Raw genomic sequence first — 57671 nt, forward strand, 5'->3', positions numbered from 1 at the left:
GAGAATCACTAGGTTTCATCTCTCGCTCGTTCGACTTGCATGTGTTAGGCACGCCGCCAGCGTTCATCCTGAGCCAGGATCGAACTCTCATATTAAATACGAAAGAGATTTCTCTCTTTTAAGTTCTTCCCGTTCAGAACTAAAAGCTTGGCTTTATTTGTTCTGTCCGTTTTCTTTACTGCGATTGTATTTTCGCTTTAGACCTTTTTGGTCTCGCTTCAGATCTTTAAAGATCCTCCGCTTCTGAATCTTCTTTATAGAATCTTCAGGGTCTGTGTATTAATCGATCTTTGATTTTCAAGGTTCTGTTGAGATTTTTAAAATCCCGAGCGCAGAGGGTGGGGTTCGAACCCACGTGCCCTTGCGGACAAACGGTTTTCAAGACCGCCTCGTTATGACCACTTCGATACCTCTGCATATTAAATTTTTACTTAAATAATATTGGTTTAAGTAATTTGTCGTTTTTGGCGACTTGCTTAATATATACTATCCCACTTTTCCCGTCAAGACTTTTTTAGAAAAAATTCATCTTTTGAAAATTAAATAAAAAAAGCAGTTCCCTCTAACTGATGTTTTGGGAACTGCTTTTAATCAAAGATTATTTTAATCTCTGAATTTTATTTCTCCTGTGGAAGCATCCATGGAATCTACAATTGCAAGAGACTCCAGTCTATAGCCCATGTTCCGGATTATCTGACCGCCATTCTGGAAGCCTTTTTCGATAGCTATTCCTATGCCTGAAACAGATGCTCCTGCCTGATTTATTATAGATATAAGACCCTGCAGAGCACATCCGTTTGCAAGGAAATCATCTATGATGAGAACCTTATCATCTTTGTTCAGGAATTTTTTCGACACTATAACAAGATTCTTGTTCTTATGGGTAAAGGATTCTACTTCTGCCGTATACATTTCACCATCAAGGTTTACACTCTTAGACTTTTTGGCAAATACAACAGGTACTCCGAAATGCCTTGCGACAACACAGGCTATGCCTATTCCGGAGGCTTCGATAGTCAGAATCTTATTGATTTCGATACCTTCAAATCGCTTTGCCCATTCTTTGCCCATTTGATCAAATAAATTGACATCAAGCTGATGATTAAGGAAACTGTCCACTTTAAGAATGTTTCCTTCTTTTACTATACCGTCTTTTACTATTCTTTCTTCGAGACAATTCATATTTATACCTTCTTTATCGTTCTTCTCTGAAGTAGTTTGTTCCGAGACTCCGTGGAGGCTGATTTTCGCGTTTATTGTGTATGCTTGTTATAACAAGAACAACCAGTGTAACCACATAGGGAATCATCTTATAAAGCTCTTTGTATTCAGTATGGGTTCCTGTTGGAAGGTAAAGATACAGTATGTATAATCCTCCGAACAAAATGGAAGAAAAGATACCGACGTCGGTTTTCCATATGGTGAAGATAACGAGAGCTATTGCAAGCCATCCTCTGTCACCGAAAGCATCATTTGACCATACTCCGCAGGCATAGTCCATAACATAATATAATCCGCCCAGTCCTGCGATCATACAACCGAGGCAGGTTGCAATGTACTTATATTTAGTAACACTGATTCCTGCTGCATCAGCTGTTGCGGGATCCTCTCCTACTGCGCGAAGATGAAGGCCTGTTCTTGTCTTCTTCAGGACAAATGCTGCGATAAGAGAAATGATTATAGCCACATAAGCAAGAAATCCATATGAAAGGAATATCTTTCCGAACCAGCCTGTTTGTGAAGCCATAGGTAATGTTTTACTGAAATATGCTGAAGTTTGTGACAATGAAATCGAAGGAACATCAGCACCTGCAAGTTTGATAAGAGATCCGCCAAAGAAATTTCCGAAGCCTATTCCGAAGGTTGTCATGGCAAGACCTGTAACATTCTGATTTGAACGGAGAGTTACTGTAAGAAAGCTGTACAGAAGACCCATCAGAAAAGATCCTGCAAGTGAACAGAAAAGAGGTATAAAAACAGCAAGGAATCCGTTTAAATTGCCTGATGGAACAGACTGCTCATAAAAAAATGATCCTATAACTCCGCATATGGCTCCAACATACATAACACCGGGAATTCCGAGATTCAGATTTCCTGATTTTTCAGTTATGGTTTCTCCGGTACTTCCAAATAAAAGTGGAATGCCCTGTTGTACAGCTCTAGGAATAAAAGTAACCAGACTAAACATTATGCATTCTCCTTTCCGGAATCTTTACGAATCTTTACTTCGTATCTGATAAAGAACTCACAACCGATGATGAAGAAAAGAATAATTCCTGTCAGAATATCGGCAAAACTTTGGTTTAGTTCAAATGTTGTGGAAATCTCACTGGCACCTCTGTCCATAAAGATGATCAGAAGACTGGTAAAGATCATTCCGATAGGATGGAATTTGGCAAGCCAGGATACCATAACAGCTGTGAATCCCTGTCCATTGGTTATGGTTGTGGTGATAGTATGATTGATACCGCCAACAAGCAGAAGTCCGGCCAATCCACAAAGTGCGCCTGAAATAAGCATTGTTCTGACAATAACCTGTTCTACCTTGATACCAACGTATCTTGCAGTGTTAAGGCTTTCACCAACAACGGAAATTTCATATCCCTGCTTTGTGTATTTAAGGTAAATATACATGCCCGCAGTGACAATGGCAGCAACAACTATACTCAGGAGATATTTGTTTCCAAAGTTCGGGAGCCAGCCGATGTTTGAATTCTGGTTAATGATTCCGATCTTTCCTGAACCTTTGGGTACCTCCCAGACTATGGTGTAGAAAGCAACAATCTGTGTTGCAATGTAATTCATCATGAGGGTTGAAAGGGTTTCATTGGTGTTCCAAAGCGCTTTGCAAATTGCAGGGATAACGCCCCATACTGCACCTGCAAATAAAGATGTCACTATCATAAGGAGAATGACAACTGCATTGGGAAGTTTATTTTCCAATGTGATCATGCAGGCTGCAGCGGCAAGACCACCCATCAATATCTGTCCTTCGCCTCCGACATTCCAGAACTGCATCTTAAATGCAGGGGTAAGAGCCAGAGAAATGATAAGCAAAACTGCCACATACTGGAGAGTTATCCAGGCTTTTCTCTGGGTTCCGAAAGCACCCTTGAAAATTGTTGCGAATATGGAGATAGGATTATCACCTGTACAGATCATAGTTACGATTCCGCATACGATAAGTGAGATCAAAATCGCAGTGATTCTGATAATCCACGCTGTCTTTCTATCTACATCTGCTCTTTTTGATATATAAAAACGAGGCTCTTTATTTTTTGCTGACATTACTTAAGCCTCTCCTTTCTGAGTCATCATGGAACCTAATGTATATTTATCGGTGGTTCTTCCGTCTACGATTCCTGTTACCTTACCTTCACAGAGTACAAGGATCCTGTCACAAAGTTCTACAAGTACATCCAGATCCTCACCTACAAATATAACAGCCGAACCACGGACCTTTTGTTGATTTATGAGGTCATATATCTGGTAGGAAGAATTAATATCCAGACCTCTTACTGCATAGGCTGTCAAAAGTACCCTTGGCTCAGAGGCGATCTCACGGCCCACAAGAACCTTCTGAACATTTCCTCCAGAAAGCTGTCTTACCGGTGTATCAACACTGGGAGTTGCCACCTGGAGCTGATCTACAACCTTTTCTGCAAGATCACGCGGAGCTTTCGTATCTGTAAAGATTTTTGAATTACCTTCTCTATAAGATCTGAGCATCATATTGTCGGCGATATTCATGTTGCCAACCAGACCCATGCCCAGTCTGTCCTCGGGAACGAAAGAAAGCTTTACACCGAGTTCTGAGATTTCTCTCGGAGACATACCCAGCAGTTCCTCTGTTCTGCCATCTCTATGGATGTATGTGATCTTTCCTTCTTTAACTATTTCAAGTCCCGCTATGGCACGAAGCAGTTCCTTCTGACCACATCCGGAAATTCCTGCTATTCCAAGGATCTCTCCTCTATTAGCAGTGAAAGAGACATTATCCAGCTTTACAACACCCTCTTCGTCTAAAACGGTGAGGTTTTCTACTTTTATACGAGGCTGCGGATCAACAGGCTCAGGTCTCTCAATGTTCAGAGAAACGGTGTGACCTACCATCATATCGGTCATTTCCTTTATGGTGGAATCTGCGGTCTTCATATCTCCGATGAATTCTCCCTGACGAAGTACTGCTACTCTGTCAGAAATACTCTGAATCTCATTAAGTTTATGGGTGATGATGACAATGGATTTGCCATCTTCCTTCATGTTCCTCATAACCTGGAAAAGGTGCTCTGTTTCCTGAGGGGTGAGAACAGCGGTGGGTTCATCCAGAATAAGAATCTCTGCTCCTCTGAAAAGTACCTTTACGATCTCAACAGTCTGTTTTTCGGAAACCGACATGTCATATATTTTTTTACTGGTGTTGATCTCGAATCCGTATTTATCGCAGATCGCTTTGATCTTTTTTTCTGCTTCCTGGAGATTCAGTTTACCTTCAAGACCAAGCACGATATTTTCAGTTGCATTGAAAATGTCGATGAGCTTGAAATGCTGGTGTACCATTCCGATGCCAAGGGCAAATGCATCCCTCGGTGAGTTGATGGTAACTTCTTTTCCGTTGATGATGATCTGACCGGCATCCGGGTGATATATACCCGAAAGCATATTCATGAGGGTAGTCTTTCCGCTTCCGTTTTCTCCGAGAAGAGACAGGATCTCACCCTTTTTTATATCGAGATTGACATTGTTGTTGGCCAGGACTGTGCCGACAAAAGTCTTTGTTATATTACGAAGTGATACTGCTATTTCGTTGTTATTCAAAACTGATGCCTTTCTGCTTTATGAATCAGGTGGGTGTAAAAAGGATCTGCCGCCGGCTTATGAAGTGCAGCACCCTCACATCCCTGTGAACGGTGTCAACATTAAAAAATGGAAACATGGGAAATCTTTGCATTAGGCAGAATATAAACCTTTGCTAAAGATTCCCCATGTTTTTTAAAAGTTATAGAATCCGGATGTCAATTAGAATGCTGTATCAAGAAGTGTGATACCATCGATCTTTAAATCAAAGTATGGAGCTGAACGGAATCCTTCACCGGACTCGTCAAAGTAGCCATCCTTGATAACCTCTGTGTCAGCTGTGTAGTCAGCATCTGTATCTACATCAGCCATGTAGGATGTAAGAGCTGCACCGTCAACAGTGAAGGTGTTTGTATCAAATACGTGAACTGCGCCTGACTTAAGATCCTCTTCTGCCTTTGCGATGGCGTCTGCAGTACCTTCAGCAGCTGCAGTTCCAAGCTCTGTAAGTACTACTGAACCTGTCTCAAGAGTTCCGGTCCAGTCAGTTGCGATCTCAGTTCCGTTTTCAACTGAATCAATGATGTATGCATAGTAAGGAGCCCAGTCGATCTTTGATGAAACGATGAATGTGTTAGGACATGCAGAAGCGGTACTTCCGTTGTAGGAAACGTCAGGAACACCTGCCTTTTCACAAGCTGTAGGAGCACCCATGGAATCAGCATGCTGAGAGATAAGAACGCAGCCATTTTCGATGAGCTTGTTTGCGCCTTCCTTCTCTGCTGTCTCATCATACCATGAACCTGTGAAGGTAACTTCCATGGTTGTTGAAGGACATACAGAACGTGCTCCAAGGAAGAATGATGTGTAGCCAGAGATAACCTCTGCATAAGTATAAGCACCGATGTAACCCATCTTAGCCTGATCTTCGGTGATGGCACCACTCTCGATCATTTCATTAAGCTTCATACCTGCAGCAATACCTGCAAGATAACGACCCTCGAAGATGGTTGCAAATGCGTTGTGATAGTTTGAAAGACCCTCTGTATGAGCCTTTGTTCCTGTAGCGTGGCAGAACTGAACTTCAGGATATTCCTTAGCTGCCTCGATCATATAATCTTCGTGACCAAAAGAATCAGCGAAAACGATGCTGCATCCTGCATCTGCAAGCTCACAGGCAGCTTCATAGCACTCCTGTCCTTCAGGAATATTGGTTTTGAAAACAGCTGTTACGCCTGCTTTTTCGCAGGCTCTTGTAGCTGCCTCGATAAAGTTAAGGTCATATGTTGAGTTTTCATCGTGTAAGAATATAAAGCCGACTTTGAGGTCTGATGCAGCTTTCTTGTCAGAGCCTGCAGCTTCTGTTGCTTTTTCTCCGGAACCGTTTGCATCTGCTGCTGCGGTTGTTGCATTTGCAGAAGATCCGTTCTCACTCTGGCTTGAACATGCAACAGATGACAGCATCATGGATGCAAGCAGAACAGATGACATAATTTTTTTGAATCTTTTCATTGGTACTTCTCCTTTGTAAAAACTCGAAACAAAGACCATTTAACAGGATGCTTTTGCATTGATACTGAGTCTTTTTTGAAAATCGAGCATGGATTTTTATTCCTATGCTCACCCGTGCACTGCCGGTCTGCAAAGCATACAGCTTCCTTACTGCAGCTTTGTGAAAATAAAAAAAGACGTAGAATCAATGCTTCTACGCCTTTTCAATCCGACATATTTAACCACTGAAAAACATTTCAGCTGAATACTGAATCGAAAATTCGATAGTCCGGTAATTTACGGCAACCGGGTAGAAACATCAAATCCATATTATTTGACCTATATCGATTAATCTCATCCATGGTAACAGAGTGAATTTATTAATTCAAGCTGTTTATAATATTATGTCAGTTTTATTAAAAAATTAATAAATATCAATGTTCCTTTTGTGACATTCGGCAAAAGTTGCACAGAGGGATTCTGACGGGTCCGGCGTGAAAAAACTTTTCATAACTGTTCGTAGCGCCGAATCAAATGGCGGAACGGAGTTTGATATAAATTATCAAGTAACAGCTTACCTTGACAGATACAGCTCTGCTATTTTGATATCCTCAGGAGTCGTTATCTTAATGTTCTCATAGGAGCCTGCCACTATCTTGACTCTTGTGCCTGTGTAGGCTTCAACCACCATGGCATCATCTGTCACAGGAATCATAAGCCGTCCTGCCTTTTCCTGATCAATAAGCTTTGCGTAAGCATTGTAGATCAAGGAAAAATCAAAGCTCTGAGGTGTTTCCATGAGCCATACCGAGCTTCGTTCGGGGGTGGATTTTACAAAATGATCTTCATCGAGGATTTTGATGGTATCTTTTACGGGCATACCGATTGCGGTTGCATGGTACTTGGCGGCATAACGGATAGAGTCATCGATTATCGGATCTGTCAGCATTGGCCGTGCACAGTCGTGGATAAGAACTATGGGATCATTTTCGCATGAAGCTGAATCCGTGTCGATATGCTCGATTGATCTGATCTCAGCCAATCCGTTGTAAACAGAATTATAGCGCTCCTTTCCGCCCGGAATAATGGCACAGAGCTTAGACAAAGGGCCGGTCAAAGATTTCATGTAGGGTATGTCCTCTTCGGAAGTGGTTATGATGATTCCGTCTACACTTGGGTGCCGGTCAAATTTTTCTGCACTCCATGCAAAAAGAGGCTTGCCAAGAATCTCCATAAACTGTTTTTTCTGTTTGCTATGCATACGTCTTCCGCTGCCTGCAGCCAATACTATAGCGTAGACTTTTCTTCCTTCGTACATGGATACCTCCTCTGTAAACTATTGTTTTTCACCATTTATATATGACATTCGGATGCAGATCTATCCGACCGCTCTGATATCTTCTTTTTGTATTTTGATTATACAACATAATTAATTGCCAAAGAATTCGTAAATAAAAAACTCTGAGAAAAACATGCAAAAACAAAGGTGCATATACTTCTCAGAGTTAATTGTCGTTTAACGGGCTTACCTTTCTCCAAGTTTAAGTCCCGGGCAGGCGTTCAGGTCCAGACCGTCTTTGCGGCCTTTCAAAAATTCATAATATCCGGCACAGCCGATCATGGCAGCATTGTCCGTACAAAGCACCGGGCTTGGCCGGTAGAAAGATATACCATTATCGTCACATTCGCTTTCAAGCCTTGAGCGGATATGTGAGTTGGAAGCAACACCTCCGGCTATGGCGAGTTTTTTATATCCCCTTTCTTTGCAGAGACCTATGGCTCTTGAAACCAGAGAGTCGGTTACTGCCTCCTGGAATGAAGCACAAAGATCGGGAACATTGATGGTTTCTTCTTTCATCTTAGCCTTGTTGATATAGTTGAGAACGGCTGATTTGATTCCGGAAAATGAAAAATCGTATGGATTATCCGCAACTGTTCCTCTTGGGAAATCTATGGCATGAGGATCACCGCTTCTTGCGGCTTTATCTATCTTGGGCCCTCCCGGATATCCTAGGCCCACGGCTCTTGCAACTTTGTCGAATGCTTCCCCCGCAGCATCGTCACGGGATCTTCCGACTATTTCATATTTTCCGTAATCTTCCACCACTACAAGATGTGTATGTCCGCCGGATACGATAAGGCAGGCAAAGGGCGGTTCGAGATCCTTGTTCTCTATATAGTTAGCACTGATATGCCCTTCGATATGATGTATACCTACAAGTGGTTTGTTTAATGCAAAACTGAGGGCTTTTGCTTCGGCAACTCCAACGAGCAGTGCTCCCACGAGACCAGGTCCGTAAGTTACAGCGATGGCGTCAATATCGTCAAAGGTGCAGTCAGCTTCCTTAAGGGCAAGTGAGATAACATCATCGATTTTTTCTATGTGCTTTCGTGAAGCAATCTCGGGAACGACACCGCCGTATTCGGTGTGAATGGCTATCTGTGATGATATGATATTTGAACGTACCTCGCGACCGTTTCTTATGACAGCCGCAGCTGTTTCATCACAGCTGGATTCTATTCCCAAAATATTGATATCCTTCATTGTTCAGTCTCCCGGGGTTCAGAAAAAAAGATTACCTGTTCTCTGAACCCGTATTTAAAAACATTATTTTTGACAGCATGAAAACGGCATGACAATAACTCTGAAGGTCCCGTTCTCAAGCTTCTTTTTCTTCGTCATCAAAGGTAAGATCTTTTGTCCATCCGTCACGTGCAAACTTTACCGGGAAAATCTTCCATATGTCGTCCTTATAGATATCGGGACGCATTTCACTTGGAGAATAGTGTGTGAACCACATCTCCCGGGGCTTTGCTTCGGCGCCGATTGCCGCAGCTTCATACATCATCATATGTTTGTTTTTCTTTGCATTTTCAAGCTTGTCACGTTCTCCGTACATGCCCTCGCATATAAAGAGGTCTGCATCCTTGGCCATTTCTGTAATCGTCGGCGTCGGACGGGTGTCTGTGCAGTAGGTAACACTAAGTCCCCGTCTGGCAGCCCCCATGACCATATCAGGGGTGTAAATGACATTGTCCTCTGCGGTTATGGTCTCTCCGTGCTGCAGCTTATTCCAGTATTTAAGAGGTATATTCTGCTCTTTTGCTTTTGCTGCATCAAATTTACCCAGGCGTCTGATGCTTACCTTATAGCCATAACAGGTTACCTTGTGATTGACTTTAAATGCATCGATAACAAAGGGACCAAACTCCAGCTGTTGAACACTTTCCTCAAGTTCATGATATATGAGCTCAAAGGGAAGCTCTGGTGCAACTATGCGAAGTCCATCCACAACTCTTTTAAGCCCCTTCGGACCCACAAGGTGTATGGGTTCTGTCCTCTCGGAATTGCCGATAGACAGAAGCATTCCGGGTAATCCCGATATGTGGTCTGCGTGAAAATGTGTAAAGCAGATCAGATCTATAGGTTTTGGCGACCAGGATTTCTCCTTCATGGCTATCTGTGTACCTTCGCCGCAGTCGATAAGCATATTGCTTCCGCTGCATCTGAGCATAAGGCTTGTAAGCCATCGGTTTGGAAGAGGCATCATGCCCCCTGTTCCAAGTAAACAAAGATCAAGCATATATTAAAATCCTTTATTTTTTGTATAAGTTTAGCTGCATGATGATGGCATCATCAACCGGATCCCTGTAGTAGCTTTTTCTTACGTAGAGCTCCTTAAAACCTAATTTCTGGTACAGTGCTCTGGCAGGAGTATTGCCGGCACGGACTTCGAGAAAAATGACTGAAGCTTTTTCTGTCAGGGCTGTCTGTATCATCTTCTGCATAAGTGTTTCGCCTATACCGTTTCTTCGCATATCGGGAGAAACACAAATATTTTCGATTTCTGCTTCGGGACCCAGAAGTCGTAAAACAGAGTAGCCTGCAAGATTGTTCATAAAGCTTTCCTGATCTGAAGTATTAACCGGCTGCTTATGGACAACCATTGGATAGTCATAATCCGAAGAAAGGGCAGTTTCAAAGTCCTTTGAACTCCATGCCATTTTGCCGAAAGATAATCTCTCCAGTGCAAGTACTTCCGGAAGGTCCAGTATGTCCATAAAATCTATATCGTTGAAAGTGATCATAATTCAAATCTCAATAAAGTGATCCACACGTAATCTTTAATCAAACATAATTGTAAAGTCACTGCACCATGAACGAGAGAGACTGTTTATAATAAGAATGGCAGTATAATGAAATCAGAGATTCTCCGGTATGGACTCATCTTCGTATCCGGAACCCTCTCCTATTTTATAGTTACGGGCTGCAAGAACATCCTCGGCAGAGGTCTTTTTAAGCTTGTTTGGATCATCATGAGTGATATCGAATTCCCTGAGACCTGAAGCCTCTTTCTCGCGTTCTGCCTGCGGCTTTCGTATATAGCTGAGACGGAAATCCTTTCCGCTTACGGTCTCTCCGGCTTTCAGCTTTTCCATACCTGTCAATGCCACCGATGAGGCTCGTTGGAGAAGATTCTGAGGTGCGGCAAAACCAAAGGCTACAGTCAGATGTTCCATAAGATAATCTCTGTATACAGGTACGGCATCACCAAGGAACAGATGACGACCGCCGGCTTTGTTGATTTTCTCGGCCAGCTCATCTATGCCTATAGCCTCCTCTTCGCCCACCAGTGTGCCATTAAGGAAAGCTCCTGTATAAACCTGCTTACGGCGTGCATCCATGATGGGATGAACATATAATGCATCCTTGTCTGTTGCTGTCCCTGCTTCTCCGGAGGTTTTGCTGCCTGAAGAAATGCCTCCCATATCGGAAACATTTTTTGCAAGGCCTTCCAGAGTGCTGACCTCTATAAGAGGGATTCCGTAACCAAGAGCAAGACCCTTTGCTGTTGAAGCTCCGATACGAAGACCGGTGAAAGAGCCGGGACCTGCACTGACTGCGATGGCATCAAGATCTGAGACACTTCGTCCGGTACGCGAAAAAATCTCAGCCACCATAGGTAACAGTGTCTGAGAATGTGTAAGTCCTATATTGGCGGAATACTCTGAAAGCACAAGATTGTCTTCTATAAGCGCACATGACGCAGTATGTCCTGATGAATCTATACCTAAAACCAACATGTTTTTCTATCCATTTCTATAGATCAATACTCTATTCTTCTGTAATCGAATCCTTTATCCAGATCCTTCTTGATGCGAACCCAGTGAGCTTCTTCGGGAATCAGCTCCTCGATCAGCTCCGGCCATTCAATGATGGAGACACCCTTCCCGTAAAAATAGTCTTCATAACCGATTTCTTCCATTTCGGAGGGGTCGCCGATTCTGTAAACATCAAAATGATAGAGAGGGATACGGCCGTAGTATTCCTTTACTATGGTGAAGGTGGGCGAATTAACATAATCGTCAATGCCCAACCCCTCGGCAAAGCCCTGGGTAAAGACTGTTTTGCCGACGCCAAGGTCGCCATCCAGGCAAATGATATCGCCCGGTTTTGCAGCTTCACCCATTTTTTTGCCAAATGCGAAGGTGTCCTCCGCAGAATTACTTTCAAAAATCATTTTAAGCTTCTTTCTAGGTTTCTTTCTCGGTACGGATAAAGTGGAATATGCGTCGGCCTGTTTTAGCCTCAAAGGCCTTTACATTATCCAGGAAGTCATCCTCGAACATAACATCTGTAAGAAGTGCAAACTCATCGGTTCGGTTATCTAATACTATAGGCTTAAGCTCGGAATCTTCGTTAAGGAAATACTCTCTGAGGTCAGCTTCGATATCAGAGGATGTGCCTTCTACTCTTATAAAATATGAAAAGGCATTGGAACCCATGGGCTCTATCTCAAGCATATTTTCGGACCAGCCGATTCCCTGGAATTCGTTTTTATGGCGTACTGCGGCAATTATGTCGGAAACAACTGCACTTGCGGTTGGAAGCTTGCCGGCGCCCATTCCGTAAAGCATGGTGGTTCCCAGGCAGTTACCTACGATGCGGATTCCGTTAAATACACCGTCAACACTGAAAAGAGGGTCTGACTTCGGGATCATCATAGGGACAACATAGGCAAAATATTTATCTTCTACCTGCTGGACAGAACCAAGAAGCTTTATGGACATGCCAAGCTCATGAGCATAGGAGAAATCAAGCTTTGAGATATCTCGGATACCCTCTGTGTAGATATCCTCATGACGGCAGCGATTACCGGATGCCATGCTGAGGAGAATGGCTGTCTTACGTGAGGTGTCAAAGCCGTCTATATCTGAAGACGGATCACGCTCTGCATAGCCGAGACGCTGAGCTTCTTCAAGAGTTTCTCCGAAATCAGCACCCTTTTCACGCATGTTTGTAAGGATGAAGTTGGTGGTTCCGTTCATGATACCGGTTATCTCGATGAGATTCTCACCGGCATAATTGTGATGTATGGTTCTGATGACCGGAATTCCTCCGCCTACTGAGGCTTCGAAATAGAAGTTACAATTATGTGCCTTGGCAATGCTTATAAGCTTTGAACCGCAGGCATCAACAAGAGCCTTGTTGGAGGTTACACAATGCTTACCCTTCTCGAGACAGGCTTTTACGAATTCGTAAGCCGGATGTATGCCGCCCATGGTTTCAACCACAAGACCAACCTCGTCATCATTCTCAATGATGGAAAAGTCATTGATGAGCTTATCGTTATCTTCAGGTATGGACTCACGGATATCAAGCACATACTTTAACTCGACAGGCTCACCGATCTTCTTTTTCAGGATTTCCTGATTTACTCTGAGAACCTCTGCCACACCAGAACCAATGGTTCCATAACCCATAATCGCAACTTTCATAAAGGACTCCTTTACATGATAAGATTTATAAGAACCATTATACCATTTTGAACAGCCTCTTGACGGGGATTTGTTCCGGGAAATCTTTAATTATGACGGATTCTCTATAATACTTTGTTATAAGAGATATGCTGTCCTTGCGACAGACAGGTATAGTTAAACCGTAGACTGTTCCTGTGCAATGATCTTCACATATTGTATGTTAGGCCAGGACTCGATATCCTGAATCATGGCATTGACATCGGAAGTGTCTTCCCGGACTTCGATGGATACAGTAAGAGTCGCAATGGAATTTACCGGGATGGACTGGTGTATGGTAAGTATGTTGGCTCTGTATTCGGAAATCTTTGAGCATATTTTTGACAGGAAACCAAGCTCATCATGCATTTGCATAACCAGAGTTACCGTCTTTCCCTTTGAGCTGTCATAAAAGGGGAAGATATCCTCTTTATATTTATAAAAGGAACTGCGGGAAATGCCTGCTTTTTCGGTTGCTTCCGCAATGGAGACCCCCTTTTCGTTTTCAAGGATACTCTTTACTTCAACAACTTTCTTTAAAACTGTCGGTAATGCTTTTGTCCGAACAACAAAATAATCGGACTCGTTATTCATTAGAAAGCCTCCAAATAAAAAACATTAACAGCACCAAATCCGGATGAAGACATAATCCTTACAGAGCCGGATAAACTCGCCCCCCCCATGTCTGTATAGTGGAGATATGAAGGTGAGTACTAAATTAGTCGTCTCCCTGGATTCTGCGGTCAGGACAGCCAAGCTGCATCCATTTAAGGTATGCAGTGATAAAGCGGTCGATATCTCCGTCAAGAACAGCGTCTGTATTGGAAGACTGTTCGCCTGAACGAAGATCCTTAACCATGCGATATGGCTGAAGAACGTAAGAACGAATCTGGGAACCCCAGCCGTTATCCTTAACTTCTCCTCTGATTCCGGCGATCATCTCTTCCTGCTCGGCCTTTTCCTTGAGATAAAGTCTTGCCTTCAGCATCTGCATAGCCTTGGCACGGTTCTGTACCTGGGATCTTTCTTCCTGGCAGGCTACTACGATACCTGTAGGGATATGGATGAGACGTACAGCGGATGAGGTCTTGTTGATGTGCTGTCCGCCGGCACCGGATGAACGGAATACTTCCATCTTAATGTCCTCGGGACGAACTTCGATGTCTATGTCTGTTTCGATATCCGGCATGATATCGCAGGATACGAAGGATGTCTGTCTCTTGCCCTGGGCATTAAACGGTGAAATACGTACAAGTCTGTGAATGCCTGCCTCTGAACGGAGATATCCGTAGGCGTACTGACCGTCGATCTCGATGGTAGCTGACTTGATGCCTGCTTCATCTCCCTCAAGGTAATCAAGAATCTTGTAGGTGAAGCCATGGCGCTCTGCCCAACGTGTGTACATACGGTAAAGCATTCCGGCCCAGTCATTGGACTCTGTTCCACCGGCTCCTGCATTGAGACGAAGGATTGCGTTCATTGTGTCATATTCACCTGAAAGAAGAAGTCTTGTGGACATGGCATCAAGCTTCTCTGTGAACTCATCAAGCATTTCCTTGACTTCGGCAACGCTTTCCTGATCATCTTCCTCTTCTGCCATCTCGATAAGTGCTCCGATATCCTCGTATGCCTGTGTGAGATCTTCGTAGGCCTTTACGTCATCCTTGAGACGACGCGCTTCTGTTGAATACTGGTTTGCAGTTTCGGGATTTGCCCAAAAATCAGGCTCTTCCATCATTCGGTCAAGCTCAACGATTCTTTTCTGTTTATTGTCAAGGTCAAGAGAAGCGCCGAGATCCTTCAGTGACTGTTCTTTGCCATTAAGTTCAAATTTGTATTGCTCTAACTCTACGATCATAGTAATTCCTTTTATTTATAAACGTTTGATAGGTGAGGACTATATTACAGTCTTTTTGGGAGACTGTAATGTTTCTATTCAGAAACTTATGAAAAAATGCCGCGAAAGTATCTTTTCGCGGCATGGTCACGGTGCGGGTTAAAGTACCGAATTGTTTCAGTTCTCCGGTTTATCGCCGGGTGCCGGGTTTGCGCCGTTCTGAGGATTCATTGCCTTTAAATACTCGTTGCGTCCATGGCACTGCTTATATTTCTTTCCTGAACCGCATGGACACGGGTCATTTGGATATACCTTACGAACCTCACGCTTTTTGGGAGCTGCGGCTACACTGTCATCACGGTTTGTACCGGTTACCTGAGCAACCTGCTCACGCTCTACCTTCTGCTCAACCTTGATGTTGTAAAGTATGCGAATGGTTTCTTCCTTAATGGCTGTGGTCATCTCCTCAAACATTGAGAAGCCCTGAATCTTGTACTCTACAAGGGGATCCTTCTGTCCGTAAGCCTGGAGACCGATACCGTCACGCATGAGATCCATATCATCGATATGGTTCATCCACTTCTGGTCGATGACTCTTAAAAGGATGACTCTTTCGATCTCACGAACCTGCTCTGGATTAGGGAAATCAGCTTCCTTCTGCTCATAAAGCTTGATTGCTTCCTCTTTGAGGAGCTGCTTAAACTCGTTCTTGGTCATGGTATTGAACTGTTCTTCTGTAAGTTTAAGCTTTGGCAGAGGAATAATGGTCATCAGAGTATCGTTAAGGCCGCTGAGGTCCCAATCCTTTGCAGTGGAATCTTCTGCAACATTGGCATCAACGTAGTTCTCGATGATTTCCTGTATAAAGCTGATGATAAGAGGACGAAGGTTGTCTCCGTTGAGAACCTTTGAACGCTCATCATAGATAACATCTCTCTGTTCGTTGTTTACTTCGTCGTACTTAAGAAGGTTTTCACGGATGCCATAGTTGTTAAGCTCTATCTTCTGCTGTGCCTTTTCGATGGCATTAGAAAGCATCTTGTGATGAATCTGTTCGCCTTCTGGTACACCTAAAGCTTCAAACATGCCCATAAGACGGTCTGAACCGAAGAGTCTCATGAGATCATCCTCAAGTGAGATGAAGAACTGAGACTGTCCCGGGTCTCCCTGTCTTCCGGCACGTCCACGAAGCTGGTTGTCGATACGTCTTGATTCATGACGTTCTGTTCCGAGGATATGAAGACCGCCTGCAGCAAGTGACTCCGGATCCAACTTGATATCGGTACCACGACCTGCCATGTTGGTTGCGATGGTTACGGCGCCGTGCTGACCTGCGTCTGCTACGATAGCAGCTTCCATTTCATGGAACTTTGCGTTCAGGACATTGTGCTTGATGCCGCGTCTCTTAAGCATTCCGCTAAGGAGCTCTGAGGTGTCGATGTTGATGGTTCCGATAAGAACAGGAGCGCCTGTCTCGTGGATTCTTACTGCCTCATCAACCACAGCCTGGAATTTTTCTCTCTTTGTCTTATAAACCGCATCATCCAGGTCTACACGCTGTACCGGACGGTTTGTAGGGATACAGATAACATCCATGTAATAGATGTTACGGAACTCTTTTTCCTCTGTCTGAGCAGTACCGGTCATTCCGGCCTTCTTGTCAAACTTATTGAAGAAGTTCTGGAAGGTGATGGTTGCGAGGGTCTTGGACTCACGCTTTACCTTAACATGCTCTTTTGCTTCTATTGCCTGGTGGAGACCATCGCTGTAACGACGACCCGGCATGATACGTCCGGTAAACTCGTCTACGATGAGAATCTCGTCTTCCTTTACAACGTAGTCCTTATCACGGTGCATAAGATTGTTGGCACGAAGTGCAAGGATAACACAATGCTGGATCTCCAGGTTCTCGGGATCTGCAAGATTCTTTATATGGAAGAACTGCTCTACTTTGCGAACACCTTCCTGAGTGAGGTTTACAGTCTTCTCTTTTTCGTTAACGATAAAGTCACCGGTTTCTTCGATCTCTTCTCCGAGGATGGCATCGAGTTTATTGAACTCGGCTGATTCTTCACCTCTCTGAAGCTGTTTTGCAAGTATATCGCAAACCTCATAGAGCTTTGTGGACTTGCCGGACTGGCCGGAAATGATAAGAGGTGTACGTGCTTCGTCGATAAGAACGGAGTCGACCTCGTCGATGATGCAGTAGTGGAGGCCACGAAGAACCTGCTGGTTCTTATATACTGCCATGTTGTCACGAAGGTAGTCGAAACCGAGCTCGTTGTTGGTAACATATGTAATGTCACAGTTGTAAGCCTGCTGACGCTGCTCTGTTGTCATGGAATTGAGGACAACACCAACCTTGAGTCCAAGAAACTCATGGATACGTCCCATCCACTCAGAGTCACGCTTAGCGAGGTAGTCATTGACGGTTACGATATGAACGCCCTTTCCTTCAAGTGCGTTTAAGTATGCAGGTGCTGTGGAAACAAGGGTTTTACCTTCACCTGTTCTCATCTCTGCGATACGGCCCTGGTGAAGTACTACTCCACCGATAAGCTGTACCGGGAAATGCTTCATGCCGTTTACACGTTTTCCGGCCTCACGGACAGTGGCAAATGCTTCCGGGAGGATGTCATCCAATGTTTCTCCGTTGGCAAGGCGCTCTTTGAATTTTGCTGTCTGTGCTTTCAGTTCTTCATCTGACATGGCAGTCATCTGCTCGTCATATGAAAGTATTTTATTAACGATTGGCTCAATTCTCTTAAGCTCGCGTTCAGAGTGGGTACCGAAAACCTTCTCAAATAAACTCATCTATATACTCCTTAATAACCGTGTGCAGGTTTATAATCACACACTTTTAACTCTACTTTCGGCTATAACCATGAAATTCTATCACTAACCTCTTTTTTTTTCAAGACGGGCGGGAAAGTTTAGAGATATTTAAGTTTAGTGAAATGGGTCGCAGGGCGGAGCCGGTGGGCATCCATCTAAATACGAGTCGCTGCTGCGGAAAAATCTCAAATCGGACCTCTAAGAGGCAGTAGGCCCTCGCCAATGTCAGAGTTCTCTTTATGACAACTCTGACTTGGCGAGGGGGCTAAGGAAAAAAGAAGCCAACTGCCTCTAAGAGGTCCGATTTGGATTTTTCACGCCGCAGCTCAACGTATATAGATGGATACCCACCGACTCCGCCCTGCTTACGTTTAGGTTGAACTATTATTGTGCTTTCTTCGTGCTTGCGTTTTCGTGAGTTGAAGGAATGGTGAAAATAACATCTTTACTTTCGCCCGGTTGTAAGAGGACTTTTTCGAAGGCGATGAGTTCTCTCACCTGGGCTTTTTTGTTGTCACCGAAGATCAGGATGGTTTCGGCGCCTTCTCTGCTGCCGGTGTTGGTTACGGTGAGGGTTAAGGTGCTGCCTTCGAGCTTTTCATTATTATAGGAGAAGGTTGTGTAGGAAAGTCCGTGGCCGAAGGGGAACAGTACAGGGATGTTGTGCTTGTCGGTGTACTTGTAGCCGATTTCGTAGCCTTCCTTATAATGTACGGTATCTTTGCGACCGAAGTCTCCTACGCTGAAAGCGGAGCAGTCCTTGAGATCAAGATAAAAGGTTTCCGGGAGTTTTCCTGACGGGTTAATGTCTCCGAAGATGGTGCGGGCAAGGGCTCTTCCGCCTTCGCATCCGTTGTAGTAGGACCAGAGAACGGTGTCTGCCTTGTCTATCCAGGAGCTCATGTCTACTGAGCTTCCGCTGATGAGGACGATGACTGCGTCTTTTCTTAGTTCAAGGATGGAATTGATAAGTTCATCCTGTCCGTAGGGAAGCTTCATGTCGGGTTTGTCAAAGCCTTCTCTGTCAAGTACATGGTTGAGACCGCCTACGTAGATGACGCTGTCATAGTTGTTCTCTCTTAATGCTTTGAGTACCTCTTCTCTCTTTTCCTCGGAGACTTTTTTGAGCTGGTCATTGCTCTCCACATCTACTTTTTCGAGACTGTTTTCCTGCCAGTTGATTTCGGTGCTGTCGGGAGCAATGTCTGCGTCGTAGCCTGACAGATAGTCGATCTTTGTGTTTCCGCCCAGGAGTTCCCTGAGACCAAGGAGAGGATTTATTTCATAAAGTGCTTTTATCTCTGCGCTTCCACCGCCGAGGCTGTGCTGCCTTATGGCATTATCACCTACAACGAGGATGCGTCGCTGTTTTTCCGGATCCAGAGGAAGGACGTGGCTTTCGTTTTTGAGGAGCACCAGAGACTCTGCTGCGATCTTTGCTGCGGTTTTATGGTGCTCATCTGTGTTGTAGGAACCTTTTTGTCTCTTTCCGGAAAGCATATGGAGCTTATCCATGAGAAGAAGGAGTCGGAAAACCTTCTTATCTATAACACTCTCGTCTATCTTCTTTTCCTGAACCATCTTTTTGAGAGGCTCGGCGAAACAGTATTCGTCGAAGTTGTCTGTTACGGACATTTCCAGGTCACAGCCTGCGGTGGCTGCTTTTTCGGTGTCGTGGACTCCGCCCCAATCGGAGATCACAACACCGTCATAGTTCCACTCTTCACGTAGGATCGTGTCAAGAAGGAACTTGTTTTCGCAGCAGTAGTCACCGTAAACACGGTTGTAGGCTCCCATTACAGAGCCGGCGCCGCCTTCAAGCAGGACTCTTCTGAAAACCTCGAGATAAGTGTCTCTGAAGATTTCCTCGTCTATCTCGGAGTCCACACCCATTCTTTCGGTTTCCTGGTTATTTAAAGCAAAATGCTTGACGCAGGCAGCCACATCATTTTCCTGTACACCCTTTACGAACTCGATGGCGAGCTCAGAAGTGAGATATCCATCCTCGCTGAAGTACTCGAAGTTTCTTCCGCAAAGAGGGCTTCTTTTGAGATTTATTCCCGGAGCAAGGATAATGTCTTTGCCTCTGCCACGGGCCTCCGCGCCGAGAACATTACCCTCATCATGAGCAAGGGCCCTGTTGAAGGTGCTGGCGAGTGCACTGTTGCAGGGAAGGTAGGTCACGAGATCATCCTGGTAGTTGAGGGATATCCATTTGCTGTCATAAAACTCTCCTCTTACGCCCATGGGACCGTCGGAGGTGATGAGCGGAGGAACACCAAAACGCTCAACTCCGTCATTGTGAAAGAATCCGCTTCCGTGAAGCATGCCGATCTTTTCGTCCAGAGTCATCTTCTGAACGAGCTCTTCTATCTGTTCTTTAGTCATAGTTTCATCCTTTGCAATGTTTAACAATATGTTTTCATAAGACGGGACCATCCCAGCCATGACTTAGGAAGTCTCGGACTAAGATGATCCCGAAGAGTTTTTACATTATCCCTTTACGGCACCTGAAGTGATACCGCCTACGATATATTTAGATAAGAAAAGATATATTACGATTACCGGGAAAATGGAGGCAGCTATCATGATATAAACCTGTCCCATATCGAATCTGAGCCAGTCGGCACCTCGTAATTGTGCGATAAGAACCGGAAGTGTCTTTTTGGAATCGGTGTGAAGAATGAGGGCCGGTGTAAAGTAGTTGTTCCAGCTGCCCACAAAACTGAAGATGACCTGAACACTGATTGCCGGCTTCAGGAGAGGCATGATGATGGTGTTGAAGGTTCTGAATTCTCCGGAACCATCGATTCTTGCTGCCTCGACCAGTGACATGGGAAGGTTGCTTGCCATGTACTGTCTGAAATAGAAATAAGTAACCGGTGAAGCTATGGAAGGGATGATGAGCGGGATAATGGTATCATCGAGCTTCATATTATTAATGAGCTGGATGAAGCCAAGGACTGTAACCTGTCCCGGGATCATCATGATGGCCAGGATGAATGCTGCTATGGCATCTCTTCCTTTGAATCTGTAGGTATTGATGGCGTAGGCTGTCATAGCTGAGAAGTATACGCAAAGGACTGAGGAACAAACAGATACTGTAAGGCTGTTTACAAACCCCTTTGCTATAGGTATGGTTCCGTTTACCAGGTTTTCCCAGTTTTCAAAGATATGAGTGCTGGGGAGCATGGTGAAACCACGGGTCATCTCTGCATGAGATCTTGTTGCGTTTATGAGAAGTATGTAAAACCATATGAGGCACAGGAATGTAAAAATGCCAAGTACCACATAGGCTATGGCTCTTCTGGTCCCGACAGGAAGGCCGCTGCTTGCATGAGTTTCCATTATTATCTCCGTTCTGCCGCCCTTTCGTCGACGGCACAGATGATGATTTGTTTTTACTAATCTCAGTTCAGTCCCTTGACCGGCGGAACTGAATGTGGTGAACAGGAATATTCACATTAATCTTTCTTTGCACTGTTTATCCTGAATACCACTAAGCTGAGTATGCCTGTGATGATAAACATATAGACTGAAAGGGCGCCGCCTATTCCGAAATTCTTACTTGTTAAGTACTGGTTCAGGTTCATGATAACTGTTGTGGTTGAACCTGCCGGTGTACCCTTTCCGTTTGTGAGGATCTGAGGAACATCGTACATCTGAAGTCCGCCGATAAGTGAAGTGATGAGAACATAGATGAAGATCGGACGGAGTATCGGCATGGTGATGCGGAAGAAAATCTGGGAAGCACTTGCTCCGTCAACTTCTGCCGCTTCGTAAAGGGAACCGTCGATTCCCAGCATGCCTGCAAGTAACAGAATGGTTGTATTACCAAACCACATAAGGAAATTCATAAGCATTATCAGTATTCTGGATGCTGCGATGCTGTTCATGAATTTGAATGGCTCTTTCAGGATGTGGAGACTTATAAGCATTTGGTTTATAGGGCCCGCATCTGCGAAAAGAGCGAAGAATAACATTGAAAATGCTGATGCCATGATAAGGTTTGGCATATAGATGACTGTCTTGAAAAAACTCTGACCTTTAAGCTTAAGGCTTGGGTCTGAGAACCAGTATGCAAGAATGAGAGCCACTGTGATCTGAGGGATAAATCCGCCTATCCACATGATAAGAGTGTTGCCGAGATATTTCCAGATTTCCGGTGATGAGAGAAGTTTTATGTAATTTTCAATTCCTACAAATCTGGGGCCGATCTGTGTCAGACCGGAATAATAGTTTTCAAAGAAACTGTTATAGATGGTCGACGCCAAAGGGATGAAGCTGAAGATTACATACACGATGAAAAACGGTATGAGAAATATATAACCCCAGCGATTATATCTGGCTGTTGTGCCGGATGCCTTCTTAGCCATGTGGAACCTCCAAAGTGGTCTTGCATGGGATTGCCTTCCGATTTCCTTCGGAAGGCAATCTGCTATGTAACCATGATTTGAAAAAAGAGATGATGTGTGAGAAAAAATGTTTTTCATGATGTTAAAGGATCGGAAATATCAACGGGTAAGATCAGGGTATCTTGTTGTAGCAAGTGTATAGAACTGTTCCATAGCCTCATCTATAGAATCGTAATTACCCTTGATGTAATCGCCCATAGCTGACTGGAAATCCTGAAGGAGTCCCTGATCGTAAGCTGTAAGGTTAGCCATGTCGATCCTGTCGGCCCCTGCACAGAACATCTTGAGAGGGTTCTGACCTCCGAGAACTTCATTGGAATAAGATTCGTCGTTTGCGAGCTCTTCCATGACAGGCTTGTTGTTTACGAAATCGTTGTCCTTGAGAACGATGTCCTTCATGATTTCAGGGTCGCAGGTAATCTTTCTGATGATGTCGGCAACTACGTCTCCATTGTCTGTTCCTGCAGCTGCGCAGATCCATGTTCCGCCCCAGTAGAAGCCCTGAGGTCCTTCGATAGCACCCCAGCCGCCTTCGTGAGCGATGGAACCTTCAACGTCCTTTGCCATTGAGAAATCGATGAGCCATGCAGGTCCGAAGTAAGCAAATACATTTCCTTCAGGATAGAAGCCCTTTGTCCAGTCATCTGTCCACTGGTCATAGGTATCACAGTAACCGGCGTCAACAAGTGCCTTTGAATCCTCTACCCACTTGATGAGGTTGTCATCAACCTGGATCTTCTTATCTTCCGTAACCCATGGAAGCTTTGAATTGTTCTGGTAGATTCTGAAGGTATCGGCCATGGAGGATATTACATGATAACCCTTGTCCTTAAGCTGTGCTGCTGATTCGTTGAATTTGTCCCAGTCAGAGAAATGCTTCTGAACCTCTTCCGGCTCCTGTGTTCCGAATACTTCTTCAGCGGCTTTTCTGTTGTAGATCATGACTCCCGGACATCCCTGCCATGAGCTTCCCTTGATAACGCCCTTTGAATCTGTAACAACGTCCTTTGTGTACTTGTACTGATCCTTCATGTCCTCTTCGGTGATACCAAGTTCTGAAAGAGGAAGCGTAAAGTCTGTATCGGTGTACTTTATAGCGTAATCGGCTTCTACAAGGAAGAGGTCAAGCTTTTCGTCCTGCGGTGCCTTATCCTGAGCAAGGAGGATCTCATCGAGCCTGTTCTGGTAAGCATTCTCCTGGTTAGGCGTAATATGCCACTTTACTGTAATATCGCCGATCTTTCCTGTGGTTCCGTCAACCTCTTCATATCCCGGATAGTGGTCTATAAGGCGGGATTTGAACTCTTCGTTCCAAGCTGCGATGTTAAGAACCTTTCCGGCACCCTCTGTAGCTGCTGCCGTTGTTGCCTCGGGAGTGCTTCCGCCTCCGCATCCTGTAAGTACATTTGCTGCCACTGTGGCTGAAAGTAATAATCCTAGCATTGATCTTCTCATAACTGATTGCCTCCATTGTTTTTTATTATGTATAGTGTTTGATCTATCGGCTCTTGCCGGTAGTTTGTTATAACTTTGAAACCGATCCTCCCTTATCCAGCTTTCCTTCAACAAGCAGATGCTCGATGAGAGTGCCTTTCGGGTTGTTTATAAGCGCTATAAGCTTTTCTGCCGCAAGGGAACCCAGCTTTTTAGTATCCTGTACAACTGTGGTAAGTCTTGGGCTTATCCTTCTCGCAAGCTCGATCCCGTCGTAACCTGCTATGGAAATATCCTCGGGAATCCTAAGCCCCCTCTCTCTTACTGCATTTATACAGCCAAAGCAGGAAAAGTCATCGGGGCAGATGATGCAGGTGGGCGGGTTTTCCAGATCCAGCAGCTTCTTTGCTGCCTCATAGGTTCTGTCGGTATCTCTGTAGGGCGCTGTGATCATGTATTCGTCAGGTACCGAAACATTAAGCTCCTGCATGGTGTTATAGAAGCAGGCGAGTCTTCCCTGTGTTACGGAAGTGTTTTCGTAGGCATGTATATATGCGATCCTTCTGTGACCCTGGTCATATATATAATGGAGCATTTCCCGCATGCCCTTTATGTTGTCGGATTGAACGGACATACAGTTGTCAAACATGTGATCGATGGTCACCACCGGTATGCTGCTGCTCACAAGCTCATAAACCTGGGGATCGTAGAAGTCCACGCAGGCGATGACAACTCCGTCAAAGCCTCTGTATAAGGCATGTGAAAGATAAGTGCTGTTGTCATTCCGTTTCCCTGAGTTTATAAAGGTGATGTCGTAGCCATTGGCCTCAGCGGTTGTTTTGAAGCTGTCCAGAACATGGGAGAAATAATCATGGGTAAGACCGCTGTGGGCTTCGTCCACGAACAATACTCCGATGTTGTAGGTTTTGTTGGTCTTTAATGCCTGGGCGGCAGCGTTTGGCCTGTAACCAAGCTCTTCCGCAACCTTCCGGATGTGCTCCTTAGTCTCCTCGCCTATGTCGCGATGGTTGTTCAGGGCTTTTGACACCGTTGCTATCGATACGCCGCAGGTGTTGGAAATGTCTTTTAAAGATACTGTTCTTTTAGCCATGTTGTTTTCCAATCGTTTAACTTAATCGTTTTCGTAATGCCAATATACATCAACATGTCGATGAATGCAATACCATTTTTAATTTTTTTGTGAATCATTCACAGCAATACTGGTTTATGTGGCGGCATCTCGTCAAAAAATGCGATCATACCAAGAACCGGAGCAAGGTTTTTTCTGATTTTAGAGGAATATCAAGTAAACGTTTTCTGATAAATTTTGAAATTTTCTATTGATAAATATCGATATCGACTATATAATCCGACTATATCCAACTTAAACGATTAAGTATTAAACGGAGGCATTATATGAAATACGGTTACTTTGATGACGCTGCCCGTGAGTACGTTATCACCACTCCGAAGACACCATTGCCCTGGATAAACTATCTTGGCAATAAGGAATTCTTTTCATTGATCTCTAACACCTGCGGAGGCTACTCCTTCTATAAGGACGCTAAGCTTCTCCGCCTTACAAGGTATAGATACAACAATGTCCCTTATGACAATAACGGTAAGTATTTCTATGTAAAGGACAGAAACCGGAATACTGTCTGGAACCCGGGCTGGCAGCCTGTAAAGACTGAGCTTGACAGCTATGAGTGCCGTCACGGTCTTGGATACAGCAGATTTACATCATTAAAGGACGGAATTGAAGCAGAGCTTCTTAGCTTTGTTCCAATGGAGGATAATTGTGAGATTTCAAGTATAACTCTTACAAACAAGGGTGATACTTCGGCAGAACTGTCACTCTTCTCTTATGTAGAGTGGTGTCTCTGGAATGCAGATGATGATATGAAGAACTTCCAAAGAAACTTAAGCACCGGTGAGGTTGAGGTTTCCGGTGAAGGCTCAGTCATATTTCACAAGACAGAGTACAGGGAAAGAAGAAATCATTATGCCATTCTCGGAGTGAACAGTAAGGTAAACGGCTTTGATACAAGCCGTGACGCATTCCTGGGAGCCTATAACGGACCCGATCACCCGGATGCTGTCGTTAACGGGAAATGCACAGGCTCTATGGCCAGTGGCTGGTCTCCCATCGCTTCACAGCAGATAGATCTGAGTCTTGCGCCGGGTAAATCAAGGACCTTTATATTTACTCTGGGATACATAGAGAATGAAGAAAATGATAAGTGGGAAGCACCGTCTGTTATAAACAAAAAGAAAGCCTTCGAGATGCTTTCGAGATATGACAGCGAGGACAAGGTTGAAAAGGCTTTTGAAGAGCTTCGTGCATACTGGAATGAGCTTCTGGGAATCTATCATGTTTCTTCCGAAAACGAAAAGGTTGACCGCATGGTTAACATCTGGAATCAGTATCAGTGCATGGTTACTTTCAACATGTCCCGTTCTGCTTCCTACTATGAGTCAGGTATCGGAAGAGGCATGGGCTTCAGAGATTCCTGCCAGGATCTTCTGGGCTTTGTGCATCTCATTCCGGACCGAGCAAGACAGCGTATCATAGACATTGCTTCCACACAGTTCCCGGACGGCAGTGCATACCATCAGTATCAGCCGCTGACCAAGAAGGGGAATTCAGACATTGGTTCGGGCTTCAATGATGATCCTTTGTGGTTGATTGCAGGAACAAGTGCATATGTAAGAGAGACGGGTGACCTTTCGATTCTCAGTGAGTCTGTGCCTTTTGATAATGATATGACCACAGCACAGTCACTTATGAATCACCTTCAGCGTTCCTTCAACTTTACCGCAACTCATAAGGGACCTCACGGTCTTCCGCTCATCGGACGTGCTGACTGGAATGACTGCCTGAACCTTAACTGTTTTTCCGAGCATCCCGGGGAATCATTCCAGACCTTCGGACCATCAGAAGGACCGGTTGCGGAATCAGTATTTATAGCCGGAATGTTCGTGAAGTATGGAGAGGAATATGCCCAGCTTGCAGAGCTCCTTCATGATAATGCTGAGGCCGAAAGAGCCCGCGCTGAAGTTAAAAAGGTTTATGATGCGGTTCTCGAATATGGATGGGACGGCGACTGGTTCCTGAGAGCATACGATGCGGAATCAAAGAAGGTTGGTTCAAAAGAATGTGAAGAGGGTCAGATATACATCGAGCCTCAGGGCTTCTGCACTCTCGCAGGCATCGGTGTTAAGGAAGGACTTGCGGAAAAAGCATTGAAGAGCGTTGAAGAAAAGCTGGATACAAAGTATGGTGTAATGATCCTTCAGCCTGCATATACAAAGTATCATCTTGAACTTGGTGAGGTAAGCTCATACCCGCCCGGATACAAGGAGAACGGCGGTATCTTCTGCCACAATAACCCATGGGTTTCCATAGCGGAAACGGTTCTCGGTCACGGTGACAGAGCATTTGACATTTACAAAAAGACCTGCCCTGCTTTCATAGAGGACATAAGTGAAGTTCACTGTACAGAACCTTATGTTTATTCCCAGATGGTGGCCGGAAGGGATGCGAAGTTCTTCGGTCAGGGCAAGAACAGCTGGCTTACGGGAACTGCGGCCTGGACCTTTGTAAATGTTTCCCAGTATATTCTGGGCGTTTATCCTACACATAAGGGGCTTTCTATTGATCCGTGTGTACCGGAGGATTTCGGAGATTTCACCCTTACGAGAAAGTTCCGCGGCGGGGTTTACAGAATCAATGTTCACACCAACGGTTCCCAAAAGGGAGTTAAGAAGCTTACCGTAAACGGTGTGGTTTGTGAGGGTAATGTTATCCCGTTTGATGCAGCGGTTAAGGAATACGATGTTGTAGTTGAGATGTAAAACTATTATCAGAATTTAACCAAAGGATTTCACAGGGGGTGTTTCTTTTCGCAGAGAATCGTCCTCGGTGAAACGTAGAAAACTTTCTCCGGTGGTTTAACAGAAAAAGGTCCGGGGCTTTATGCCCCGAACCTTTTTTATGTAGGATTAAATATGGAAACTTAATACTCCGGCTCGATGAGTCCGTAGCTGTTTCCTTTTCTCTTATAAACAACTGCCACATTTCCGGTATCGCCGTTCTGGAATACGAAGAATGCATGTCCTACAAGTTCCATCTGGAGACAAGCCTCTTCAGGAGTCATAGGCTTGAGATCAAAGTGCTTTGTACGAACGATATTGATCTCTTCTTCATTTGTATCATCAGGCTCCTCGTTGAAAGCATCCGAGAAATCGGCTGCAGCCTGATGTCTGTTGAGAAGTTTGGTGCGATACTTGCGGATCTGACGCTCGATGATGTCTACAACCAGATCCAATGACTGGAATTTATCTGAGGTGGTTTCCTCTGCGCGGATCACCCCGTCTTTAACAGGGATGGTTACCTCTACCTTGTACATATTCTTCTCAGTAGAGAGAGTGACATTGCAGATGGTGTCCTCCTTAAAGAACTTGGACAACTTTCCGAGCTTTCTGTCGATCTGGTCTTTCATGCCATCTGATACGTTAATGTTTCTGCCCGTGATATTAAACTTCATGGAATCACGCTCCCTTATATAGATTTCTCAAATATCTTTTGAGATACCTAGATTATACCACCGATAAAAATATAATTCCAATTTTATTACACTCAAAAAATGAATTTTTTATTAATGTGGTGGCGGATGACAGAAAAAAGTCCCAAATCAATGCCTCTGCAATGATTTGGGACTTGATATTACAGTATTTACAGGGTTTTAGTTGTTGATGAATCTTCCGTAAGCGTATGGCTCCCTGTAGTCGTATCTTCCGGTACAGATTCCGGTTCTTGTGTTTGCGGCATGGATGATAACTCCGTCGCCGGCATAGATTGCAACGTGATTTACATAATCGCCTGATGCGTAGAATATCAGGTCTCCCGGCTGCAGCTCCTCAAAGGTTATGGACTGGGCATTTTCAATCTGATCTCTTGAGGATCTTCCGGTTTTAATGCCAAAATACTTAAAGATCTGCTGAACAAATCCGGAACAATCGGTACCGTCTGTAAGTGAAGTTCCTCCGTATACGTACGGATTTCCAAGGAACTGTTTTGCGTAGTTGATAAGTGCCTGGCGGCTTGCTGTTGTGGCAATAGTTGGAACTGCGGTGCCGGCATTAACAACTTTGTTCACAGCGGAAACTATAGAAGTTGTCTCCGATGAAGGTGCATTGTTTACGGCTATTGTGTCATCAGAACCTGAAGTTGTTGAGTTGCCTGACTGCCCTGTTATGTTTGATACAAAACTGGTAAAGTCATCAGCTATATTGGATACCTTTGTCTTGAAGGCACTAAAATCGTCAACATCGTCTGCTATTTCCAGAAGCTTATCTTCGGAACCGGATACAGAGGATGTCTCTGTGATTGTTTCTTTCGCGCCGGAGTCCTTTGCCACTGCATAGTTCTCGGTTACTACATTGGAAGTGGTCTCATCAATGCTTGTAATGTTATATTCCGGGATCATGGAACCATCTGTAATAGCTGCCAGATCCTCATCGGAAGTGATGCCAAGTTCTGCATCATCAACAGGACCGTCTCCTATTTCCAGAAGAACTTCCCCGGAGGAATCGGATGAAGAGGTTGAGGATGATTTTGATTCTTTTGTCTTTGATGAGGAAGCCTTGGATTCTGTTGTTTTGGCAGTTGATGCTGAAGAAGATGCCTCAACTATCGCTGTCACAGACGAAGACTTTTCAGCCTCTTCGGCATAGGATACCATGCCGGGGGTCAGGCTGCTTATGGTTATGGTCAGAGCTGTATATAAAGCTATATGTTTGTATGTGATGTTTTTCAAAATGATCTCCCAGGTGTTCCGTACAAAAGGAACTGTAAATTGATATATTGATTTATTCAGCCGCTTAGCGACTGTGATAGTGCAGATTTCGGAAAATGATTAAAATACAAAACAGCAGGTGTGATATTCTCTGATGTTTTAATCACATCATTATGGTATCACACCTGCTGTTGAAGAATCTTTTTAAATGTTTTACGTTTTACTTACTGTGTAAAATTATTCTAAAAAGAATGGACAAACCCTTATATTTACTGATTTATGCTTATGAATAAAAACTGTCGATTCCGTCTGCGATTCCCTTTGCAAGAACAGCAACCGTAGAATCACTGTAATCAGAGACTCTGTCACCAAGTTCCAGGTCGATGGACGGGATCTTTGAGTAGCTGGTCTGAGTGAGATCCATCTGCATTGCACCGTCGCTGAAAATCTTTACACCATTTGCGGAAAGACCGTTGATGACATTTGAACCCAGACGGTCACTCTCCTGCCAGATTTCGGAAACGGGATACATGCCCTTGATGCCGTCAGCTACACTCATGAAGAAAGCACCTTTGTCTTTTTCGGTTGAGTCGTAGTGGATGGCGATATGGCAGTCAGCACGGTTGTTTGCCATGACTGTACGGGCAATGTTGTCGAGCTGTACATCTTCGCTCTCGCGGATCATGAGAACGTTGTAGCCTCTTTCGAGAAGGACGTCTTTCAAAGCTTTGGCAACCTTGAGGTTTACATAAGCCTCTGAGGTTCCGTCTTTCATGGTGGTTCCGGAAGAAACTGCAGTTGCGTGGGTATTGCCGGCTGCAGTGCTGCCGCCTGTAACCTTCTTTGTACCGTCGGGATGGCAAAGGGTCTTTACGCTCTCACCGCCGCTTGTGCCGTGACCTGCATTAACGCATACGGTTCTGCCTTTCTTGTTGCTGCCTGTTGCATAGTAAAGAGTTGCGGTGCCGGAATTGATCATTGAATTTTGGCCGAGCTCCCAATCTGGATTGAATGCTACAGCTTCAGAGGTCTTCTTTTCAACCACTTCGGTGGTAGTATAGTCAGAACTTATGAAAGCGGTCTGGCCGTTATACTCGATTCTGCTCCATTTCTGATCACTGTATCCTGTACGGTGGAAGCTGTCTCCGGTGTTGGCCTTACCAAGTACCTCGCCTGTTTCTGTCTGGGGTAATGAGCGAATGTTTACATTATCTGTCGTAATATAAACTTTTTCATCACGGTCTTCAAAGCTTATGGGAGCAGCTGTTTCTGCTGCTGTGGTTTCGGGAACGGAAGCAGGCTGTGTTTCGGTGGCTGCTGCAGCCTGTGTGTCAGAGTTGGCAGCCGGAACTGTAGGACCAACGTTGCTTGCAATAGTTGCAGATTCGTTGGGGAGAACATTGTTCTCTGTATCTGCGAGAGTTCCCTCTTCTACTGAAACTGCGGCTGAAGTCTCGGAGAACTCTGCTTTATAAGACTTCTTGCAGCCGCTAAGGGAAAAAGCAAGTGCTGTGCAGGCGGTTGCGGATAAAATCAATGTTTTTTTGAAATTTTTTTTCATACTTGACCTCACTCTGCCATCCGGAAATGATGGCGTATATATCAACGGTATTTGAATCTTTTGAAAAACAAATATTCACAATGAGAAGTTATACTCTTTAAAGATTACTTCGGCAAGTGATAAAGCCTTAAAGTTTCATAAAGATTAAAAACCAGGCAACAGTTCAGCCTGTTACAAATGAAGGGTTCAAATCCACCCACCGTCAAACTGTATAACCTGAGCAGTGAGATATAGTGGCGCCTGAGCGAGAATGTAAATGAACTCTCCCACTTCCTCCGGTGTCGCCATGCGACCATAAGGGATTTCATCTTCCACTGCAGCTCTGTCTTCCGGAGACATCCAACCGTTCATGTCTGTGTCGACGCAGCCGATGGCCACAGCATTAACCGGAATATGATTTGGTGCCAGCTCCTTGCCGAGCGCCCTGGTGAAGGCATTGACAGCCCCTTTAGTCAGGCTGTAAACCGATTCCATGGAGGCCCCTGAGACTCCCCAGACCGAGGAAACATTCAGGATGCGGCCGCACCCGGTTTTCAGCATGTAAGGAATCACTGAGCGGGTGAGCTTGAACATATCGGAGACATTGGCACTAAGCATGGTGCTGAGCTCCTCGTCCGTTACGTCCTGGCAGAGATTGAAGGTGGAAATGCCGGCGTTGTTTACAAGGAGGATTTCGTTAGTGTTTTCGGATTGATTTGAATCATTGCCTGAGGTAACTTCGTCAAGGCTGTTTGCGATATCATCTTCCGTAAGAACCGGCATGGCGGAATCAAGATCAATCTTTAGTGCCGATTTCAAAACTTCATCCGTGATGGCACCGTGAACGGTTTTGACTTCAGTGCAGCTTCTTAACTTCTCCGCCACTTCCTCCAGAAGATCAAAATTTGAACGGCAGTTTATGATGAGCCTGTAGCCCTTTTGTGCCAATATCTCTGCCGTAGCCTTCCCCACTCCCCGGGAAGCGCCGGTTACGATAGCTGTTTTCATATGTGATATCTCCTGTGGTTTGACGCTGTATTGACTAAGATATACAGCGATGTTAATATATTAATCGAAAAGAAGTGCTACCGATAGACGGTTAGCCCTAAGGTTTATTTAACAAAAATAACCGTTCAGTTGGGACTGTGGCGGTTATTTTTTTGTTATCTACCGTAGTTACTGGTAGCACTGCTTGGATTTTAACAAACATATATTCGTGTGTCAATTATTGATGATTGATGATAAAACGTAAAGATAATGAAGGCGCCGATGTGGTTTTAGTCCACACCGGCGCTGTTTTTAATAGTTATAATGTTTATCCCGCAAACACAATTCCTGAGAAAGCTTCCTCAATTTCGATGCCGTCTACCTTACGGGGCCAGTCGGAAGTATCAACATAGATTCTTGCAATCTTTCCGTCCGGTGTACGGGCATCAACCCAGTTAAGCTCATCTGTACGTACAAGTGTGAGCTTTGTCTTTTCGGGGATCTCTGTTTCGGTACCATTATCGCTGCAGTCCTCTGTGAGTTCATCCATCACGCTGAGCTTGAGAGGCTTGTTGAGGGTAAGCTCAAAATCATTGTTGATCCACCATGCATCGGTAAGAGGAACAGGCTTTCCGTCAGTGTCCATTTCGTAATGGCGGAATATACCGTAGGTGCTTAAGAGACCGCCTCTGGAGGACATGATGAAATCAGAAGGATCTATAGGTTTTACATCGTAGAAAGCTTCTTCTGTGAAATCACCAACCTTTTTGATCTCGGATCCGTTAATGTCATAAATCTGTGTGATATGCCAGTCATTGTCAGAGCTCATATCGAGATAGATGTAAGCATTATCGTCTTTTACAAGGATATAAGCACGCATACCGTAAATGCTTTCCAGTTTCTCTGTATACTCCTTGCCATCAAGGCTCATGCGGAGTGTGTACTCTGAAGCATACTCATCATCTCCTATGGGCTCCAGGTAATTAACTGTGATGGATTTCTTTGTACCATCTCCTGTTTCAAATGAGAAAGGAGCATCCAAACCAATCTCGGCAGCATAATCTTTGGTGGTCTTCAGATACTTCTCATTAAGGAAGTCAGCCGAGTCAGTATAATACAGTGAAACGAACTCGGGTCCGTAGGCATAGGCTGTGATGTCATAAGCTGAAAATACTGTAACCAGTGCATCGTGTGTCATGTAGAACTGAAGATTCATATCATCTTTTCCGTCATACAAATCGCTGATGGCGGTCTTGAGATCTTCTACAACGAGGCCTTCTTCGATGTCAGGGTACTCTTCGTGGAGCTGCTTATCAACAGCGTCAATGAAAGCGTCTTTATCGGTAACAACGTCTGAAATCTTGAGCACCTCGCCGGTTTTGGGATCTACATTAAATCCGGTGATGACGGTGTTGCCGTGAGCACCTCCCAAAAAAGAATAGTTTGATGCGGACACACTGAAAATGTTTGAGTCCGAGCGTTCGATAGAAGCATCCATGTCTACAGAATATGAGTAGCCTTCGTTGTCCTCTTCTTTAAAACGGGGATCCTCATCTGCGAGTTCTTTTGCAGAATCCATATCAGACTTGAAGCATTCGGCCGTATTCTTATTATAGGTGTCTATAGCTTTTACAAGCTCAGGGTGGTTTTCGTTACCTTCAACATACTCTCCGTTCACATAGGATCCAAGAGTTATTTCCGGATAGTAGCCTCCGCCTAAATATTTTCTGTCAGTATCCGAGTAAATACTTTCATAGTTTGTTTCTATTCCGGCATTTATGAGCTGCACCTCACCGCTTTCTTCAGCGGCTTCTGCATTAGTTTCCTTGGCAGCTTCAGTTGTGGCCAATGTTTCCGCCTCTTTTGTTTCAGCTGAAGCGGTAGTCTCCGCAGCAGTTGCTGCCGGTGCTTCGGTAGAACTGTTAGTAGTTGTCGTTCCGCCGCATCCGGACATCAAAAGTGCTGCCGAAATGACAAGAGCTGACATTTTCCTGATGTTTCTTTTCATAATTACCTCCGTTCTGTTTCTTTCTTTTCCTTTCGATGAACATTAGTCACCGTATCTACTATATCATTCAGAAAGGATAAGGAAAACAAAAATAACAAAAGCCTTTTTTCGCTTGCTTTTTTCTCTTGTTCTGAGTATATGTATACCTGGAGTTGGGTGATGTGTACTAAGGAAAAGGTAAAAACCAAAGTGAACAAACTCCGTGTATGGACTGTGGAGAGTTTATGATAGTAAAATGATTTATATCTTTTCAGTGAAGGGAGAACCTTGTGAAAATCCTTATTGCATCAGATTTATTTAATCCCGAAGTTAACGGAATTGTAACATCCATTAATATCTTATATGAAGGCTTGAAAAAGCATGGACACGATGTCAGGATCGTAACCCTCTCCCAAACACATTCCGAAAGAAAAGACGGAGATTTTTATTATATCCCATCTATCAACGCAGACATAGTTTATCCTCATGCCAGGCTCGTTCTTCCCGGGAAATACAAAATAATTAAAGAATTAATTGAATGGAATCCTGATGTGATACACACCCATTGTGAACTGTCAACATTTTGCTGCGCATGTTATATAGCGAGAAAGACCAACACGCCCATTGTGCATCATTATCATACGGTTTATAAATACTATGTCCGCTATCTTCCCTTAGGCAATTTATGGGTAAGACCTATTGTTCCAAACGTTATACGACAGATATCAAGGAAGACAAAAGCATTCATAACACCGACTGATAAAATGCGGCAAATACTTGAAGGATATCATATAAAGTCCGATATATTTGTTGTTCCAAGCGCCATCAGAGAGTGTTTTTTTGATTCTGAGTACTTCAAATACAGGAATTCCATTCGTGAAAAATATGGAATCAAAGAAAATGAATGTATCTTACTCTATCTTGGCAGAGTTGCCAAAGAAAAAAACATAGAGGAGCTTGTTGATTTCATCGGAGATGAAGAACTGTCCGGTTACCGTATCATGATAGTTGGAGACGGACCCCACAGAAAGAAGATAGAAAAATATATTCAGAAGCAAAAGGTATCAGACAGAGTGATATTTGTCGGGATGATTGATCCTAACGAGGTTCCCCGATATTATGTTTCCGGTGATATATTTGTTAATGCGTCCCGTAGTGAATCCCAGGGATTAACTTATATGGAAGCCATGGCTTGCAAAATCCCGGTACTTTGCCGTTATGACAGCTGTCTGGATGGGGTTATTACGAATTCTGTAAACGGATTTATGTATAATAACCGGGATGAATTCAAACAATATCTCAGACTGTTGGCAAATGATGAACATTTACGAACAACAGTCGCAGAGAATGCAAAAACAATGGTGTTTGAAAAATATAATCAGGAAAAATTTGTAAAAGAATGTGAAAAAATATATGAACTGAAGAAAATATGAAAAATACCAAAAGCCCGCCTGGCAGGCGGGCTTACAAGATGCGGGAGGTTATAAGATCATTATTGATCAGAGTCAATATCCTCCTGCCCTTTTTGTTTTAACAATTCAATCTGTTTTTTTGCTTCTTCCAATCCGCCTTTGATTGTGTCTTCCCTGCTTTGGTTTTTATCCTTCCTTAGCCCTTTCAATTCTTCTCTTACGTTGTCTTCCCTTTTGATCTCGCTTGAAGCCTCTTCGGCTGTGATCAAATCTGAATCTTTCCATAAATGGTGATAGAAATTATTATCTATTATCTTTATACTTGCGGAGTATTCCGATTCTATCAAATCGCTCATTGAGTCCAGATATAACTCAAGGTCTTTTTTATTATATTGTCCGGTGTCGATTTTCCATTCTACTGTTCCGGTTTTTGAATTGTAAATGACCTTGTCGGTAATAAAACTTTTGTTATAAAGAACAGCTTTGTGGATACCTTGAGAAAAAACATCTGTGCCCATAAACAGTCTTGAGTCATAATCGATTCCCAAAAGATTCAAAACAGTCGGAACGATATCTATATTACAGCAATACGTTTCGCATGTTACTTTTTCCGGCAATCCCGTTGTATATAATATACATGTTGAATGATACAGATCCATATCGGAAATAGCCCTTCCCACAAGCTGGTTTCTTCCTTCCTCTCCGAGATAATATGGATAATGGTCACCGGTTATCATTATTAAGGTGTTATCCAGGATCCCTTTTTCTTCAAGCCTGGTTACCAGATATTCAATTCCTTTTTCCAGTTCAAGATTGCCTGCAAGATATCCTAATGCTTCATCACAGTAATTGCCTGCTTCGTCACCGAGCCGGGATTTTACTTCTTCTATATTTTTATTGTAAATGCAATTGCTTGAATTGTACGGACCATGACCGCTGAAGGTCATATAATATGTGAAAAAACGATCTTCCGAAATGTACTTATCAACTGATTGTTTCATCAGTTCATAATCGGAAGCGGGCCACCTGGAGGAAAAAGTCATTCCGTCATCCATAAAAAACAGATTCTCATAACCAAGGTTGGTCCAGGACTGTTTTCTGCGGTAATAATTTCCGTAATAGTTATGGAAAGCATAGGAAGGCACACCTTCGTTTTTAAAGATATTTCCAAGGCCCATGGGCATATAGCACATGGATGATTGAGGCATACTTCCGACATCGACGCCCTTTAAGGCCTTACGTGATACATCGGGCCATAAAGATGTTGAAAGAGCGAACTCTCCATTCACGGTTGTATTGCGAAAACTATTGTAATAATTTGTCAGTATTATTCCGCTGTTTGCCATCTCATAAATAGTTGGAGTTACTTTTTCATTGATTCCGTATGTCCAGAGACCTTCAGCGCAGATAAAAATAACATTATAACCTTTCATTATGCCGGTATATTCATTGGTATAAGAAGGCATTCTGTTTCCCACATAATCATACAGTTCATGAATAGAATCGTCGCCGCTGTTTTTTGCCAGTTCATCAAAATCAAAACTCTTATTGATTTTAGCTGCGGCATTGTTGTCGAATAATATTTCATCATTGAGCATCAGACCCTCATAGAGAGAATTATCGGTTTTAAATGAGTCACTTCTCCCGAAGCCGCAAAAATAAGAGCCCAATTCAACGGTAAAGGTTGTTATGCTTCCTACTTTGGAGGAAGTAGTGTCTGTGTCGCTTGTATTGGAAACGAATATATTATATGCACTTTGTTTTGCTGTACCGTCTATTCTGAGGCACTGAGCTCCCAGGATCCATAATATGATTACCGGGGGAATCATGATCAGATGAAGAACCGGAGGGTATGGATTGCCTTTTATTCGTTTAGTCAGACACAGTACGGTTACAACTACTACAGGAATAAGTATAAGTGCCATGTATCCAAGGGATTTCTGCAGAACTTCTCCAATTGCCCAACCGAAATTGACTATGGATTCCTCTCCCATTTCCATCATGGATACAGAAAAAAATGAACCAAAGATTCGAAAATACACCAGTTGAATATCGTAATAAAAGGATATGATCAAAAGACTTAGGGGAAAAAGAATCCGATTGATTTTTTGAGGAAACAGTCCGTTGATAACAGTAAGAGCAAGAGCTTCGGCAGGAACAAAAAAAAGAAAGAAAAGGTTTTCTTTTGAGAATCCCTGCCCCATTTGAAAACGAAGAATCAGTTCCCAAACAATAATAGATATGGAAAAAACACAAAAATAAGGCAGGAGATCGCAGATTCCCTGCTTTATTTTCCGTGAAAAATCCTTCGATTTTTTATATGATTTATCATTGTCAGTTTTTTTACTGTCGACCATAATCAGTAATCCTTTTAGTGGTGAAGTAATATTATCATTAAGAATTATTATTCTCAATCCTTTTTGGATTTTGTAACAGTTCACCCGGTGGACCGGGGGGATCTGTTACCGGAATTTGCAGATGGGGGTGTTTGATAGAGGAAAAGAATAGTATTATATTTACTATGATGCATGATAACAATATGAAAACTTTTGTATATATGGGTGGGATTAATCTCACAAAAAAGAGCGGCGTGGGGAAAGCGGTATATCACCAGATCTCCATGCTGGAAAAACAAGGTATATCTGTAAACAAATCCGGCTTAAAACAATCCGATATTGTTCATATCAATACGGTTTTTCCTGATAGTGTTTTCATGGCTGTAAGGGCTAAAGCATTGGGCAAAAAAGTATTATATTACGGTCATTCAACAATGGAGGATTTTAAAAACTCTTTTGTAGGTTCCAATTTTTTGGCACCGGTTTTTAAGCAATGGATAGTTTTTTGCTATGGACTCGGTGATGCTGTTATCACCCCTACTGAATATTCGAAGTCACTGTTGGAAGGATACAATATCAAAAAGCCTGTTTATGCTTTGTCAAACGGTATAGATACATATTACTGGAGGAAAGAGAAGGAACTTAATCTGATTCAGAAAAAGGAGTTTCTGAAAAAGTATAATCTGCCGGATGATAAAAAAGTGATAATGAGTGTAGGACATTATATGGAGAGAAAGGGTATTACGGAATTCATTGAACTTGCCAGGAATAACCCTGACTATTCTTTTATCTGGTTTGGTTATACACCTTCCGTTCTTGTTCCTGCTCGGGTTAGAAAAGAAATCCGACAGTCTCCAGAAAACCTTATCTTCGCAGGTTTCGTTGACAGCGCAGAATTGAAAAAAGCATATAATTTCTGTGATTTATTTCTTTTTATGAGTCATGAGGAGACAGAAGGAATAGTTGTTTTAGAGGCTATGGCATGTGAAATACCGGTTATCGTCCGTGACATCCCCGTATATAACGGATGGCTTGTTAACGGAAAAAATGTATTTAAATTCAAGCAGAATGACGAGCTGCCGGGGATACTTAAACAGGTCCTGAACAGTACTGATAAATCCATTGTAAAGGATGCCGGAAAAACAGCTCTGGAAAGAGATTTCTCCAGGACAGGACAAAGACTTTCGGCAATTTATGATATAATAAAAGCCATATGAAAAAGAATAAAAATGGCGGCATTACCGTCAAGTTAATCATCTTTATTATTTTACTGGCAGCACTTCTTACCGGCGGTGTTGTATTTATCATTAACAGCGGTATTTTCAAAAATCCCAGGAAGGCTTTTGCTGAAAATGTTGTTGGAGTTTCCAAAAATATAAATAAAGAAATTTCAAATATCGGTTCAATCCCTATGGATGCTTTGGTCCATTTTGGAATCGATGATACCGACAAATCTCATACCTGCACAAGGACTACGCGTTTTTCGTCCGATACCATGCCTGCCTATGACCTGGTGTTGGAACAGACATACAGCTATAATGCAGATAATGGTGATGCTGCATACGATATTACAGCCTCTGTCAGTGGAAACCCGCTTGGTACGGGAAGTATGTATTTTTCCGGAGATCAGTTTATCTTTGTCCCTATGGATCCCGGTTCCCCGATGATAAGATATCAAATGGATTCATCAGCTCAGGAAAGTCTTAAAAACGTTGGAGCAATAGAACGTTATGCCAAGATGATAATGGAATCAGATAAACGTGAAGAAACTGACTGGGATCAGGAATGGAATAACTTTATTGAAACCGCTCTCTCAGGTTTAACGGAAAAAGACTTTATAAAATCAAAAGCAGGCTACATTATTTTAGGTGAAGAAAAGGAATGCAATACTGTTTCAGTAACCGTATCCGATGATAACGCTGTTAACCTGATTAGTGGTCTCAGCGATCTCATATACAAAGAAATAATTGACCTCGATGAAAATGATACTAGCAAATTTAACAGGCTTATCGATTCATACACCCAGAATGACGGTGACATGGAAATCACTATGACAACATACAGTTATAAAGGAACGCCTGTTGCCATTATTGCAGATGTTACTCTTGATCAGGAAACCTGTAAGTATGAAATCAACTATTATAAAAAGGGATCCGAAAAACAAATGATAATTGACTGTGATTCAACCGGTGATGATTCCTACTATGAAGAAAGCGTCATCTGCACAGGCAGCGGAGAATACAGCATGACCAACAAGTGTGATTTCGATGGCTTCTTCGTTACAATTCTTCAGGAAGTAAATCAGTCAGGTTCTTCAAAAGATTTAAACGGAACTTTTGAGATATCATCAAATAAACCTTCGTCTGATGATATTACTTCTATTACCGGAAACTTTATGACAGGTACGATTAAAGAAACTTCCGTACTTGGTAACGGAACGAAAACAACAACATTAAAAAGTGATAAGGTATCGGTCGACATTACTTCTTCCATGACCAGGGGACCTCTTGAGACAAACAAGATCACTCCCCCAGTTTTCCTGCCTGAGTCAGGTATTGATTGCGGAACAAACCTTGAGGATTTAAAAGCAGCACTGGATACGGGTGATACTTTAAAAGTGAATATGGACAATTCAGTATACAGTCTGGCGCAGGTGTTCATACTTATGATTAAAAAAGCAGGGATTTTAGATTTGTTGTAGGTTGCTGTTTCTTATGGACAGAATGATTAAACTTGACAGGGGGCATGTTATCGAATGAAGCCTTTTATGCTCATCTTATATGATATAAAAAGACTATTTGGTCATGGGAAAACTGTGATACTCGCAATGTTATCACCGGTCCCTGTTTTATTGCTGTTTGCAACCTTTCTTATACCGGTTATAAGTGCAGATAACGGCAATAAAATTGCATGTGCAATCTATAATGAAGATTCTGCAGAGAAAACAAGTGAATTATTAAATCTGATCATTGCTCCCGAAGTAAGTGACGGCAGGGCTGTGGTTTACCCTGTCAAAGACATGGAAACAGGAATGAATCTTGTTAAAGAAGGGAAAGTTGCCGTTTTCCTTCATATTCCGGAAAATACTTATTATACTTCCATGTCGGGAGAAAAGGCAGAATTGGAATATTATTATTCAAAAGAGCATTCCTTTGATGCTTTAATATTTTATTCATCCTTTAAAAGTACAATGTCTGTGTTCGGGCAGGGAATACGAATAGTATATATTGCTGCCGATATCGGAAGAAACAAAGGAATAACCGATGACGAGATATTAACCTTGTGGGAAGAAGGAAGCTATGATCTCCTGAATGTCCACCTTAATCGTGGCCGTATCATAGGAAAGAAGGGAGTCTTTTCTCCCGGAAATGATTATTATTTAAGATTCATTGTCGGTTCCCTGTTTGCTGTCTGTGCTTATTTTGCATCTTTTCCAATTATATACTTAACCGGTATCGATGTATCCGGAACATTTAAAAAGAGAAAAATATCTGCAGGCAGTCTTGCCGGATTTTATTTTGCACGTTTGATTTCAGGTACTATCCTTATCATGGGTACTTTCCTTATAATGTACCCGGTAGCACGAATTATACGTAATGTACCGATTCAGCTTGCATTAACTGTTTTTCCTGCTATGCTCTTAACCGCATTAACCTTCAGTGCCCTGGCAATCTTTTTCGGATCTGTTTTCAAAAACGGACATTCTGCTCTTTGGGCAGGGCTTTATTTTGGTTTTGTTTCCATGGCGGGTGTTTTCTTTATGTCCCGCAATACCGATTATCCCAAAACGATTGCTTTTCTTATGGAAATATCTCCTCTTCGAAGCAGCATAAGCATTTTTTCCAATGCCCTTTATAAAATGGTTGAAGAAAGGTTCACGATGGATATCATGATGCTGGTATTCATGTGTATCGTTTTTGTGATTTCAGGGTTTACCGTTTATATGATAAGGGGGTGCAAAGAATGAATTACGCATCTCTGTTTAAAGGCCGTACAAGAGCACTTATTACAGACTATACATCTCTTTCTGTTTTGATCATTATCGCGATTGTTTCATTTTATATCTCCACGCTAAATACAGTCGAAAACAATACTTCTGTTCCGATTGCCATTGTAAACAACGATGAAGGCGTTTGGGGTGAAGAATTTATCAATGTATTGTTAAGTGAAGAATCGTATGATTTTTATCTTTCAACATTGGATGACGCAAATGATGCCATAGCCAAAAACAGAGCTCATGGAATAGTTGTAATAAAGGAGGATTTTTCGGATAAAATCCGGAAAGGTGACTATAATTCTCTGATTTCCGTTACTGTCATGTCTGACAGTATGGAACTGGAATCCTTTACCGAAACAGTTATTAATGATGCCATAAAAATATGGATTGAAGCCCTTATTGAATCACGTCTGGTTGAAATTGCCAAGGCTGATGAAGAGGAGCTTGCCCGGTTTCGCCAAAATACTTCCGAAATATGGGATAAAGGATCTCTTCTGGATGTAGAAGCATATCTGGTAGACACTGCTGAGGAAACTGATGAAGAAGACAATATGTGCACAGGTATCCGATGGTACGCAGCATTATCCCTGTTTTATATAATTATCAGCGGAACGTGGATGTGTAATTACGGAAGCGGACAGTTGATTCGAAGAGCCGTCGGGCGGGGCGCCAATATAGCCCTGATGTTCATTGCTCAGGCATTACCCGGCATGATTCTTGCTTCGATCGGATTAATTCCTGTTTTATACAAAGAGACAACCGATGCCCGTTCTTTTCTTTTGATTTTACTTGCTTATATTGTTTACTCAATCGGAGCAAGCGGAATCGCTTTGGTTGTATGCTCTCTTTCCGGTAATTTCTCAGTTCTGGTTCTGTCAGCTCCGGTTATCACATTAACCGCATCTCTTATGTCCGGACTGCTCTTCAGACTTCCGGATTGGGCAGGTTTCTGGGAAAATCTTTCGATTATATTCCCGGGACGCTGGTTTTATATGGCATCTCATGGTAAATCATTTTTACCCGGAGCGGTTATTACAAGCGTAGTCTGGCTGCTGACAGGAATACTTATTTCCGGATTGATCAGCAAACTTAAAAAAACATCGTAATAATCGAGTAGATGGAATACACCCTGCTCGATTCTGAGTTAGCCGTCACATGTCCTGTGGCGGCTTTATTGCGAAAAAAAGAAGCCCGCCTTGGGGAGACGGGCTTACAAAAGAAGGGGTATAAAGGAAAGGACATTAGGGAATGTCCGCTTTATCAGCGTCTGATCTTTCGGATCATCGGATCGATCTGCTCGAGAGCATTATTCAAATCCTCAAATACAAAACCTTTCTTTGTGATGTTGGTCATCATATGCTGGATATCGCTTTCAACCTTGTCATAGTAAACTGCGGAATCTGCGACAGTTGAGGAAACCATATTCATGTTATTGTTGCAGTCATCAAATACCTGGAGCATTTCCTTGTTGCCGTTTGCGATATCCTCGGAAACTGCGTTAATGCTTTCAACAACGGCATCAGTTTCATTAACCTGATTCTGTGAATCCGTAATTGCGGTTCTTGTATTTATGATTGCATCCTTAAGCTTCAGGTTGTTTGAGTTAAGATTATGCATGCTGTTGTCGATGGAGCCTACTATCTCCTGGATGTTCTTTGACAGCTTATTAACCTCTGTAGCAACAACCGCAAAGCCTTTTCCTGCCTGACCTGCACGGGCTGCCTCGATGGAAGCATTGATGGCAAGAAGGTTTGTCTGGCTGGCTATCCTGTTGATGGCACTTACATTCTTGGAAATGTCAGCAAAGCTCTTCTGGAACTCCTCAAAAACCTGTTCAACAGCGGAAATGGTTTCGTAAACATCATTGGACTTCTCTCTGACCATATCCATACTGTTGTGAGATTCCTCAACAGTAGATTCCATTTTCGATATGATGGATTCAAAACGGTCAACTATTTCCTGTACTCTTGAGAACTGAGCCTGGAAATCTGTTACAGAATTTGTGATGTCATCAGACTTCTGACGAACTGCATCAAAGGAGTACTGGATGCCCTTAAGCTCGTCTGAGGTCCTGATCTCTTCGTGCTGCAAAAGGTTCTTTTGCTTTAAAGCATACTCACCTATGGCTCTTAAGCCTTCAAGCTCATGCTTCAGAGAATCGTCAGAAGCATTTGCGGGTGTGTTCATATTATAATCCTGGTTTTTTCCAAATGAAAACATCGTACACCCTCCTTATCATTCAAATACAGCAACAACCATGGTCTGGTTAACATGCTGATTGTCGAACTGCTCGCCGCCGCCAATGTTTCCGACGGATGGTCCCAGTGTTGCCATATTCGAAAGCAGTGTGTTGTAATATCCGTTTCCGGTAAACAGCAGATATCTGTAAATACAGTTAACAGATATCAACAGTTTAGGATTAGGAATATCACCAAGGATCTTTTCGCGGGTTGCCTTATTGATGGCGTCAAAATCGTTGAGCTTCAGGATGCTGACGGAGTCATTGACATTAAGTCTCTTATAAAAGGTGAGTCCGCCCTTTGGAAGAGGATCCTTCTGGGAAGCTATAAATACCTTATCTTCTACTAATCGGCCAAAAGGATGCTCAAGAGTGTTGTCGATAACCTTATCAACGGGAACACCCATTTCCTGACTGTAAACCTCTGCTATAGGTTTGTGGTCTATCTCATAAACAGCCTTCTTTGCAAGATCTACTTTTGTAACTATATGAGTCGGATGTCCCTCCATAGGACCATAGATATTCTCGGAATAAACCTTTACCCTGCCGTTAGTGTTCTTTATCAGCATATATGCGCAGGCATCGGGATAAAGCTGTCCGTTCACAGTAACGGCAGCAGTTGCGGTTGCAGCATAGCCAAGCTCTGTTCCGCCAACTACATGAATACCGCTGTCTCCAAGGGCCATATTGATGGTGGTGGTGAGACGCTCCTCGTCATTGGTGCAATACTCGATGAGAATGGTATTGTCACGGTTACCGTTGACGATGCTCATGCTTTCCTTAATGTTTACTACATCCACTGCAGGACAGGTAGAGAGATTTCTCACAACTCCGGCATGGACAACAGCTTCGCCGGTAAATGCGGTCACAATGAGGTTATGATCTGAGGACTGGGCATTGTAATAGTTGGTGCCGCTAACTCCGATGGACTGAGCATTGGGGTATTTCTTCTTTAGCAATGCTGAAATATCCTGAAGTCTGTCGTGATCTGTCATGATGATGAGACCGATAGGATCTGTTATCCCTCCGGTAGCTTCTTCTACAGCTGCTCTGACATCGCGATTCATACTGTAGCCTACTTTACTTTGCATAAGTACCTCCTGTTTATTAGGTAATGTCTATATATTTCAATGAAAAATATTGAATTCAAACTGCTGTCCATACTTTTATCGACACTTTCTTGAAAAATAATACCTTTTTAAGAAAAAAGAATTGAAAAAAGCGGATTTTTTCGAAATATTTATAGAAATAATGAAGGACAGGCTGTCACATCAATGTGAAAACCTGTCCTATATCATTTAAGAAACATCAAAACCTGTATCTCAAGCTACTGTATTAACATGTGCTCCCAGCTCAGGGTTAGCCGCCTGCTCAAGAAGCTTCATCATATTGTTGCTTGTTTCTTCTTCATTATCCAAAGCCTTTTTTAAAAGAGCAGTTCCGATATCGGAACCTACATTCCTCGTTAAGAGGCTCATAGAAGCACTTGAGATTCCTGAAATATCCACGGGAACCACCTCCTTTTCGTACACTCTAACTGATTATAACATTAAAATGACTGAGAAGGCCTGATACAAATCGAAATTTTATAATAATTTAACACTTGGTGCTTAAGTATTACAGGCTGACAGCTAAACCTTTGGAACATATTATTTTTGTGCAGATATTACTTAGCCTTGCACTCTTCTGTTATGCCGGCCTGGGAAACGATCAGGTATTTTTGCTCGCCGGAAACTGTCATAAGGGCACATATTTCAGGATCACTGTCCAATTCAGCGAGATAAACTCCATGACCAAGAGGAGTTAAAGTATAGACGTCTTTAACGCTGGATCCATTATAGCTGTAAGTTGCCGTTCCGTAGGTTCCATTTTTAAGGAGCTTTATTTTCCAGTTTGAAGCTACACCCGAATATGTTGTGTTCAAAGGTTCGGGATCATCGGTTCTCTGAGGTACATCCTCACACCATTTTCCGTTTGCATCAGTCCAGTAACCATCGGACGAGTAGTTGTTGCTTATACGCGTACCGTCAGGACCTATAAAATAGTATTTGCCCTTTGATTCTACCCAGGTATTACTTACATATTTTCCTTTGGAATCCTCATACAGTACAGCGCCATCCTCAAGGGTTTCAAATTTTCCGCCGGTCACTGCATAGGTTGTAGGATCATAGCCTGTATCGTCAGAAACAGATCCTGAGCTTCCGGACTTTCTTTGGGCAATGGAGGAATCCCAGCTTCCGTCTTTCTTTACATAGTAACCATCCGGAGTATAACCGTCGGTCATCATGTAACCATCCTTATCTATGTAATAATACTTACCTTTGCTTTCTACCCAGCAGTTTTTGACAAGGCGGCCATCCTTTTCATAGATCCATGCGCCGCTCTTCATCTTTGTCCACTGACCGCCGCTGATTGTAGGGATTGTTTCTTCCTCTTCTTCCTGCTCTTCAGATTCAGTAGTCTCCTCTTCTTCAATATCCTCTGTAAGCTTCTTTACATTGAAGTCACCACAGACGGTGATTTCGGCACCGTTCGTAGTGGCATGCATATAGTAGTATCCTGCAATAAGACTGTCGTCATCTTTTGTGCAGTAAGCACCAACGTGATCAATCTCGACTTTTGCATCCTCATCGCCTTCAAAGGCTCCTTCTGCGTCTATGCCTGCATGATAGTAGCCGTCATTGATCTCATCTACAAGGATACCGGATCTCTGCTGCTTAGTGAATTCGTCGGGGTCGCTGAAATCTGTACTATCCATTCCCATGCCGCCCATGAAATCATACTCAAGTCCCCAATCACCATCTTCATTTATGATAAGGGTGCATGGCAGAGGATTACTGAGGGCTTCTTTCCGGTTCTCCTCAAAATCTTCAGGAATGCCTTCGACATCCTCGAATCCGTCCAGGGCTGTGAGCTGGATCTCACCTTCATACTCGCCTATAAGCTCGGAGAATTCAGCATCGGTTTTTACTTTGGCTCCCGATGGTATTATTACAATGTCTTTATCATCTCCTGAGCGTTTCACAGACGATTCGGATGTAGCTTCCGTTGTTTCTTCCTTAGCAGCAGTTGTGGATTCAACGTCTGACTCAGCCACAGTCGTTGACTGGACACTGTCGGTACTTTCATTAACAACATCTTTGGGCTTGTTTTTCAGTAACAGAGCTGCCACAACTCCTATGACAACAAGACCCAGGACACCCGCACCGATAAAGGCAACTTTTGGAATACCTCCCGGATTCTTTCCGCCGCCGGGGGCTCCGAAATTATTGGGAGGATTATTGTTTCCATTAAAATTCCCATTGAAGTTCCCGTTGAAGTTCCCATTGGGAACGCCATTACCGGAACTATACGGGGCTCCGGGGCCGGGACCGTTGAAACTGCCTTGTCGGGAACCTCCATAGGTTCCCTGATTTGGATTGTTATTTATATTCTGTTGAGGAGTGCTGTTTCCAAAGGTGTTTCCGGATTGTGGAGATCCGTTAGCGGAAGCATTGTAATTTCCTGTTTTTCCGTATGTAGGGAAAGATCCCTGAGTTCCTCTGGGCTGTTCTGAAGAACCGGCAGCGTCTGTGTCTTGTGGTGATGATTCGTTGGACGCGGGAGGATTTGCGTCAGGGGAACCGTCTGTGGCTTGATTTAATGTTGCCCCGCAGGTATCACAAAATACGGAATCATCAGGAAGCTCTGCACCGCATTTAGGACAAATTATACTCATATATTACTCCTTTCGTTTAGTTATATTCTGTGAAAATGCATTCTGGTCAGTCCTATGATGATTCGGGACTATACAGATAAGTGCCCTTTTTCAATTCTCAGGGAACGGTCCGTAAGAGGTAAAAGGATTGTGGGATTATGCTCTGTCAGGATCATGGCGCATCCTTTTTCTTTTTCTTTTCTCAGAAGATGTTCTATGCATTCTCCTCCGTGGGCATCTATTCCGGCCAGAGGTTCATCCAGTAACAGATAATCATATTTTCCCATTAAAGAAACAGCCAGATTGACTCTCCTTCGCTGTCCTCCGGAGAGTCTGTCTACACGTTTTTTTTTGAAATCTGTCATTCCAAGTTCATTAATGAGATAACCGGCACGTTCTTCATTTTCCTTTCCTTTAAGGGATGACCATGCATATAGATTTTCAACAACAGTCAGTTCTTCAAAAAGGACGATTTCCTGAGGAACATAGGCCACTTTTTCTTTAGCCTGTTTACCTTTGAGCCCATCAACAGTCACTTCACCGGAATCCGGTTTCAGAACCATGGCAAGCATGCCGAGAAGAGTGCTCTTGCCGCTTCCGTTGGAACCGAGCAGTGCTATCACCTCTCCTTTTTCGAGCAGCAGGGAAGCATTATCCACTGCTGTGAAATTACCATATTTTTTAACCAGACCGTTTGCTTCAATCATATATGATACCTGTTATGTGTTTTAATGTAATGGCACATGCACATATCAATGTGCGTTTGAGCTGATTACCGGGTGATGAAATCTGTTGATCCCCTTTTTAGAAGATATTAACCATCGGTGAAAGAATATATCCCAGACGCACAAGGGCATTTCTGTTTCCCATATTTGTGAGTTCCGGATTATCTTTATCTTCCAGCATTGAGACATGAAGGGTTTCTTTCAGCATATCGAGATCATCTTCGCAATCAATACCTGATTCAGTAAGAAACATTGGTGCAGTGATCTTATCCTCCTGAAGATTTCCCCTGTCAATGCTTGTGACTATTTTTACATTTCCTTCTTCTGTTTTAAGTTCAGTTATAAATTGACCTTTTCCGTCTTTTATTTTCTGACTGATGGCACCTTTGAAAGTGTCATCTTCAAGAGGGAGCATTCCGGTATTTCCACCTGTCTCAATTGTAAAGCTTCCGCTGAGATCCCTGTCCGATCCGTTTATTTTTCCGGTTTCGTCCACAACAAATGATACATCGCCGAAAGTTATTATATTTTTAACTTTATATCCCGAATCAATGGAATATACTCCATCTTCGTAATAAAAGGCTGTTCCATCTTCGGATGGAACATCGAGAATAACCTGTTTTTCAGTACCGGTACTATAACCGCTTATATTAATACTATGTGTTTCGGAGTCTTTGGAGACACTTATAACAACTCCGACAGGATTGTTTTTGTATGAATATGTTGTTACTTTGAGGCTGGTGCTGTCATCGATTTCACTGTCTTTGAATAATTCATTTATATCGATATCATCCCCCATTGAAATACCGGCAGTAAAAAGCTTTGTCATTCCCGCCATAAGGTCTTTGGCTTCCTGACCGGACACAGCAACGCTTAATGTATCACATTGCTGAGTCTTTCCGAAAATTGTATAGTCTTCCTTGGATTTTTCGAATGCTTTTTTATCCAGTTCTTTAAGTGAATTCTCAAGGAAATCTTTTGACTCTTTATCCCAGTCGACTGTCTTTTCCGAAGACATCCCGCATAACATCAGTGTAAATCTGTCAATGGTCTGATAAGAAGCAAGTGACTTTGCACTGCTGTCATCCAACTCGTACCTTACCATAGGAGAATTTGTCTGTGCAGGAGAATAAATAAATTCATTTCCGTTATAGTACATTCCTGAGGTTCCAAGAGATGTATCTCCCATGCTTACCGATAAAGTATATGCGGTATCTCCGCTTTTGGAATCATAGCTGTATGATTGAATGAGATCAACACTTCCGTCATCGCCTGCCGCATCCGATTCTATGGTGGTTACCTTGGTCGTAGTATGTGAATTCTCTGCATCATCCATTCCGAAATGCAGCATCGCTTCAACAGGCTTGGTTCCGAAACCGGTGAACTCATCACTGAAATATCTGGTGACCATAACCACATTTTCCGAAAACTGTGTCTTTGGATCTTTAAATAATCCGGGCAGGATTTTCAGAGCAAAAAATGCTGCACCGATTATTACAGCCAAGGCAGCAACACCGGCTGCAATCATTGTTACCGGTGATTTACCCTTTCTTTCCGGATTAACCGTATCGTACGGCATCTGCTGGCCGTACATATTGGACTGCCACTGTGCATTCTGTTGGCCATACATATCAGGCTGACCTTGCATGTTCTGCTGGCCATACATGTTTTGCTGGCCATACATGTTCTGTTGGCCATAAATGTTCTGCTGATCATACATATTGGGCTGACCCTGCATGTTTTGCTGGCCGTACATATTGGACTGACCCTGCATGTTTTGCTGGCCGTACATATTGGACTGACCCTGCATGTTCTGCTGACCGTACATATTGGACTGACCCTGCATGTTCTGCTGGCCGTACATATTGGACTGCCACTGTGTATTCTGTTGGCCATACATATCAGGCTGACCCTGCATGTTCTGCTGACCATACATATTGGACTGACCCTGCATGTTTTGCTGGCCGTACATATTTGGGTCGCCCTGTGCATTCGGCTGACCATACATATTCGGCTGGCTCTGCATATTGGACTGCCACTGCGCATTCGGCTGATCCGTTGTCTGCTGCATATTATTTGTATTTTGCTCCTGTGTCATGTTTTGAAGTGGAGCTCCGCATTTGCGGCAGAATTTCTTGGTTCCGTCAACAACAGCTCCGCATTTTGGACAAGTAATTTGCATAATATCCTCCTCTATAAACGTTGTTTTCTTTTTTGTTCTTACAGATGCTCACATAAATGACTACACCCCGGGTTATCTCACCGTTCAGAAATCCGTATCTGTTTGTCACGCTGTCAGTACGTATATACCTATAAGCTCGATAAGAGGCGGCTGATATGCTTTTCCCATGAAAGCGTAGGAATTCTTTCCGTCAGTGTAAGTGGCAATGGTGATGTGTCCGTTACTTCCTTTTGTATGTACAATGACTTTCCCCATTTTGTAATCATTTTCTTCGTCGTAATTTTTGTCATCTTCGCTGATATCGTCTGTGCCGTGGCCCTGGCGGAATCTGTAGCCTTCATTTCCGTTTTTATCGGTATAAACCAGTTCAATCATGGTATCTTCAAGAGCTCTGTACTCTATATGATTGAATTGCTTTAAGCCCCTTTTTAACTTATCCGAAACTACAAGTCCCGATGCTTTTTCAGCATCCGCCAGACTGTCATAGGTTTTCCAGGTTTTTTCCTTCTCTTTTTGCGTGTCTAAAAAGGAAAAAAGTCCATCATCTTCTTTTGATTCAGTATTGGCCGGGTCACTGTTTTCGTTGTAATCTTCAACAGAATCTCCTGTTATTGCTGATGTTTCCTCAGTTTCCCATGCTTCAGTGGCTGCTTCCGGAACTCCCGTATCGCAAGCGTTCAAAAACAAAAGTGATATGATAAGTATCGAAAAAACAGAAATCCAGTGCTTATTGCGTCTTACATTTGAGGGTTTTATGGACTTATCATTTTTATGATCAATTAATTTCATACAATTCTCCCTTTATGCTTACACAATATTTTATCGACACAATTACCCTTATGATAATTATTATATCAAAAGGTTAAGATTTTCGAAATTTGTTTTCATAAAGAAATTATTTTAGTATAATCTTCCTAACTGGATGATTTGTACCGAAAGGAGAATGATTATGCGATATTCTATCGAAGGCGAGCCGATGCCGGTTGTTATCTGTGAACTTGAACCCGGAGAAGAAATGATAACCGAATCCGGTGGAATGGCCTGGATGTCACCAAATATGCAGATGTCCCAAGAGGGCGGTGGTCTCGGAAAGATGTTCGGACGCATGGTTACCGGTGAGTCCATGTTCCTTACCCACTACAGATGTGAAGGTGGTCCCGGACTCATTGCTTTTGCTTCAAGCTTTACCGGAGGCATCAGACCGGTTGAGATCGGTCCCGGCAGGGAACTTATAGCTCAAAAGAATGCATTCCTTGCTTCGACCATAGGCGTTGAACTTTCAGTATCGTTCCAGAAGAGGCTGGGAGCAGGCTTCTTTGGAGGTGAGGGTTTCATCATGCAGAGACTGTCCGGAAACGGCATTGCTTTCCTCGAACTGGACGGACATGTTAAGGAATATAACCTTGGACCGGGCCAGCAGATGGTCATCGACACAGGTTATCTTGCAGCCATGGAAGGAACCTGTACCATGGACATACAGCAGATAAAGGGAGTAAAGAACGTACTTTTCGGCGGAGAAGGTTTGTTTAATACCATAGTTACAGGGCCCGGAAAGATATGGCTCCAGACCATGCCTATACCGCAGGTTGCTTCACAGATTATTCCATACCTGCCCACCAACAGAAAGTGATTCCGGAAAACATAATTAAAGCCCGCCTTTTCGGCGGGTTTTCTGTTACTGACAAGCGCTGCCAATCCCCTTCCCCGGTGGACGGACTTTATGACACGCCATAAAAGAAAGGAACTTCAAATATGAAAGTTTTCGCATTTATTGCAGACGGCTCTGAAGAGGTTGAGTGCCTCGCAGTTGTAGACCTTTTAAGGAGAGCAAAATTTGATGTAACACTTATTTCCATAAACAAAGAAAACCGGGTTCACACTTCTCATGACATAGACATTATCACAGACACTACTATAGACAGGGTTAATGTTGACGATGCCGACATTATGTTCCTCCCGGGAGGTGGATCCGGAACCGAAAATTTTAAGGCATCAAAGGCTCTTGGCGAAATGCTGCTTAAGCATGCTGAAAAGAACAAACCGATAGCGGCTATCTGCGCTGCACCTTCGGTTATCGGGCTGCTGGGAATTCTCAAAGGCCGAAATGCTACCTGTTATCCGGGTTTTGAAGATCAGCTCATGGACGCAAACTGTGTCCATGACGGTGTTGTGACTGATGGTAATATCACAACTGCCCGTGGTCTGGGCTATGCCCTGGATCTCGGACTTAGGCTTATAGAGCTTTATAAGAGTCCGGAGGAGTCGAAAAAGATAAAGAGTGCTATACAGTACGATCAGGTATGATGATGGCCGGCTTCCGGATGCGCGAAAATCAACTTCAATTATTACTTTTTTGTGACACTTCTGTGATGCTCCCGGTGATAGAATTTTTAACATTAGGGAAACACGATTTCAAGGAAGAAAAAGTGTCTTTTCAAGGAGGAAAAAAAGAGTATTATGAGGTTCAGAAGGCTTTTTGTCAGTTACAGTATTTTGATTTTGATCATCGCATCTCTGGCTGTTATATTCAGTGATATTGAAATAAAAAAGAGAGTTATAGACAAGCAGCAGTTTATCCTGGCTGCAAAGGAAGCCGGGTTTGAAGTGACTGATGATACCGATCTCTTTGAAGGGGTAAGGGGGCTTGCCACTGCTCTGAATGCCAGCAACCGTGACAGTTCACTTACATATCAGTTTTATGTATTCGATGACCGTAACACGGCGGATGATGAGTTTGATATCTTCAGAAAGACTTTGGACAGCACTTTTGTAACCAAGGATTATTCGAGCTACATCGGACAAAATTACCTCGTTTATAAAATGGAAGGCGCAAAGGATTATCATCATCTTTGTGTAGTTGACAATACCCTCTTCTATGCAAAATCGCCCAATGAAGAAAAGCTTCAGGTAAGGGATTTTGCAAAAGAGGTTGGATATAATTGAACGATTTATAATAGTGAAATGCTCTGTGACAGCTGCCACAGAGCATTTTTTCGTGAAATCGTCTCCGACGGCCTGTTTGTCCATGATTTCGATTTTAGGAAGCCGGGGGAGCATGAGTGGTTAAAGAGGATCAGCAGGGATCTTTTTCTTAACGTCAGCTTATCTCCCATCTGACACGACTGCCTTCCTCGTCTTTTGTGACTATAAGCTGGTCTTCGATTTCCTGTTTCAACTCGGTTACATGAGATATGATACCGATCAGCTTGGAGCCGCTGGCCATTCGTTGAAGCACCCTGATGGCCTGGTCTCTTGAGTGGTCATCAAGGGAACCGAAGCCTTCGTCAATAAACATTACATCCAGGTTTATGGCAGCAGAGTTTTCCTGTATCTGGTCAGCCATTCCGAGAGCAAGGGACAGGGCTGCCATAAAGGATTCACCTCCGGACAAGGTTCGTACTTCACGTACTTTACCTGTGACTGTTGAATAAACCATGAGATCCAGTCCTCTGTTTTTGCCCTCTCCTGCCTGCTCATCTTCCACCATTCGAAGCTCGAATTGTCCTGCCGACATATCACTGAATCTCAGATTTGCGGCATAGAGTATCCTTTCAAGATAATATCTCTGTACGAAGGTTTCGATGTCCATTCTGGCACCGGTCACCTTTCCGGCAAGACGGTTGTATAGACCGTCGATCCGGTTAAAATCGGTGACAACATCGGCACGCTCCGACATCCTGGGGTTCAGGGCGTCAAAGGCCCGTTTGTTGACATTGAGCTCGTCATTCAGGATATTCAGTTCCTCCTGCCCTGCCTTCCACTTCGCTTCTGCCTCTTTTACTGACTCCGCCAATGCTTCCAGCTCCGGTTTTGGCTTATCCCCTATGGCAGTCTTTGCCGTATGGATGGCGGTTTCCGCTGAGGTTTTCTTTCGGGTGTGGTCATCTATGGACTGCTGAAGCTCTGCGACTTCTGCCTGGGTATGGCTTTCGGTAATGCTTTGCCACTCTTCTTCGGTCATTGCATTATCTGTAAGGAGGGCTTCATACTGTTTCCTTCGCTCCGAAAGCTCGTCTTTTATGGAAGGAAGATCTCCTTTGTAGCGGCTGATGAGGGCTTGGGCACCTTCTTTTTCTGCCTTTGCTTTTTGAGACTCTTTCCGGGCATCACTCAGTGCATTATCGGCAATTTCCTTTTTCTGCTTTGCCTGATCCAGTGCTTCACTGGCGGCATTTTCGGATTCATAATCCTTTTGGGCAATGAGACTCTCCAAAGCCTGCTTTTGTCCCGCAAGAGCTATCCTTTGTTCCGAAAGCTGACTGAGTGAAAGCTCCGCCTGTTTTTTAAGCACGGGTTTCTTTTCTTCAATCTCCGTAAGCTTTGACTTCAGTTTTTTGAGAGTGATGTCCTTTTCCTTCAGAGTTTTTCCTTCTTCGTTGAAGGATTTTTTTCGGTCATTAAGCTTTACCATGGCAGTTTTGATATCTGTATCTTCGGGAAGCTCCGGAATAAGTGCTTTTATTTTTGTAAGGAGTTTTTGGAGATCCTCTTCTGAGCGGGCTTTCCTTTCCGACAGAAGCTCCTTTGCGGCTTTTGCCGCTGAGGCAGCCTTTTCAGAGGTGGTTCTCAAAGCTTCATTCTTTTTTGCCAGCTCATCGATAAGTTCCCGGGTCAGCTCTTTATGTTCGTCAGAAAGCCGGCAGGGGGATGGGTGCTCAAGGGAGCCGCAAACAGGACAGGGCAGTCCGGACTTCAGCTTTTCCTTTGCAAGGAATCCCGCCTGGGCATCAAGAAAGCTGTTCTGCTTTGCCATATAGTCAGCATTATGGAGATTGAACTTTTCTCTGGCGCTAATGTAGTCTTCCTGAGCTTTTGCAAACTGTTCTGCCTGCTGATTTGCCACATTATAGGACTTTTTTGCAGTTTCGTACTCTGTGTCCAGGGCTGTGAGTTCATTGCCTTTTGCCTGCCAGCGAGCAAGCTTCTCAGGGGTATCTGAAAGCTCTTCCTCCAGCCTTCTGCATTCAGCTTCCTCTTTTTCACAGGACTTAAAAGCTTCATCTGCTTCCCGGGAAGCTTTATCAAGTTTGGAGAGACTTGTTTCTATGTTCCTGACATTTGCTTCGGCTGCTTTTATCCTGCCAAACAGTTCAAGAGACTTGGATACTCTGTCATATATCTTCGCATAGCTTCCGGTTTCCGCGGCAGCCGCCTTCTGCATATCGGTTTCATTTTGGACTGCTTTATCTTCGGCTTCGGACAGAGAAGGCAGTTTTTCTTCCTGTTCCTTAAGCTTACGTTCGGTATCATTTAAAAGATTCTGCTGATCATTGTATCTGATGAAATCTGCCTTTATGTCGTATGCCTTTTTTATATCGGAAATAAGCTTTTGTGAGCTTTCAATCTGTTCCTTTGAGGCTTCACATTCCCTCAGAGACTGCTCTGCTTCCTCAAGCTGTTTAAAGGATATGGCGATGGTCTGTCCTTCCGTAAGAGCCTTCATTTTTTTATCTCTGTCAGAGGTGAGAAGGTCGTAGGTTTCCTGCATTGATTTCTGCCTGTCATGTGTCAGTTCCAGAAGCTCCGAAAGAAGCTCCAGAAAATCCTCCATGTCCGCAACATTCATGCGGTCAGACCTTAAGATGCTTTGCTGAAGGTCCGACATTTTCTTTGCCTTAACGAAATACTCCGGCACCTTAACGTGACCTGCTTCTGTCTGGCAGGCGGTTTTTATCCTGGATATGTCTGTGAGTTTTTCTTTTTTGCGATTTCCGAGTTCATCCACCAGTTTCTGGTAAAGTTCTGTTCCGAAGAGCTTTCTGAATATGGCTTTTTTATCATCGGACTTTGCCCTGAGAAGCTCCATGAACTCCCCCTGTGCGATCATGGCCACCTGCATAAACTGACTTTTGGTGAGACCGACTATCTCCAGGAGTTTTGCATTAGCCTCTTTCTGAGGATATTCCGAGCCATCCGGCATAAGGAGGGACAGGGATTCACTGATGATCTGATCCTTTGCTCCTTTACGCTTTGCGGGGCGAAGGTGCCTTGGGATGCGTCGCACAGTATAGGTGTGCTCCTCTCCGCCTTCCAGTTCGGTAAATTCAAGCTCTACAAAGGGCTCCACATCGAAATCCACGTACTGGCTCTGCAGCTCCACACCGTCCTTTTTGTTGTTCCCGGAGCTGGCCTCGCCGTAAAGTGCAAAGACCATGGCATCAAAAATAGTTGTTTTTCCGGCACCGGTATCTCCGGTCACAAGGAAGAGGTTCTGTCTCGTGTTAGTAAAATCTATATTGGTTTTCTTTCCATAGGACCCGAAGGCCTGCATGGTTAATGTTATCGGTTTCAAAATGTTCTCTCCTGTATAGAATTGATCACATCTTTCAAAAGTGCCTGTTCTTCTTCGTCCAGATCCTTCAGAAATGAATTGCAAAGCTCAAAGGGATCCAGTGCTCGTTCAGGCTCAAAACGGTTTTTATAGTCTGCCTTTCTAAGGGTTTCCCGGCGTATCTCCAGAAGATTCGGGAAAGCGTTACGAAGCCTGTCCTGAACATCGAAAACGTCCAGGTCGACTTTGTCTTCAAGGATTACGGTTACGTAATCGTCCGAGCTTCTGGTCAAAACCTCGGACAGAGCACCTCTTATGACACGAACCTGTCTTAAAGGCTCCAGAGGCAGAATCTCCGTTCTGATGTCTCCTTTCTGCCCAAGGGTAACCTTGATGATGCCTTTCTCCTGTCCTGCTTCTGAAACCGAGCAGGCAAGAGGTGTCCCTGAGTAGCGGTAAAATTCACTGCCAACCTTCATGGGTTTATGGATATGACCAAGTGCTGCGTAGTCAAAGGGTTCCAGCAGGTCTGCATTAACCTGGTCAATGTTTCCGACGGTATGTATCTCGGAATCCATTCGTTCGATTTCTTCGGGGGACTTTCCCTGGGGAAGGTAGAACTGGTGGCTTACGAAGATGTTCCGCTCTTCTGCATTAATCTGCTCACGCTCCAGAAGTTTGTGGAGAGAGTCGTTATAGGACAGATTCAGACCGTTTTTATCAGTGCCTGTAATGTTTTTTATCATGGAGGGCTTCACAAAGGGAAGAAGGTAAAAGTTGACGGGACCAAAGGAATCTTCGATAGTAACTTTTTCGATGTGATCCTCCGGAATTACAGGCGGAGTTCCTATCATATGTATCTTCTGCCGCTCCAGAATGTTTCTGAAGAT

Annotated in this window: 44 protein-coding genes, 1 tRNA gene, 1 rRNA gene and 1 riboswitch (1 of these 47 running past the window's edge); of the genes, 9 read left to right on the forward strand and 37 right to left on the reverse strand. The window is 43.5% G+C overall.

All coding sequences use genetic code 11. The features are described 5' to 3' along the window. The 22 genes from T357_RS21425 to T357_RS0107810 all read right to left on the reverse strand — a co-directional run. Positions 1-95, reverse strand: a 16S ribosomal RNA gene (locus T357_RS21425); the annotation flags it as partial. Between the two features lie 235 nt (positions 96-330). After that, positions 331-416 (reverse strand) — tRNA-Ser (locus T357_RS0107710). A 187-nt stretch (positions 417-603) separates the two neighbouring features. Then, positions 604-1182, reverse strand: coding sequence for a xanthine phosphoribosyltransferase (locus tag T357_RS0107715; RefSeq protein ID WP_031550569.1), 579 nt, complete (start codon positions 1180-1182; stop codon positions 604-606). 13 nt (positions 1183-1195) lie between these two features. Further along, entirely contained in the window at positions 1196-2188 is a 993-nt protein-coding gene (locus T357_RS0107720) for an ABC transporter permease (RefSeq protein WP_031550570.1), read from the reverse strand. Next, entirely contained in the window at positions 2188-3288 is a 1101-nt protein-coding gene (locus T357_RS0107725; protein ID WP_031550572.1) for an ABC transporter permease, read from the reverse strand. The genes T357_RS0107720 and T357_RS0107725 overlap by 1 nt, the downstream gene beginning before the upstream one ends. A 3-nt stretch (positions 3289-3291) precedes the next feature. Beyond that, positions 3292-4818 (reverse strand): ABC transporter ATP-binding protein, encoded by a 1527-nt coding sequence (locus tag T357_RS0107730; protein ID WP_031550574.1) that lies wholly within the window; start codon positions 4816-4818, stop codon positions 3292-3294. A gap of 201 nt (positions 4819-5019) precedes the next feature. After that, positions 5020-6309, reverse strand: a complete 1290-nt coding sequence (locus T357_RS0107735) for a BMP family ABC transporter substrate-binding protein (RefSeq protein ID WP_031550576.1) — start codon at positions 6307-6309, stop codon at positions 5020-5022. Between the two features lie 244 nt (positions 6310-6553). Beyond that, positions 6554-6655, reverse strand: a riboswitch (purine riboswitch). A gap of 207 nt (positions 6656-6862) precedes the next feature. After that, the gene (ispD, locus tag T357_RS0107740) at positions 6863-7606 is read right to left on the reverse strand and encodes a 2-C-methyl-D-erythritol 4-phosphate cytidylyltransferase (RefSeq protein WP_031550580.1); all 744 of its coding nucleotides are present in this window, start codon (positions 7604-7606) and stop codon (positions 6863-6865) included. A 207-nt stretch (positions 7607-7813) separates the two neighbouring features. Next, positions 7814-8833, reverse strand: coding sequence for a tRNA (adenosine(37)-N6)-threonylcarbamoyltransferase complex transferase subunit TsaD (gene tsaD, locus T357_RS0107745; RefSeq protein WP_031550583.1), 1020 nt, complete (start codon positions 8831-8833; stop codon positions 7814-7816). Between the two features lie 115 nt (positions 8834-8948). Further along, entirely contained in the window at positions 8949-9872 is a 924-nt protein-coding gene (locus T357_RS0107750; RefSeq protein ID WP_031550585.1) for a ribonuclease Z, read from the reverse strand. 13 nt (positions 9873-9885) lie between these two features. Continuing rightward, positions 9886-10377, reverse strand: a complete 492-nt coding sequence (gene rimI, locus T357_RS0107755; RefSeq protein WP_044916466.1) for a ribosomal protein S18-alanine N-acetyltransferase — start codon at positions 10375-10377, stop codon at positions 9886-9888. Between the two features lie 114 nt (positions 10378-10491). After that, a complete protein-coding gene (tsaB, locus tag T357_RS0107760; RefSeq protein ID WP_031550588.1) occupies positions 10492-11373 on the reverse strand; it encodes a tRNA (adenosine(37)-N6)-threonylcarbamoyltransferase complex dimerization subunit type 1 TsaB in 882 nt (293 codons plus the stop codon). Between the two features lie 23 nt (positions 11374-11396). Then, positions 11397-11810, reverse strand: coding sequence for a tRNA (adenosine(37)-N6)-threonylcarbamoyltransferase complex ATPase subunit type 1 TsaE (tsaE, locus tag T357_RS0107765; RefSeq protein ID WP_031550590.1), 414 nt, complete (start codon positions 11808-11810; stop codon positions 11397-11399). A 13-nt stretch (positions 11811-11823) separates the two neighbouring features. Next, a complete protein-coding gene (locus T357_RS0107770) occupies positions 11824-13068 on the reverse strand; it encodes a homoserine dehydrogenase (protein WP_031550593.1) in 1245 nt (414 codons plus the stop codon). A 156-nt stretch (positions 13069-13224) separates the two neighbouring features. Further along, on the reverse strand, positions 13225-13680 hold the full coding sequence (locus T357_RS0107775; RefSeq protein ID WP_031550594.1) for an ACT domain-containing protein: 456 nt from the start codon (positions 13678-13680) through the stop codon (positions 13225-13227). Positions 13681-13804: 124 nt separating this feature from the next. Further along, entirely contained in the window at positions 13805-14944 is a 1140-nt protein-coding gene (gene prfB, locus T357_RS0107780; RefSeq protein ID WP_330373101.1) for a peptide chain release factor 2, read from the reverse strand. 156 nt (positions 14945-15100) lie between these two features. Then, complete coding sequence (gene secA / locus T357_RS0107785) at positions 15101-17737, reverse strand: preprotein translocase subunit SecA (RefSeq protein WP_031550598.1); 2637 nt, start codon at positions 17735-17737, stop codon at positions 15101-15103. A 405-nt stretch (positions 17738-18142) separates the two neighbouring features. Beyond that, positions 18143-20146, reverse strand: a complete 2004-nt coding sequence (locus tag T357_RS0107790) for a glycoside hydrolase family 3 protein (RefSeq protein WP_197027318.1) — start codon at positions 20144-20146, stop codon at positions 18143-18145. A gap of 105 nt (positions 20147-20251) precedes the next feature. Beyond that, the gene (locus T357_RS0107795) at positions 20252-21106 is read right to left on the reverse strand and encodes a carbohydrate ABC transporter permease (RefSeq protein ID WP_031550602.1); all 855 of its coding nucleotides are present in this window, start codon (positions 21104-21106) and stop codon (positions 20252-20254) included. Positions 21107-21222: 116 nt separating this feature from the next. Then, on the reverse strand, positions 21223-22134 hold the full coding sequence (locus tag T357_RS0107800) for a carbohydrate ABC transporter permease (RefSeq protein WP_031550603.1): 912 nt from the start codon (positions 22132-22134) through the stop codon (positions 21223-21225). Between the two features lie 138 nt (positions 22135-22272). Then, the gene (locus T357_RS0107805) at positions 22273-23628 is read right to left on the reverse strand and encodes a type 2 periplasmic-binding domain-containing protein (protein ID WP_031550605.1); all 1356 of its coding nucleotides are present in this window, start codon (positions 23626-23628) and stop codon (positions 22273-22275) included. A 67-nt stretch (positions 23629-23695) separates the two neighbouring features. Further along, the gene (locus T357_RS0107810; RefSeq protein WP_031550607.1) at positions 23696-24718 is read right to left on the reverse strand and encodes a LacI family DNA-binding transcriptional regulator; all 1023 of its coding nucleotides are present in this window, start codon (positions 24716-24718) and stop codon (positions 23696-23698) included. A gap of 305 nt (positions 24719-25023) precedes the next feature. On the opposite strand from T357_RS0107810, the gene T357_RS0107815 reads away from it, so the two are divergent. Continuing rightward, positions 25024-27465, forward strand: coding sequence for a glycoside hydrolase family 94 protein (locus T357_RS0107815; RefSeq protein ID WP_031550609.1), 2442 nt, complete (start codon positions 25024-25026; stop codon positions 27463-27465). Between the two features lie 161 nt (positions 27466-27626). Here T357_RS0107815 and hpf read toward each other — a convergent pair whose 3' ends face one another. From hpf to T357_RS0107840, 5 genes are all read right to left on the reverse strand, one after another. Continuing rightward, positions 27627-28157: a ribosome hibernation-promoting factor, HPF/YfiA family gene (hpf, locus tag T357_RS0107820; protein WP_031550612.1), complete on the reverse strand. Its 531-nt coding sequence runs from the start codon at positions 28155-28157 to the stop codon at positions 27627-27629. 198 nt (positions 28158-28355) lie between these two features. Next, complete coding sequence (locus T357_RS0107825; protein ID WP_031550615.1) at positions 28356-29429, reverse strand: C40 family peptidase; 1074 nt, start codon at positions 29427-29429, stop codon at positions 28356-28358. 262 nt (positions 29430-29691) lie between these two features. Next, complete coding sequence (locus T357_RS0107830) at positions 29692-30969, reverse strand: N-acetylmuramoyl-L-alanine amidase (protein ID WP_049962341.1); 1278 nt, start codon at positions 30967-30969, stop codon at positions 29692-29694. Positions 30970-31155: 186 nt separating this feature from the next. After that, the gene (locus tag T357_RS0107835) at positions 31156-31956 is read right to left on the reverse strand and encodes an SDR family NAD(P)-dependent oxidoreductase (protein WP_031550621.1); all 801 of its coding nucleotides are present in this window, start codon (positions 31954-31956) and stop codon (positions 31156-31158) included. 307 nt (positions 31957-32263) lie between these two features. After that, positions 32264-33943: a DUF3298 and DUF4163 domain-containing protein gene (locus T357_RS0107840; protein ID WP_031550623.1), complete on the reverse strand. Its 1680-nt coding sequence runs from the start codon at positions 33941-33943 to the stop codon at positions 32264-32266. 269 nt (positions 33944-34212) lie between these two features. Here T357_RS0107840 and T357_RS0107845 point away from each other — a divergent pair, with 269 nt between their 5' ends. Beyond that, positions 34213-35355 carry a glycosyltransferase gene (locus T357_RS0107845; RefSeq protein ID WP_031550626.1) on the forward strand — a complete coding sequence of 381 codons (1143 nt, stop codon included), beginning with the start codon at positions 34213-34215 and terminating at the stop codon, positions 35353-35355. A gap of 59 nt (positions 35356-35414) precedes the next feature. Here the strand turns inward: T357_RS0107845 and T357_RS0107850 are convergent, their stop codons facing one another. Beyond that, the gene (locus T357_RS0107850) at positions 35415-37691 is read right to left on the reverse strand and encodes an LTA synthase family protein (protein ID WP_031550629.1); all 2277 of its coding nucleotides are present in this window, start codon (positions 37689-37691) and stop codon (positions 35415-35417) included. 182 nt (positions 37692-37873) lie between these two features. On the opposite strand from T357_RS0107850, the gene T357_RS0107855 reads away from it, so the two are divergent. The 4 genes from T357_RS0107855 to T357_RS0107870 are packed head-to-tail and all read left to right on the forward strand — an operon-like array spanning position 37874 to position 42773. Beyond that, positions 37874-38887, forward strand: coding sequence for a glycosyltransferase (locus tag T357_RS0107855; protein ID WP_031550632.1), 1014 nt, complete (start codon positions 37874-37876; stop codon positions 38885-38887). Next, positions 38884-40371 (forward strand): hypothetical protein, encoded by a 1488-nt coding sequence (locus T357_RS0107860; protein WP_031550635.1) that lies wholly within the window; start codon positions 38884-38886, stop codon positions 40369-40371. Before T357_RS0107855 ends, T357_RS0107860 begins: the two co-directional genes overlap by 4 nt. A gap of 54 nt (positions 40372-40425) precedes the next feature. Next, positions 40426-41637, forward strand: a complete 1212-nt coding sequence (locus T357_RS0107865) for an ABC transporter permease (protein ID WP_031550638.1) — start codon at positions 40426-40428, stop codon at positions 41635-41637. Next, positions 41634-42773, forward strand: coding sequence for an ABC transporter permease (locus T357_RS0107870; protein WP_031550641.1), 1140 nt, complete (start codon positions 41634-41636; stop codon positions 42771-42773). The genes T357_RS0107865 and T357_RS0107870 overlap by 4 nt, the downstream gene beginning before the upstream one ends. A gap of 154 nt (positions 42774-42927) precedes the next feature. Here T357_RS0107870 and T357_RS0107875 read toward each other — a convergent pair whose 3' ends face one another. The 7 genes from T357_RS0107875 to T357_RS0107905 all read right to left on the reverse strand — a co-directional run bounded on the left by T357_RS0107875 (position 42928) and on the right by T357_RS0107905 (position 51299). Then, positions 42928-43887 (reverse strand): methyl-accepting chemotaxis protein, encoded by a 960-nt coding sequence (locus tag T357_RS0107875; protein WP_031550644.1) that lies wholly within the window; start codon positions 43885-43887, stop codon positions 42928-42930. A gap of 15 nt (positions 43888-43902) precedes the next feature. Next, entirely contained in the window at positions 43903-44997 is a 1095-nt protein-coding gene (locus tag T357_RS0107880; RefSeq protein WP_031550647.1) for an FIST N-terminal domain-containing protein, read from the reverse strand. Positions 44998-45228: 231 nt separating this feature from the next. Next, positions 45229-45414 carry a YjfB family protein gene (locus T357_RS0107885; RefSeq protein ID WP_031550649.1) on the reverse strand — a complete coding sequence of 62 codons (186 nt, stop codon included), beginning with the start codon at positions 45412-45414 and terminating at the stop codon, positions 45229-45231. 158 nt (positions 45415-45572) lie between these two features. Further along, on the reverse strand, positions 45573-47624 hold the full coding sequence (locus tag T357_RS0107890; protein ID WP_031550652.1) for a zinc ribbon domain-containing protein: 2052 nt from the start codon (positions 47622-47624) through the stop codon (positions 45573-45575). A gap of 68 nt (positions 47625-47692) precedes the next feature. Further along, on the reverse strand, positions 47693-48310 hold the full coding sequence (locus tag T357_RS0107895; protein ID WP_044916471.1) for an ABC transporter ATP-binding protein: 618 nt from the start codon (positions 48308-48310) through the stop codon (positions 47693-47695). Positions 48311-48407: 97 nt separating this feature from the next. Continuing rightward, positions 48408-50510: a zinc ribbon domain-containing protein gene (locus tag T357_RS0107900; RefSeq protein ID WP_031550658.1), complete on the reverse strand. Its 2103-nt coding sequence runs from the start codon at positions 50508-50510 to the stop codon at positions 48408-48410. 105 nt (positions 50511-50615) lie between these two features. Then, positions 50616-51299, reverse strand: a complete 684-nt coding sequence (locus T357_RS0107905) for a hypothetical protein (RefSeq protein WP_031550661.1) — start codon at positions 51297-51299, stop codon at positions 50616-50618. A 160-nt stretch (positions 51300-51459) separates the two neighbouring features. On the opposite strand from T357_RS0107905, the gene T357_RS0107910 reads away from it, so the two are divergent. The 3 genes from T357_RS0107910 to T357_RS0107920 all read left to right on the forward strand — a co-directional run bounded on the left by T357_RS0107910 (position 51460) and on the right by T357_RS0107920 (position 53453). Beyond that, positions 51460-52140, forward strand: a complete 681-nt coding sequence (locus T357_RS0107910) for a TIGR00266 family protein (RefSeq protein WP_031550663.1) — start codon at positions 51460-51462, stop codon at positions 52138-52140. Between the two features lie 122 nt (positions 52141-52262). Next, on the forward strand, positions 52263-52814 hold the full coding sequence (locus T357_RS0107915) for a DJ-1 family glyoxalase III (RefSeq protein WP_031550666.1): 552 nt from the start codon (positions 52263-52265) through the stop codon (positions 52812-52814). Between the two features lie 153 nt (positions 52815-52967). After that, positions 52968-53453 (forward strand): hypothetical protein, encoded by a 486-nt coding sequence (locus T357_RS0107920; RefSeq protein ID WP_031550669.1) that lies wholly within the window; start codon positions 52968-52970, stop codon positions 53451-53453. Positions 53454-53607: 154 nt separating this feature from the next. Here T357_RS0107920 and T357_RS0107925 read toward each other — a convergent pair whose 3' ends face one another. Together T357_RS0107925 and T357_RS0107930 are read right to left on the reverse strand one after the other, a co-directional pair. Further along, positions 53608-56802 carry an AAA family ATPase gene (locus T357_RS0107925; protein WP_031550671.1) on the reverse strand — a complete coding sequence of 1065 codons (3195 nt, stop codon included), beginning with the start codon at positions 56800-56802 and terminating at the stop codon, positions 53608-53610. Then, positions 56799-57671, reverse strand: the 3' portion of a protein-coding gene (locus tag T357_RS0107930; RefSeq protein WP_031550674.1) for an exonuclease SbcCD subunit D. 279 nt of this gene lie beyond the right edge of the window; only the last 873 of its 1152 coding nucleotides appear in the window; its start codon lies beyond the right edge, outside the window — the gene reads right to left on this strand; its stop codon occupies positions 56799-56801. Before T357_RS0107930 ends, T357_RS0107925 begins: the two co-directional genes overlap by 4 nt.

This window comes from Oribacterium sp. FC2011, assembly GCF_000701645.1.
Taxonomy (GTDB): domain Bacteria; phylum Bacillota; class Clostridia; order Lachnospirales; family Lachnospiraceae; genus Oribacterium.

Coding starts and splice junctions, on each gene's coding strand:
- T357_RS0107715 (WP_031550569.1), bottom strand. CDS start 1,182: ATGAATTGTCTCGAAGAAAGAATAGTAAAAGACGGTATAGTAAAAGAA.
- T357_RS0107720 (WP_031550570.1), bottom strand. CDS start 2,188: ATGTTTAGTCTGGTTACTTTTATTCCTAGAGCTGTACAACAGGGCATT.
- T357_RS0107725 (WP_031550572.1), bottom strand. CDS start 3,288: ATGTCAGCAAAAAATAAAGAGCCTCGTTTTTATATATCAAAAAGAGCA.
- T357_RS0107735 (WP_031550576.1), bottom strand. CDS start 6,309: ATGAAAAGATTCAAAAAAATTATGTCATCTGTTCTGCTTGCATCCATG.
- ispD (WP_031550580.1), bottom strand. CDS start 7,606: ATGTACGAAGGAAGAAAAGTCTACGCTATAGTATTGGCTGCAGGCAGC.
- tsaD (WP_031550583.1), bottom strand. CDS start 8,833: ATGAAGGATATCAATATTTTGGGAATAGAATCCAGCTGTGATGAAACA.
- T357_RS0107750 (WP_031550585.1), bottom strand. CDS start 9,872: ATGCTTGATCTTTGTTTACTTGGAACAGGGGGCATGATGCCTCTTCCA.
- rimI (WP_044916466.1), bottom strand. CDS start 10,377: ATGATCACTTTCAACGATATAGATTTTATGGACATACTGGACCTTCCG.
- tsaB (WP_031550588.1), bottom strand. CDS start 11,373: ATGTTGGTTTTAGGTATAGATTCATCAGGACATACTGCGTCATGTGCG.
- tsaE (WP_031550590.1), bottom strand. CDS start 11,810: ATGATTTTTGAAAGTAATTCTGCGGAGGACACCTTCGCATTTGGCAAA.
- T357_RS0107770 (WP_031550593.1), bottom strand. CDS start 13,068: ATGAAAGTTGCGATTATGGGTTATGGAACCATTGGTTCTGGTGTGGCA.
- T357_RS0107775 (WP_031550594.1), bottom strand. CDS start 13,680: ATGAATAACGAGTCCGATTATTTTGTTGTTCGGACAAAAGCATTACCG.
- prfB (WP_330373101.1), bottom strand. CDS start 14,944: ATGATCGTAGAGTTAGAGCAATACAAATTTGAACTTAATGGCAAAGAA.
- secA (WP_031550598.1), bottom strand. CDS start 17,737: ATGAGTTTATTTGAGAAGGTTTTCGGTACCCACTCTGAACGCGAGCTT.
- T357_RS0107790 (WP_197027318.1), bottom strand. CDS start 20,146: ATGACTAAAGAACAGATAGAAGAGCTCGTTCAGAAGATGACTCTGGAC.
- T357_RS0107795 (WP_031550602.1), bottom strand. CDS start 21,106: ATGGAAACTCATGCAAGCAGCGGCCTTCCTGTCGGGACCAGAAGAGCC.
- T357_RS0107800 (WP_031550603.1), bottom strand. CDS start 22,134: ATGGCTAAGAAGGCATCCGGCACAACAGCCAGATATAATCGCTGGGGT.
- T357_RS0107805 (WP_031550605.1), bottom strand. CDS start 23,628: ATGAGAAGATCAATGCTAGGATTATTACTTTCAGCCACAGTGGCAGCA.
- T357_RS0107810 (WP_031550607.1), bottom strand. CDS start 24,718: ATGGCTAAAAGAACAGTATCTTTAAAAGACATTTCCAACACCTGCGGC.
- T357_RS0107815 (WP_031550609.1), top strand. CDS start 25,024: ATGAAATACGGTTACTTTGATGACGCTGCCCGTGAGTACGTTATCACC.
- hpf (WP_031550612.1), bottom strand. CDS start 28,157: ATGAAGTTTAATATCACGGGCAGAAACATTAACGTATCAGATGGCATG.
- T357_RS0107830 (WP_049962341.1), bottom strand. CDS start 30,969: ATGAAAAAAAATTTCAAAAAAACATTGATTTTATCCGCAACCGCCTGC.
- T357_RS0107835 (WP_031550621.1), bottom strand. CDS start 31,956: ATGAAAACAGCTATCGTAACCGGCGCTTCCCGGGGAGTGGGGAAGGCT.
- T357_RS0107840 (WP_031550623.1), bottom strand. CDS start 33,943: ATGAAAAGAAACATCAGGAAAATGTCAGCTCTTGTCATTTCGGCAGCA.
- T357_RS0107850 (WP_031550629.1), bottom strand. CDS start 37,691: ATGGTCGACAGTAAAAAAACTGACAATGATAAATCATATAAAAAATCG.
- T357_RS0107855 (WP_031550632.1), top strand. CDS start 37,874: ATGAAAACTTTTGTATATATGGGTGGGATTAATCTCACAAAAAAGAGC.
- T357_RS0107860 (WP_031550635.1), top strand. CDS start 38,884: ATGAAAAAGAATAAAAATGGCGGCATTACCGTCAAGTTAATCATCTTT.
- T357_RS0107865 (WP_031550638.1), top strand. CDS start 40,426: ATGAAGCCTTTTATGCTCATCTTATATGATATAAAAAGACTATTTGGT.
- T357_RS0107870 (WP_031550641.1), top strand. CDS start 41,634: ATGAATTACGCATCTCTGTTTAAAGGCCGTACAAGAGCACTTATTACA.
- T357_RS0107875 (WP_031550644.1), bottom strand. CDS start 43,887: ATGTTTTCATTTGGAAAAAACCAGGATTATAATATGAACACACCCGCA.
- T357_RS0107880 (WP_031550647.1), bottom strand. CDS start 44,997: ATGCAAAGTAAAGTAGGCTACAGTATGAATCGCGATGTCAGAGCAGCT.
- T357_RS0107890 (WP_031550652.1), bottom strand. CDS start 47,624: ATGAGTATAATTTGTCCTAAATGCGGTGCAGAGCTTCCTGATGATTCC.
- T357_RS0107895 (WP_044916471.1), bottom strand. CDS start 48,310: ATGATTGAAGCAAACGGTCTGGTTAAAAAATATGGTAATTTCACAGCA.
- T357_RS0107900 (WP_031550658.1), bottom strand. CDS start 50,510: ATGCAAATTACTTGTCCAAAATGCGGAGCTGTTGTTGACGGAACCAAG.
- T357_RS0107905 (WP_031550661.1), bottom strand. CDS start 51,299: ATGAAATTAATTGATCATAAAAATGATAAGTCCATAAAACCCTCAAAT.
- T357_RS0107910 (WP_031550663.1), top strand. CDS start 51,460: ATGCGATATTCTATCGAAGGCGAGCCGATGCCGGTTGTTATCTGTGAA.
- T357_RS0107915 (WP_031550666.1), top strand. CDS start 52,263: ATGAAAGTTTTCGCATTTATTGCAGACGGCTCTGAAGAGGTTGAGTGC.
- T357_RS0107920 (WP_031550669.1), top strand. CDS start 52,968: ATGAGGTTCAGAAGGCTTTTTGTCAGTTACAGTATTTTGATTTTGATC.